The organism is Pantoea sp. Nvir, from assembly GCF_009829915.1.
Classification (GTDB): domain Bacteria; phylum Pseudomonadota; class Gammaproteobacteria; order Enterobacterales; family Enterobacteriaceae; genus Pantoea.
The window spans coordinates 1-57,671 of the sequence record NZ_SZZW01000003.1 but is presented as its reverse complement, the minus strand read 5'-3'; the positions used below and the strand labels follow the sequence as shown (position 1 = coordinate 57,671).

Annotated in this window: 35 protein-coding genes, 3 tRNA genes, 2 pseudogenes and 1 other annotated feature (1 of these 41 running past the window's edge); of the genes and pseudogenes, 34 read left to right on the top strand and 6 right to left on the bottom strand. The window is 40.0% G+C overall.

Features of this window, described 5'->3' with window-relative positions; translation table 11 throughout:
* The 4 genes from relA to queE all read left to right on the top strand — a co-directional run.
* On the top strand, positions 1-2,171 hold the 3' portion of the coding sequence (gene relA, locus FD729_RS03100; RefSeq protein ID WP_159931825.1) for a GTP diphosphokinase. It extends 52 nt beyond the left edge of the window; 2,171 of the gene's 2,223 nt are visible here — the last part of the coding sequence; its start codon lies beyond the left edge, outside the window; the stop codon is at positions 2,169-2,171.
* A gap of 685 nt (positions 2,172-2,856) precedes the next feature.
* Positions 2,857-4,494 carry a glutamine hydrolyzing CTP synthase gene (gene pyrG / locus FD729_RS03095; protein WP_159931824.1) on the top strand — a complete coding sequence of 546 codons (1,638 nt, stop codon included), beginning with the start codon at positions 2,857-2,859 and terminating at the stop codon, positions 4,492-4,494.
* Between the two features lie 76 nt (positions 4,495-4,570).
* Positions 4,571-5,869 (top strand): phosphopyruvate hydratase, encoded by a 1,299-nt coding sequence (gene eno / locus FD729_RS03090; protein WP_159931823.1) that lies wholly within the window; start codon positions 4,571-4,573, stop codon positions 5,867-5,869.
* Positions 5,870-6,030: 161 nt separating this feature from the next.
* Positions 6,031-6,705, top strand: coding sequence for a 7-carboxy-7-deazaguanine synthase QueE (gene queE / locus FD729_RS03085; RefSeq protein ID WP_159931822.1), 675 nt, complete (start codon positions 6,031-6,033; stop codon positions 6,703-6,705).
* Between the two features lie 629 nt (positions 6,706-7,334).
* Here the strand turns inward: queE and queD are convergent.
* The gene (gene queD, locus FD729_RS03080; protein WP_159931821.1) at positions 7,335-7,694 is read right to left on the bottom strand and encodes a 6-carboxytetrahydropterin synthase QueD; all 360 of its coding nucleotides are present in this window, start codon (positions 7,692-7,694) and stop codon (positions 7,335-7,337) included.
* Between the two features lie 247 nt (positions 7,695-7,941).
* Here queD and cysJ point away from each other — a divergent pair, with 247 nt between their 5' ends.
* From cysJ to rpoS, 11 genes are all read left to right on the top strand, one after another.
* On the top strand, positions 7,942-9,759 hold the full coding sequence (gene cysJ, locus FD729_RS03075; RefSeq protein ID WP_159931820.1) for an NADPH-dependent assimilatory sulfite reductase flavoprotein subunit: 1,818 nt from the start codon (positions 7,942-7,944) through the stop codon (positions 9,757-9,759).
* Positions 9,759-11,483: an assimilatory sulfite reductase (NADPH) hemoprotein subunit gene (gene cysI, locus FD729_RS03070; RefSeq protein WP_159931819.1), complete on the top strand. Its 1,725-nt coding sequence runs from the start codon at positions 9,759-9,761 to the stop codon at positions 11,481-11,483. Before cysJ ends, cysI begins: the two co-directional genes overlap by 1 nt.
* A complete protein-coding gene (locus FD729_RS03065) occupies positions 11,480-12,214 on the top strand; it encodes a phosphoadenylyl-sulfate reductase (protein ID WP_159931818.1) in 735 nt (244 codons plus the stop codon). Before cysI ends, FD729_RS03065 begins: the two co-directional genes overlap by 4 nt.
* A 1,015-nt stretch (positions 12,215-13,229) precedes the next feature.
* Positions 13,230-14,657, top strand: coding sequence for a siroheme synthase CysG (cysG, locus tag FD729_RS03060; protein WP_159931817.1), 1,428 nt, complete (start codon positions 13,230-13,232; stop codon positions 14,655-14,657).
* Entirely contained in the window at positions 14,654-15,571 is a 918-nt protein-coding gene (gene cysD / locus FD729_RS03055; protein ID WP_159931816.1) for a sulfate adenylyltransferase subunit CysD, read from the top strand. Before cysG ends, cysD begins: the two co-directional genes overlap by 4 nt.
* 13 nt (positions 15,572-15,584) lie before the next feature.
* A complete protein-coding gene (cysN, locus tag FD729_RS03050) occupies positions 15,585-17,510 on the top strand; it encodes a sulfate adenylyltransferase subunit CysN (RefSeq protein WP_159931815.1) in 1,926 nt (641 codons plus the stop codon).
* A 450-nt stretch (positions 17,511-17,960) separates the two neighbouring features.
* On the top strand, positions 17,961-18,233 hold the full coding sequence (gene ftsB / locus FD729_RS03045; protein WP_159931814.1) for a cell division protein FtsB: 273 nt from the start codon (positions 17,961-17,963) through the stop codon (positions 18,231-18,233).
* 45 nt (positions 18,234-18,278) lie between these two features.
* Positions 18,279-18,995, top strand: coding sequence for a 2-C-methyl-D-erythritol 4-phosphate cytidylyltransferase (ispD, locus tag FD729_RS03040; RefSeq protein WP_159931813.1), 717 nt, complete (start codon positions 18,279-18,281; stop codon positions 18,993-18,995).
* On the top strand, positions 18,995-19,477 hold the full coding sequence (ispF, locus tag FD729_RS03035) for a 2-C-methyl-D-erythritol 2,4-cyclodiphosphate synthase (protein ID WP_159931884.1): 483 nt from the start codon (positions 18,995-18,997) through the stop codon (positions 19,475-19,477). Before ispD ends, ispF begins: the two co-directional genes overlap by 1 nt.
* Before the next feature lie 1,173 nt (positions 19,478-20,650).
* Positions 20,651-21,709: a murein hydrolase activator NlpD gene (gene nlpD, locus FD729_RS03030; RefSeq protein WP_159931812.1), complete on the top strand. Its 1,059-nt coding sequence runs from the start codon at positions 20,651-20,653 to the stop codon at positions 21,707-21,709.
* Positions 21,710-21,759: 50 nt separating this feature from the next.
* Positions 21,760-22,752, top strand: a complete 993-nt coding sequence (gene rpoS, locus FD729_RS03025) for an RNA polymerase sigma factor RpoS (RefSeq protein ID WP_159931811.1) — start codon at positions 21,760-21,762, stop codon at positions 22,750-22,752.
* A gap of 79 nt (positions 22,753-22,831) precedes the next feature.
* Here the strand turns inward: rpoS and mutS are convergent, their stop codons facing one another.
* Positions 22,832-25,396, bottom strand: coding sequence for a DNA mismatch repair protein MutS (mutS, locus tag FD729_RS03020; RefSeq protein WP_159931810.1), 2,565 nt, complete (start codon positions 25,394-25,396; stop codon positions 22,832-22,834).
* Between the two features lie 2,304 nt (positions 25,397-27,700).
* Between mutS and FD729_RS05365 the strand changes: the two are divergent.
* The 9 genes and pseudogenes from FD729_RS05365 to luxS form a co-directional block, all read left to right on the top strand.
* Positions 27,701-27,907: pseudogene (locus FD729_RS05365) on the top strand (DNA-binding protein); the annotation flags it as partial.
* 2,274 nt (positions 27,908-30,181) lie between these two features.
* Positions 30,182-31,273, top strand: a complete 1,092-nt coding sequence (mltB, locus tag FD729_RS03010; protein ID WP_159931808.1) for a lytic murein transglycosylase B — start codon at positions 30,182-30,184, stop codon at positions 31,271-31,273.
* Positions 31,274-33,125: 1,852 nt separating this feature from the next.
* Complete coding sequence (gene recA, locus FD729_RS03005; RefSeq protein ID WP_159931807.1) at positions 33,126-34,199, top strand: recombinase RecA; 1,074 nt, start codon at positions 33,126-33,128, stop codon at positions 34,197-34,199.
* A 686-nt stretch (positions 34,200-34,885) separates the two neighbouring features.
* The gene (alaS, locus tag FD729_RS03000) at positions 34,886-37,519 is read left to right on the top strand and encodes an alanine--tRNA ligase (protein WP_159931806.1); all 2,634 of its coding nucleotides are present in this window, start codon (positions 34,886-34,888) and stop codon (positions 37,517-37,519) included.
* Between the two features lie 248 nt (positions 37,520-37,767).
* Positions 37,768-37,953 carry a carbon storage regulator CsrA gene (csrA, locus tag FD729_RS02995; protein ID WP_004155916.1) on the top strand — a complete coding sequence of 62 codons (186 nt, stop codon included), beginning with the start codon at positions 37,768-37,770 and terminating at the stop codon, positions 37,951-37,953.
* A gap of 273 nt (positions 37,954-38,226) precedes the next feature.
* A tRNA-Ser gene (locus FD729_RS02990) sits at positions 38,227-38,316 on the top strand.
* Positions 38,317-38,328: 12 nt separating this feature from the next.
* Positions 38,329-38,405 (top strand) — tRNA-Arg (locus tag FD729_RS02985).
* Positions 38,406-39,716: 1,311 nt separating this feature from the next.
* A complete protein-coding gene (gene gshA / locus FD729_RS02980) occupies positions 39,717-41,321 on the top strand; it encodes a glutamate--cysteine ligase (RefSeq protein ID WP_159931805.1) in 1,605 nt (534 codons plus the stop codon).
* Positions 41,322-41,472: 151 nt separating this feature from the next.
* Entirely contained in the window at positions 41,473-41,985 is a 513-nt protein-coding gene (luxS, locus tag FD729_RS02975) for an S-ribosylhomocysteine lyase (RefSeq protein ID WP_159931804.1), read from the top strand.
* A 903-nt stretch (positions 41,986-42,888) separates the two neighbouring features.
* On the opposite strand, the pseudogene FD729_RS02970 reads toward luxS, so the two are convergent.
* Positions 42,889-43,595 (bottom strand): annotated as a pseudogene (locus FD729_RS02970) (inner membrane protein YpjD); the annotation flags it as partial.
* A 148-nt stretch (positions 43,596-43,743) separates the two neighbouring features.
* On the opposite strand from FD729_RS02970, the gene ffh reads away from it, so the two are divergent.
* The 7 genes from ffh to tyrA all read left to right on the top strand — a co-directional run bounded on the left by ffh (position 43,744) and on the right by tyrA (position 49,834).
* Positions 43,744-45,105, top strand: a complete 1,362-nt coding sequence (gene ffh / locus FD729_RS02965; RefSeq protein WP_159931803.1) for a signal recognition particle protein — start codon at positions 43,744-43,746, stop codon at positions 45,103-45,105.
* A 135-nt stretch (positions 45,106-45,240) separates the two neighbouring features.
* On the top strand, positions 45,241-45,486 hold the full coding sequence (gene rpsP, locus FD729_RS02960) for a 30S ribosomal protein S16 (protein WP_159931883.1): 246 nt from the start codon (positions 45,241-45,243) through the stop codon (positions 45,484-45,486).
* Between the two features lie 22 nt (positions 45,487-45,508).
* Positions 45,509-46,060, top strand: a complete 552-nt coding sequence (gene rimM / locus FD729_RS02955; protein WP_159931802.1) for a ribosome maturation factor RimM — start codon at positions 45,509-45,511, stop codon at positions 46,058-46,060.
* Between the two features lie 33 nt (positions 46,061-46,093).
* Complete coding sequence (trmD, locus tag FD729_RS02950; protein ID WP_159931882.1) at positions 46,094-46,858, top strand: tRNA (guanosine(37)-N1)-methyltransferase TrmD; 765 nt, start codon at positions 46,094-46,096, stop codon at positions 46,856-46,858.
* Between the two features lie 45 nt (positions 46,859-46,903).
* Positions 46,904-47,251: a 50S ribosomal protein L19 gene (gene rplS / locus FD729_RS02945; RefSeq protein WP_159931801.1), complete on the top strand. Its 348-nt coding sequence runs from the start codon at positions 46,904-46,906 to the stop codon at positions 47,249-47,251.
* 375 nt (positions 47,252-47,626) lie between these two features.
* Positions 47,627-48,706, top strand: a complete 1,080-nt coding sequence (locus FD729_RS02940) for a 3-deoxy-7-phosphoheptulonate synthase (RefSeq protein ID WP_159931800.1) — start codon at positions 47,627-47,629, stop codon at positions 48,704-48,706.
* A gap of 6 nt (positions 48,707-48,712) precedes the next feature.
* Positions 48,713-49,834 (top strand): bifunctional chorismate mutase/prephenate dehydrogenase, encoded by a 1,122-nt coding sequence (gene tyrA, locus FD729_RS02935; RefSeq protein ID WP_159931799.1) that lies wholly within the window; start codon positions 48,713-48,715, stop codon positions 49,832-49,834.
* 39 nt (positions 49,835-49,873) lie between these two features.
* On the opposite strand, the gene pheA is transcribed toward tyrA, so the two are convergent.
* The 3 genes from pheA to bamD form a co-directional block, all read right to left on the bottom strand.
* Positions 49,874-51,040, bottom strand: a complete 1,167-nt coding sequence (pheA, locus tag FD729_RS02930) for a bifunctional chorismate mutase/prephenate dehydratase (RefSeq protein WP_159931798.1) — start codon at positions 51,038-51,040, stop codon at positions 49,874-49,876.
* A gap of 30 nt (positions 51,041-51,070) precedes the next feature.
* Positions 51,071-51,197, bottom strand: a sequence feature (Phe leader region).
* Positions 51,198-51,283: 86 nt separating this feature from the next.
* Complete coding sequence (raiA, locus tag FD729_RS02925; RefSeq protein WP_159931797.1) at positions 51,284-51,610, bottom strand: ribosome-associated translation inhibitor RaiA; 327 nt, start codon at positions 51,608-51,610, stop codon at positions 51,284-51,286.
* A gap of 278 nt (positions 51,611-51,888) precedes the next feature.
* Entirely contained in the window at positions 51,889-52,629 is a 741-nt protein-coding gene (bamD, locus tag FD729_RS02920; RefSeq protein WP_159931881.1) for an outer membrane protein assembly factor BamD, read from the bottom strand.
* Positions 52,630-52,762: 133 nt separating this feature from the next.
* Between bamD and rluD the strand changes: the two genes are divergently transcribed.
* The 3 genes from rluD (at position 52,763) to FD729_RS02905 (ending at position 57,644) form a co-directional block, all read left to right on the top strand.
* The gene (gene rluD, locus FD729_RS02915) at positions 52,763-53,737 is read left to right on the top strand and encodes a 23S rRNA pseudouridine(1911/1915/1917) synthase RluD (RefSeq protein WP_159931796.1); all 975 of its coding nucleotides are present in this window, start codon (positions 52,763-52,765) and stop codon (positions 53,735-53,737) included.
* Positions 53,738-54,375: 638 nt separating this feature from the next.
* Positions 54,376-56,949, top strand: a complete 2,574-nt coding sequence (gene clpB, locus FD729_RS02910) for an ATP-dependent chaperone ClpB (protein WP_159931795.1) — start codon at positions 54,376-54,378, stop codon at positions 56,947-56,949.
* A 619-nt stretch (positions 56,950-57,568) separates the two neighbouring features.
* Positions 57,569-57,644: transfer RNA gene (locus FD729_RS02905), tRNA-Glu, on the top strand.
* Positions 57,645-57,671 lie beyond the last annotated feature (27 nt).

Sequence of the window (57,671 nt, the reverse complement as noted above, 5' to 3'; positions counted from 1 at the left end):
ATCAGTGGATCGCCAGTCTTGGTATCGCTAATTTGCAATCATGTGAACGTCTCGCTGGCACTTGGCACTATTGTAAAGTGCAGACAAAGAAACACCCTGATCAGTCGCTTCTTCTGTGGCGTGGTATTGAAATGGTGGAGATTTTATCCATGCTTAGCATGGATATTGAAAGCTCCTGTGCAGCTATGATCTTTCCTCTTGCCGATGCAGAAGTGGTGAGCGAAGAGGAGCTGAGTAAAACCTTTGGTAATGGCATCGTTACCATAGTGCACGGCGTGCGCGATATGGATGCGATTCGTCAGCTTAAAGCAATTCATAATGATTCGAGCTCTAAGCAGGTGGATAACGTGCGCCGCATGCTGCTGGCAATGGTGGAGGATTTCCGCTGTGTAGTAATTAAGCTAGCAGAACGCATTATGCGCTTGCGCGAAATGAAATATGCGCCGGAAGATGAGCGTGTGTTGGCAGCGAAAGAGAGTACAAACATTTATGCCCCACTTGCTAACCGACTTGGGATTGGTCAGCTAAAATGGGAGCTAGAAGATTACTGTTTCCGCTACTTACATCCTGATGAATACAAACGTATTGCCAAGCTGCTGCATGAGAGACGCATTGATCGTGAGCAGTACATCGAAAATTTCGTAGACACGCTGCGCAAAGAGATGGTTAAGGAAGGAGTGTGCGCTGCGGTTTACGGCCGGCCTAAACATATTTACAGCATCTGGCGTAAAATGAAAAAGAAGTCATTGGCGTTTGATGAGCTTTTTGACGTGCGCGCGGTACGCATCATCGCCGATCGTTTGCAGGACTGTTACGGCGCGCTCGGTATTGTGCATACGATATATCGCCATCTGCCTGCAGAATTTGACGACTATGCCGCTAATCCTAAACCAAACGGCTATCGATCTATTCATACTGTGGTGCTCGGACCAAAAGGTAAAACTGTTGAAGTTCAAATCCGTACCCGTCAGATGCATGAAGACGCCGAACTAGGTATTGCTGCACACTGGAAGTATAAAGAAGAACCGAACAGCGGTAGTGTGCGTGGTGTTTTCTGGCATGAAGAGCGCATTGCCTGGCTTCGTAAGCTGATTGCTTGGCAGGAAGAGATGTCTGACTCTGGCGAAATGCTGGAAGAGGTGAGAAGCCAGGTATTCGACGATCGCGTTTACGTCTTTACCCCTAAAGGTGATGTGGTAGATCTACCTGCATGTTCTACTCCTCTTGACTTTGCTTATCATATTCACAGTGATATCGGTCACCGCTGCATTGGTGCTAAAATCAGCGGACGTATCGTACCTTTTACTTATCAGTTGCAGATGGGTGATCAGGTTGAAGTTATCACCCAGAAACACCCAAACCCAAGTCGCGACTGGCTGAACCCAAATCTCGGTTATATCACCACCAGCCGAGGGCGTACTAAAATTCATCACTGGTTCCGCAAGCAGGATCGTGACAAGAACATCGTTGCAGGTCGTCAAATTTTAGATAACGAGCTGACCCAGCGTGATATTTGCCTACGCAAAGCGGAGAAGCTACTATTACCGCGCTATAACTTCACTTCGTTGGATGATCTTCTGGCGGCGATCGGCAGCGGCGATGTTCGCTTGAACCAGATAGTTAATTTCTTACAATCCAAATTCAATAAGCTGAATGTAGAGGAGCAAGATCGCGAGGGGCTACGTCATTTGAAAAGCTATTCACCACCCTCGTGTAAAGAAAATAGTCACGTGGTAGTGGAGGGGGTAGGTAACTTGATGCACCATATTGCGCTTTGCTGTCATCCTATTCCAGGAGATGATATCATTGGCTTTATCACCCGGGGACGCGGTATTTCCATACATCGATTTGATTGTGACCAGTTAGCTGAGCTGGGTGAGCACGCACCGGAACGTATTGTCGATGCAGTATGGTGCGAAAGCCATTCTATCGGCTACTCTCTAGTAGTGCGAATCACCGCCAACGATCGCAGTGGATTGCTGCGGGATATCACTACTATTCTTGCTAATGAGAAGATCAATGTGTTGGGTGTGTCCAGTTGCAGTGATACCAAAAAGCACATGGCTACCATTGATATGGAGATTGAAATATATAACCAGCAGGTGCTGGGTCGCGTGCTATCGCGTCTGAATCAGGTACTTGATATCATCGACGCCCGGTGTCTACACTGATTTTACGGAATGGGCTGTACTCTTATCTTTCTTTTCTTCTTTCCTATAATACTAAAAGAACTTGCCATAGGTTCACTCTATCGCCTGTTCTTGCCATATTGGGACAGTGCTGGGGGAGTGCTTATAAAATTAAGAAACGTTGCCATACTTCGGCTTTGACTAGATAGCAACTTGGTATGATAGTGGAAAGAAAGTGCACGAGGTGATGAATGACATAATATACGAAATGCAGCAGGAAGTAATCGATTCGCAGAATCTGGAGAAAATATACGCTCTGTTTTTTATGTTCTTCGCTGTGATAAATTTATCTTAATGTTCTAGATAGCAAGGCACAATATGTATGCCAAAAATCCAATGATAAATATGATAGTTGTTTCCTAGTGGTAGAAAGTTCCCGATTATCAATGTAAAGAGCGTAAATAGAAACTATTTGGCTGCTCTAAATTAGATAAAAGATACTTGGTAATCAGGTTAATACAGAATAAAAGTACTGATGATTTGAGAACCTCATTTTATGTGTGTTAATCATGTTTAATAGATTAGTTCAAAAAATAGAAGCTACCTGTTGTGTTACCTGTCGCAAGATGACGGGAGATGGTAATAATTCATAGGCGGTTGACATAGGATTCATGTACTGTATTCCCTTCTGTGTTAATAAGCATACATTCAAATAGTTAGGTTAAGTATGATAACAAACTATATTTTTGTGACTGGAGGGGTTGTTTCCTCTCTAGGTAAAGGTATTGCCGCAGCTTCCCTTGCAGCCATTCTGGAAGCACGTAGTCTCAACGTAACTATCATAAAGTTGGATCCTTATATCAACGTCGATCCTGGTACGATGAGTCCTATTCAGCATGGTGAAGTATTTGTGACTGATGATGGTGCAGAAACTGATTTAGATTTGGGCCACTATGAACGCTTTATTCGCACTAAAATGACACGTTATAACAATTTCACTACTGGAAGTATCTATTCCGAAGTGCTACATAAAGAGCGGCGAGGTGATTATCTTGGTGCCACAATTCAGGTTATTCCACACATTACTAACGCCATCAAAGAGCGTATTATTGAAGGTGGTGAAGGTCATCAAGTGGTTTTGGTAGAGATTGGTGGTACAGTAGGTGATATTGAGTCGTTGCCGTTCCTAGAAGCGATCCGCCAAATGGCAGTTGATGTTGGACGAGATCATATCATGTATATGCACTTAACTCTGTTGCCTTATATGACATGTGCAGGTGAGGTGAAAACTAAGCCGACCCAACATTCAGTAAAAGAGTTGCTTTCAATCGGCATTCAGCCGGATGTGTTGATCTGCCGTTCCGATCGTACTGTGCCCACAAACGAACGAGCCAAGATCGCGCTCTTTTGTAATGTACCAGAAAAAGCGGTTATTTCACTAAAAGATGTTGATTCCATCTACAAAATCCCGGGTCTTCTTAAATCACAGGGTCTGGATGGATATATTTGCCAGCACTTTAACCTTAAAGTTCCAGAAGCCAATTTATCTGAATGGGAACAAGTAATATATGAAGAAGCAAATCCAGGCGGGGAAGTCGCCATTGGTATGGTCGGTAAATACGTTGAACTACCAGATGCGTATAAATCTGTCATTGAAGCATTGAGGCACGGAGGACTAAAAAATCGCTTGATGGTTAATATCAAGCTGATTGACTCGCAAGATGTCGAGACACGTGGCATCGAAATTTTAAAAGATCTGGATGCAATTTTAATTCCAGGCGGTTTCGGTTACCGTGGTGTAGAAGGCAAGCTCATAACTGCACAGTACGCGCGTGAAAATCATGTGCCTTATCTTGGTATATGTCTAGGTATGCAAGTTGCGCTTATGGAATTCGCACGTAATGTCGCTGGGATGGAAGGTGCTAACTCTACTGAATTTGCGCCAAATTGTAAATACCCGGTAGTGGCATTAATCACTGAGTGGCGCGATGAAAATGGTAATGTTGAACATCGTAGTGAAAACAACAGCCTAGGCGGTACTATGCGCCTTGGAAGCCAGCAGTGTCAACTGACGCTCAATAGTAAAGCACACCAGCTTTATGGTTCTATAACTATCGTTGAACGCCATCGCCACCGTTACGAAGTCAACAATCTACTGCTAAAACAGATTGAAGCCGCGGGACTGCGTATTACCGGCCGTTCTGGAGAAGACCAATTAGTTGAAATAATTGAAATTCCAAACCATCCTTGGTTTGTAGCTTGTCAGTTCCATCCGGAGTTTGTATCAACACCACGTGATGGTCATCCGCTATTCGTTGGCCTCGTTAAGGCCGCGCAGGATTATCAAAAACGTTTAGCGCATTAAATTTTGCAAATACTTGCACATTTTTTGAGTGTTATTTGTTTAAGTTTTGACTGAATTTGTATTGAGGACAATCAGAATGGCTAGAATTGTTAAAGTTATCGGTCGCGAAATTATCGACTCCCGCGGCAACCCCACTGTAGAAGCAGAAGTGCATCTAGAAGGGGGTTTTATTGGTTTAGCATCAGCGCCGTCAGGGGCTTCTACTGGTACACGCGAAGCGTTAGAATTACGTGACGACGATCAATTTCGTTTTCTAGGCAAAGGCGTCACTAAAGCTGTTGCTGCTGTTAACGGTCCGATTGCTAATGCAGTGAAAGGAAGAGACGCGAATATTCAGGCTATCATTGACAAAATTATAATTGATTTAGACGGTACTGACAATAAATCTCAATTTGGCTCTAACGCTATCCTAGCGGTTTCTCTAGCCGTGGCGAAAGCGGCAGCGATCTCTAAAGGTCAGCCGCTGTACGAGCATATTTCTGAGCTAAACGGCACGCCTAGCAATTTCTCCATGCCGCTACCGATGATGAACATCATCAATGGAGGCAAACATGCTGACAATAACGTCGACATTCAGGAATTCATGATTCAGCCGGTGAGTGCATCCAGCGTGAAAGAAGCAATTCGCATGGGTTCTGAAATTTTTCATCATTTAGCGATTGTACTGAAAGATAAAGGTTTAAATACTTCAATTGGTGATGAAGGTGGCTATGCACCTAACTTAAGCTCTAATGCTGAAGCACTGGAGGTTATCGTTGAAGCAGTTAAAGCGGTAGGATACAAGCTAGGCAAAGACATCACACTAGCCATAGACTGTGCGGCTTCTGAATTCTATAAAGACGGCAAGTATATCTTAGCTGGGGAAGGCAATAAAACTTTTAACTCTGTAGAGTTCACTCATTACCTGGAAGATTTGACCAAACAGTATCCGATCGTCTCTATCGAAGATGGCCTAGACGAGTCAGACTGGACAGGATTTGCTTACCAGACAAAAGTGCTGGGGGAAAAAATTCAGTTGGTGGGAGACGACCTTTTCGTAACTAACACTAGGATCCTAAAAGAAGGCATCGAGAGAGGCATCGCCAATTCTATTTTGATTAAATTAAACCAAATTGGTTCTCTGACCGAAACTTTAGCTGCGATTAAAATGGCAAAAGATGCTGGTTATACAGTGGTGATCTCACACCGTTCAGGTGAAACAGAAGACACTACTATTGCTGACCTAGCGGTTGGTACCGCCTCAGGACAAATCAAAACCGGTTCTATGAGTCGTTCCGACCGTGTTGCTAAGTATAATCAGCTAATCCGTATTGAAGAAACGCTGGGGGCAAAAGCGCCTTTTAAAGGTCTGAAAGAAGTAAAAGGTCAGCTATAATCTGACACAGTAACACCGTTTTATTATAGTGTTGCCTAATGAAACTTCCTTAAAGGCGGAGTTTTTTCTTTTTATGACGTCTAGAAAGTTACAACTTGTAGTTAGTTGAGCTACATGGCAACTCTGCCATAATCAGCGTCATGTTTTTTAGTGAATTAGTAATGCAATATCCGATTAACGAAATATTCCAGACGTTACAGGGTGAAGGATTTTATACCGGTGTGCCAGCTATCTTTATCCGTTTACAAGGATGTCCAGTAGGATGTAGCTGGTGTGATACTAAACATACTTGGAAGAAACTATCCAATCGAGAAACAGTTTTAGAAGATATTCTAGTAAAAAAAGTGGAAAGCGACACATGGGGTAATGCTGATGTTATGCAGCTTATTAACACTATTCAGCATCAGGCTTGGACCGCACGTCATGTAGTGATCACTGGTGGAGAGTCGTCTATTTACGACTTGCGTCCTCTGACCATAGCACTAGAATTACAAGGTTTTCAATGTCAGATAGAAACTAGCGGTACTCATGAAATATCCTGCTCTGAAAAGACATGGGTTACGGTTTCGCCGAAGGTAAATATGCGCGGCGGCTATGGTATTGTAGCTCAGGCACTGCAACGTGCTGATGAAATAAAACATCCTGTATCTCGTCAGCGAGATGTAGAAGCACTGGATATATTGTTAACAACCATAAAGAAGGATAGCAAAGAACGCATTATTGCGTTGCAGCCCATCAGCTGCAACGCAGAGGCGACAAAACTTTGTATTAAGACCTGTATTGAACGCAACTGGCGTTTGTCGATGCAGATTCATAAGTATCTTAATATTAAATAAGAGTAGAAGAAAAGGAGGAGGAGTATCATTTGCTGCGCTTTTAGCAATGAAACGCGTTTTTAAGCTCGTTATTTGCTGTTTCAGCGTCTTAAAAAATATATCTTTCCGCTTTTGTGCGGCCATTATGGTAGTATACTTATGAACTTAGAAAAGGTCTATATCCCTTTTTGTTCATTAACTTTGCTGTCGCTATTCACCATCTTCACAACGTCAATGGGACATAATTTGTATAGAGTGCCGAGATGTGTGGTTGATGATATATAGAAGAAATTAAGGCACAGACATTATTTTCAGCCCAGTGAAGGGGCATAGTTAGCCTAGATAAAGTATCATGATTAAGCCTTTCATGTAGGCTTCATATTTAACTGCTTGCTTGTTTGCAGCCTTATTAATAATGTAATAAGGAATTACGTGCATTTTTAGTTTGAAAAATAGATCAAGGTTTATGCTTGATCTACGGTATCATAATTTATGAATAATGAGTAAAAGTTTTACTTCGTAGGTGATTATTTATATTTTAAATGTAGAAACAATAGCATAGAGGCTTCAGATTAAGGACAACAACAGAATATTATAAAAAAGTAGTATGGTGATGAAAATTGGCACGAAGGTAGCCTTAGTTCAGAAGCTCAGCCTTTATATACGCAACCTGCCGTACAGGTCTCTTTGAGTATTACCGCACTAAGCTCAGATAGGTGCGGTTTCATTTTATCCCAAATCCACTTTGCTAGTATCTCACTAGTAGGATTAGAAAGTCCTTTAATTTCATTAAGATAATAGTGATCAAGACGATCGTAAATAGGCTTGAATGCTGCCTTCAGTTCAGCAAAATCCATCATCCATCCGGTATGCGCATCCATTTCACCGGTGATTTCTACTCTTACTGTAAATGAATGGCCATGCAGGCGGCCGCATTTGTGCCCTTTCGGGACGTTAGGTAAGTAATGAGCGGCTTCGAACTGGAAATCTTTAAACAGTATAGTAGACATAACGACCCTCACGCTAAAGAATATGGCATTCTATCTGGAATTTGACATTTTTGCACTACAGTATTTTTTGTAGCAGTTTTAATGCTGCGCTTTATTTAAAAAAATCATTATTTAAAAAAATCATTTAGTAATTTTGGTTATTTATTATATCGAAGTCGTATTTAATAGTTAATACACAGGTCGGTAACCTACCCTTTCTTCCCGGTTCTTAACGGTACTGATCTCAGATACTGGATTTTTTAACACGATGACGACTCAGGAACACCTAGGTTCTTTACTCCCACTTAACCCGGAGCAAATTGAGCGCTTACAAGCGGCGACGGCTGGCTTTACTCCCGTTCAGTTGTTATGGCTCTCTGGTTACTTTTGGGGAATGGTCAATCATCAGATGCCCAGCATCTTCTCGGTTAGTGCACCGGCTTCGTCGGAGATACCAGTAATCAAGTTAATTTCGGCCTCGCAAACCGGTAACGCAAGGCGTGTAGCAGAACAATTAAGAGACGATCTGCAAGCAGCACAGTTGAATGTTACACTTTTTAACGCGGGTGATTATAAATTTAAGCAAATTGGTCAAGAGAAATGGTTGATTGTGGTGATATCTACACATGGTGAAGGAGAGCCACCGGAAGAAGCGATGGCGCTGCATAAATTCTTAATGTCTAAAAAAGCGCCAAAGCTTGATGGCGCTGCCTTTGCGGTGTTAGGTCTTGGCGATATTTCTTATGATTTTTTTAGCAAGGCCGGTAAAGATTTTGATAACAGGTTAGCAGAGCTAGGGGCAGAGCGCTTGTTAGAGCGCGTAGACGCTGACGTCGATTTCAGTGCCGTTGCAGCAAGCTGGCGCAGAGCACTAGTCAAAGTACTAAAGAAACGTGTGCTAAGTGAGTCGCCACTGCAGCCGAGCGTTCCTGTAGTAGGAAGTATTAATGTTAATAAAGTGCATGATTCGTATACTAAAGAATCACCGTTAATCGCCAGCTTTGCGGTAAACCAGAAAATTACCGGCCGTCATTCTGATAAAGATATACGCCATATCGAAATTGATCTAGGCGATTCTCCTCTGCTTTACTATCCAGGAGATGCATTAGGTGTTTGGTATGAAAATGATACTGCGCTGGTAATGGAACTCCTGAGCTTACTATGGCTGCAAGGCAACGAGCCAGTACAGATTAACAATAAAATGATACCTCTCACAGAGGCATTACAAAAGCATTTTGAATTGACTATCAATACCGCACAGATTGTCGAGCAATATGCCACACTGTCGCGTAACAAAATCCTGCTGGCGTTGGTGGAGGAAGGTAAGGATAAATTGCAACACTATGCACAGCATTTCCCCATTGTGGATATGGTGCATAATGCGCCGACCAAACTTAACGCCAAGCAACTGACTACATTGCTGCGTCCGTTGACACCTCGTCTCTACTCTATCTCCTCATCTCAGGCGGAGAATAAAACTGAAGTGCATATTACAGTTAGCGCAGTGCGATTTAACATCAACGGCAAAGCTCGTGCAGGTGGTGCCTCAAGTTATCTAGCTGATCGTCTGGAAGAGGATTCGAAGATACGTATCTTTATACAGCATAATGATAATTTCCGACTACCTGATAATCCTGATGCGCCAGTGATTATGATTGGGTCAGGGACCGGAATCGCACCATTCCGGGCCTTTATGCAACAGCGAGATAACGACGGCGCTAATGGCAAAAATTGGCTCTTCTTTGGCAATCCGCACTTTACCGAAGACTTCCTCTATCAAGTTGAATGGCAACAATACGTAAAAAATGGTCTGTTGACTAACATCGATCTGGCTTGGTCACGCGATCAAGAAAAAAAAATTTACGTACAGGACAAAATCCAAGCTAAAGGAGCAGAAGTATGGTCCTGGATTGTTGAGGAGGGCGCTTATCTTTATGTTTGTGGTAATGCCAACCGTATGGCGAAAGATGTCGAGAATGCGTTGTTAGATATAGTGGTCAAACACGGTGTAATGGATCGTGAAACAGCCGAAGAATTTTTAAGTGAGTTGCGCATTAAGCGCCGTTATCAAAGAGATGTTTATTGATGAACAAGAAATACTCTGGACCGCTAGTTATAAAAGGAAAAATGGTTGATGCCGAACGTCTTAAAAAAGAAAGTAATTATTTACGTGGCACTATTCTGGAAGACCTAAACAATGGCCTTACAGGTGGCTTCTACGGCGATAATTTTCTACTGATCCGATTTCACGGCATGTATCAGCAGGATGATCGCGATATCCGCGCTGAGCGCACTGAGCAGAAACTAGAACCACGCCACGCCATGATGTTGCGCTGCCGTCTGCCTGGAGGAGTTATTACACCTCTTCAATGGCTTGCGATTGACAAGTTTGCTACAGAGAATACCCTCTACGGTAGTATACGTCTAACTAACCGTCAGACCTTCCAATTTCATGGTATCCTAAAGAAACATGTCAAGCCGTCGCACCAAATGCTGCACACAGTTGGTCTTGACGCGTTAGCGACCGCCAACGATGTAAACCGCAACGTGCTCTGCACATCAAATCCAGTGGAGTCTGCTCTGCACCAAGAAGTCTACGAGTGGGCAAAGAAAATTTCCGAGCATCTGCTACCCCGCACCCGTGCGTATGCAGAGATTTGGTGGGATGAAGAAAAAATCGCCACTACCGATCAGGAGCCTATCCTTGGCAAAACTTATCTACCTCGTAAATTTAAAACGACAGTAGTAATTCCGCCTCACAATGACGTGGATCTACATGCTAATGATCTTAACTTTCTTGCAGTCTCTGATAAAGGAAAACTGATCGGATTTAACATGCTAATTGGCGGTGGCTTGTCTATTGAGCACGGGAACAAAAAGACATATGCGCGTACTGCCAGTGATATTGGTTATCTGCCTCTACATAAAACATTAGACGTCGCAGCCGCTGTAGTAACTACACAGCGCGACTGGGGAAATCGCACTGATCGTAAAAATGCTAAAACAAAATATACGCTGGAGCGTGTCGGTGTTGAGACATTTAAAGCGGAAGTTGAAAGGCGTGCCAATTTTACTTTCGAGCCGATTCGTGACTATAATTTTACCACTCGTGGCGACCGTTTTGGTTGGATCAAGGGCATCGACAACAAGTGGCACTTGACGCTATTTATTGAGAATGGTCGCTTACTTGATTACCCAGGACGTCTGCTCAAGAGCGGTATCGCAGCAATTGCTCGCGTGCATAAGGGCGATTTCCGCTTGACGGCGAATCAGAATCTGATCGTTGCGGGTGTACCAGAAAATGAAAAGGATAAAATTGAGGTGCTTGCGCGTGATCACAACCTGATGGATAGCGTAACTGCTCAACGCGAGAACTCAATGGCGTGTGTTGCATTTCCTACCTGTCCGCTAGCGATGGCGGAAGCTGAGCGTTTTCTTCCTACTTTTGTTACAAAATTAGAAGAAATTATGTACCGCCACAGCATGAGTAAAGAGCACATAGTGCTACGAGTAACCGGTTGTCCCAACGGGTGTGGTCGTGCCTTATTAGCTGAAATTGGTCTCGTGGGAAAAGCACTAGGACGTTATAATCTGTATATCGGTGGTAACCGCATAGGAACACGCATTCCACGCATATATCGTGAAAATTTCACTGAAAGCGATATACTCGCTAGTATTGATGAACTGGTGGCACGTTGGTCGCAGGAGCGTCGTGGCTCCGAAAGTTTTGGCGACTTCTCGATCCGTGTAGGCATCGTCAAACCGGTGGTAGACCCAGCACGGGATTTCTGGGATACGGAAGTAGTATGAGTCAGTTCAACCTCACAACACTAAGTAAAATGGATAAAAGCGACCGAATAATGGCATTAGCTGCAACCAATGCGCAGCTGGAACATAGCTCAGCAGAGGAACGCATCAATTGGGCATTGAAAAATCTTCCAGGTTCCTTCGTTCTTTCTTCAAGTTTCGGTATTCAAGCCGCAGTCTCCTTGCATTTAGTAACACGCCAACACTCTAATATTCCGGTATTACTTATCGATACAGGTTACCTGTTTCCTGAAACTTACCGCTTTATTGACAAGCTAAAAGATGAACTAAGTCTTAACCTGAAGGTATTCCGTGCTGAAATTTCAACAGCATGGCAGGAAGCTCGCTATGGTAAACTATGGCAGCAGGGTGTAGATGGCATTGAGCATTACAACCAGATTAACAAGGTTGAACCAATGAACCGTGCGCTTCAGAAGTTGGGCGTGCAGACATGGTTCGCTGGCCTACGTCGCGATCAATCTGGTAGCCGTGCTAGTTTATCGGTGCTTAGTATACAGCATGGCGTCTTTAAAGTATTACCGATTATTGACTGGAGTAATCGCCACATTCATCAATATTTAAAACAGCACAATTTACAGTACCATCCGCTATGGAATAAAGGCTATTTGTCGGTGGGTGATACTCACACAACTTGCAAATGGGAACCTGGAATGTCGGAAGAAGATACGCGCTTCTTCGGTCTGAAGCGTGAGTGCGGTTTACATGAAGACTAATTTATATAGCAAAGTTTCTCTTTTATTAGAAAGATGCCCACTTACATTATTTGATTTCCGTTACGCTTATAACATACTCTAGCACGTTTATAATGTGTAGCGTTATGCCCTTATTACCAGTGTTATAATCAAATTATTTTCCACGATTTACGTCCCTCATAATACACCATTATATTACCTGCGTATAAATCTATTAAGTGTAGATGTAATAATGATGATAGAATGGAAATTCTTTATTGAAAAAAAATGGTTGAATAAGATTCAATAAATATTTATCTATTCACTTTAGGTGTTTTTAGTTCATCTGGCAATGGCTCAAAACTTTTCAGCAAACCTAGTTATTTTTCGTGCGCAATAGCATCATCGTCTCAGCAACTAATGTTCGAGACTAAAAATTATTATTTGATCGACACTAATGCTTAGTGTCTTACAGGAAATATTTGAATGGCTTTTTTGAGTTAATTGTCTCACATACTTGACGGAGAGCACTTTCTAGCACACCCCTCTTACAAATTAGTAGGTAGTAGCTAGGATTACATTTTCTATGCTGTTATAGTCGGGTGGCATTCAAGTTTCCAGATATACCACAATCAGGAACCGGAGTGGTTTACATATTCCATTATTTTATCTCAGCGTTGCGTACTGTCAGCTTCACGCTAATAACTGGTAGTGAGCTACGGTGGTATAACTATTAAAGAACGGGGGGGAATGTGCACCACTGTCGTAAATTCTCTTAGGAAGTGAAGTAACGATATATCGATACAGTAAAGCTGCTATTCGGTAACTTATCTCGGTCATAGTTATTCGGCTTTAGTCGTGAAACATACAAAACAATACTAAAATTTAATAAAAATGCAGCTAGATGTCATAATCGAATGTTATTCAAGAAAATTTCTATGCCATTACCTATTGTAATATTCTATTTGCTAACTACTCATTCCAATTTAAAATTTCATTAATCGGAAAAGCACCACGTATAGTTGTATTAAATAACATTTACAATACTAAGGTTATCGTGGACTATCTGCCTATTTTCGCTGATCTTAAAGGTCGGCCGGTACTGGTTGTAGGCGGCGGTGACGTCGCGGCACGAAAAATCGAGCTTCTATGTCGCGCTGCTGCTCTAGTTCAGGTAGTTTCTTCTGAACTCTGCACAAAACTGCAAGTATTGCATCAAACACAGCAAATTGAATGGTTAGCCACTGAGTTCGATCCAACACATTTGGATGCAGTATTTTTGGTAATAGCTGCTACTAACGATCATCTGCTTAACCGTCGGATTTATAGTGAGGCGAACATCCGCTACAAACTGGTGAATATAGTGGATGATCGGCCGAAGTGCAGCTTTATTTTCCCCTCTATTGTGGACCGCTCGCCTTTTGTAGTTGCTCTCTCTTCCAGTGGCACCGCCCCTGTACTGGCACGCATGTTTCGTGAAAAATTAGAGGCGCTACTTCCTACGTGTTTAGGTCAGATGGCGTCTGTTGCAGGAGGTTTTCGCGATATTGTCAAACAGCGCTTTAACCGTATATCTGATCGACGTCGTTTCTGGGAGCGCGTCTTCTATAGCCTGTTCACGAACCAAAAATCTGTCGGCAATATTGATGAAGCGATTCATACTCTACAGTGCGAATTGCAGGCGGATCTAAATAGTGAAGGGGAAGTTATTTTGGTTGGTGCGGGTCCCGGTGACAGCGGCCTATTAACACTACGCGGTCTTCAAATGATGCAACTGGCAGACGTGGTACTCTATGACTATTTAGTCAGCGACGAGGTGCTGAATTTAGCACGTCGTGATGCCGATCGCATTTGCGTCGGCAAACGTGCTGGAGTGCACTCAGTGCCACAGGAAGAGACTAATTGCCTGCTAGTAGAACTTGCTCGTAAAGGTAAGCGCGTCGTACGTCTAAAAGGCGGAGATCCCTTTATCTTTGGGCGCGGTGGTGAAGAACTGCAGGCGGCACAGGAAGCAGGAATTCCGTTTCAGGTAGTGCCAGGAGTTACAGCAGCGACGGGCGCTACCGCATACGCTGGTATTCCTCTAACGCACCGCGATCATGCTCAGAGCGTGTTATTTATTACTGGTCACTGCCGTACCGACGGTGATGGCATTGATTGGCCTTCATTAGCTCGTGTGCGTCAAACTTTAGCGATCTACATGGGAACAGTCAAGGCAGCGGAGATTAGCGAAGGGCTGATACGTTACGGCCGTGATGCTGAAACACCGGTCGCAGTGATTGGTCGTGGCACGCAACAAGATCAGCATGTACTCACCGGTACATTAGCACAACTTGAGATGCTAGTTGCTGTCGCTCCGACCCCGGCACTGTTGGTGATCGGGGAAGTAGTGAACTTGCATGAGCAACTGGCTTGGTTTCAATCTTCTAATAGAAGGCGAAACTTCAGTCTGCCGTTGTCAGCCTGGCTTGAGGAAAAATCATGAATAAAAAAAGATTTGCTCATTCTCATTTAAGTCAGTTAGAGGCGGAAAGTATTCACATCTTTCGTGAAGTTGCCGCAGAATTTAACAATCCAGTAATGATGTACTCCATTGGTAAAGATTCGTCGGTCATGCTTCACCTAGCGCGCAAGGCCTTCTTTCCAGGTAAATTACCGTTTCCGCTATTACATGTAGATACAGGTTGGAAATTTCCTGAGATGTATGAGTTCCGCGATCGAATCGTCAAAGAAATAGGGGTAGAACTTCTGGTTCATCGTAATCCGGAAGGAGTGGCTATGGGAATCAATCCTTTTATACACGGTAGCGCCAAACACACCGACATTATGAAAACAGAAGGGCTGAAGCAGGCACTAAATAAATATGGCGTTGATGCAGCATTCGGAGGGGCACGCCGTGATGAAGAGAAGTCGCGTGCAAAAGAGCGTATCTATTCATTCCGTGACCGCTTTCATCGCTGGGATCCAAAAAACCAGCGCCCGGAGCTATGGCGTAACTATAATGGACAGATTAACAAAGGCGAAAGCATCCGTGTCTTCCCTCTTTCAAACTGGACTGAGATCGATATCTGGCAGTATATTTTCTTAGAAAACATTGAGATCGTGCCGCTCTATCTCGCCGCGCTACGTCCGGTGCTGGAGCGTGAAGGTATGTTGATGATGGTGGTGGATGATGACTGTGTTGTTTTGCAGCCCGGTGAGGCAATAAAGCAGCGCATGGTGCGTTTCCGTACACTTGGCTGCTGGCCACTTACCGGCGCGGTAGAATCTCAAGCACAGACGTTGCCAGAGATTATTGAAGAGATGCTGGTCTCCGCTACTAGCGAACGTCAGGGCCGCGTGATTGACTGCGATCAAGCTGGTTCGATGGAACAGAAAAAACGTCAGGGTTATTTCTGAGGAGAATCAGATAATGAATACTGTTATTGCACGACAGATTACCGCTCATGGTGGCGTAGAGGCTTGGTTGAATTCACAACGGTATAAAGGTTTGCTGCGTTTTCTTACCTGTGGTAGTGTCGACGATGGTAAAAGCACACTGATTGGCCGCCTGTTGCACGACACTCGCCAAATTTACGAAGATCAGCTCTCATCACTTCGTAGCGATAGTAAGCGCCATGGTACCCAAGGAGAGAAACTTGATCTAGCGCTTCTGGTGGATGGGTTACAGGCCGAACGTGAGCAGGGTATTACGATCGACGTAGCTTACCGCTACTTCTCTACAGAGAAACGCAAATTTATAATTGCTGATACACCGGGACATGAGCAGTACACCCGCAATATGGCGACCGGTGCTTCGAACTGTGACCTAGCGGTTCTGCTGATCGACGTGCGTAAAGGAGTATTAGATCAAGCACGTCGCCATAGTTTTATTTCGACACTATTTGGTATTAAGCATGTAGTAGTGGCGATCAATAAAATGGATCTAGTAGAATACAGACAAGAGATCTTTGAGAGAATCAAACAGGATTACCTCGATTTTGCAGTACAGCTGCCGGAAGGCCTAGATATTCGTTTTGTACCGATATCGGCCCTAGAGGGCGATAACGTCGTGATGCCGAGTCAGAATATGTTGTGGTATAGCGGCCCGTCACTACTTGACGTATTAGAGACTGTTGTAGTAGAGCGTGTAGGAGATAATGAGCAGATGCGCTTTCCTGTGCAGTATGTTAATCGTCCGAACTTAGATTTTCGAGGCTATATTGGCACCTTATCTTCCGGAGTGATAAAAATTGGTCAGCGTATTAAAGTGTTGCCGTCTGGCGTAGAATCAACGGTTGCACGCATTGTCACCTTTGATGGCGATTTGCAGGAAGCAGGCGCGGGTGAAGCTATTACCTTAGTCCTAGATGATGAGATTGATATCAGCCGCGGCGATTTGCTGGTTGAGAGTGACGTAAAAATAGATTTAGTATACTCTGCAATGATCAACGTGGTATGGATGGCGGAGCAACCGCTCCAGATAGGGCAAAGCTACGACGTGAAGATCGCTGCAAAAAAAACACGTGGTCGTGTGACAAAATTAATCCATCAAATTGAGATTAATTCTCTGAAGAGTAGAGCTGCTGAAATATTGCCTCTCAACGGAATTGGGTTGATTAAGATCATTTTCGATGAACCTATGGTGCTGGACAAATATCAGCAGAATCCAGTAACGGGCGGGATGATATTTATCGACCGCTTGAGCAATGGTACTGTAGGTGCTGGCATGATCCATCAACCGTTGAGAGGTACTGTGCGGCACGATGAAAATGTGGTATGGCATCATCATACGGTAACGTCTATCGCGCGCGAGCAACAACACGGTCACCGAGGTGTGCTGTTGTGGTTTACCGGTTTATCTGGATCCGGAAAATCAACAGTTGCTGGTGCACTAGAACATGCTCTTCACCAACTTGGCGTTAGCACTTATTTGCTAGATGGTGATAATGTGCGCTACGGTCTTTGCCGTGACCTCAGCTTCAGCGATGCAGACCGCAAAGAGAATATCCGTCGCGTCGGGGAAGTGGGGAAGTTAATGGTTGATGCTGGTCTGGTGGTCCTAAGTGCATTGATCTCACCATATAGTGCTGAACGTCAGATGGTGCGTGAGCTACTTCCTGAAGGGCGTTTTATTGAGGTGTTTGTCGATACACCTCTGGCAGTTTGCAAGGCGCGTGACCCTAAAGGATTATACAAAAAATCCTACGTTGGTAAATTACTTAATTTTACTGGAATTGATAGCGCTTACGAAGCCCCGGAGAGCCCTGAAATGCGGTTATCTGGTGAACAGTCGGTTACAAACATGACCTGTAAATTATTAGATATGCTCCACTGTAACAATATTATATTTGCTTAAACCGAAAGGCGGTAAATTGAAGTTGATTTACCGTTTTAGCGTAAACAGCGGCACATATGCATAATATTACTTTCTTGCTGTTCTACAAATATTAACTTACTTCTGAAGAGCCTTCCTTATTACTGTCATATGATACAGGTATGTTCCTTTCTTCAGATATACTCTAGCAGTACCTCTATATTATATAATTCCAATAAAAGTTTTTCTTTTTACTTAACTTTTCTTGGCGCCATTGCCGTGTAGTCATTCTATATGGATGATTTGCGTCACTATAATATTTATAGTGGTAGGTGGTAGTTTGTATTTTATGACTGCTTTTTTCTTTTATCCGGACGCTTATTTTCCTAATTATAAGAAAGTACAGACACCTTACCAAGGTAATTTATTTTCACTGCTAAAGTGGAATTCTACGTAATATTATGGAATGGGTAATCTGCTTACGGGGGGGTGATGATTAAATTGACATTACTGCTACTGGTGCTATTTAGCTGGCTGCAATATTCACTCTGGCTAGGTAAAAACGGTATTCATGACTACATGCGTATCAACAGCGAAGTTACAGTACAGCAGACAAATAACGAAAAACTCAAAGCACGCAACAATCAACTATTTGCTGAAATTAACGATCTCAATGGTGGTTTTGAAGCGCTCGAAGAACGCGCTCGTAATGAGTTAGGCATGATCGCGCCTGGAGAGACTTTCTATCGTCTGGTTCCAGGTTAAAATAAAAATAACAATCACGATACACAAAACTGATAGTAATAATGTATGAATACGCTTTTTTGCCCCTGCAGGGTGATTGCCGTGGTACCGGCTGCCGGGATCGGTAGCCGTATGCAGGCTATGTGCCCTAAACAGTATCTTACAATTGGTCAGTACACACTGTTAGAACATAGCATTGCACGTTTGTTTTCTCATCCTGTGATTAAGCAGGTTATCGTTGTATTGAGTACAGATGATACCCAGTTCTCTTCACTATTACTGGCGCGCGATCCGCGCATCGTGAGTGTCATTGGTGGGAATACACGCGCTGAGTCAGTTCTAGCAGGTCTGCGTGCCGCGCATAACGCAAGTTGGGTTCTAGTGCATGACGCGGTCCGTCCCTGCTTACAATCTGACGATCTTACACGTCTGTTGCAGGTGTGTGAAATTAGCCATGTTGGTGGTATTCTAGTTACGCCCGTTCACGATACCATTAAACGTGGAAAACCAGGAGAAGCTGCTGTTGCCTACACTGTGAGGCGCGAAAATCTATGGCATGCGTTAACACCGCAGTTTTTCCCGCATCGTTTACTTACCAAGTGTCTAATACGAGCGATGAAAGAGGGCGCAAATATCACAGACGAGGCTTCCGCACTTGAATATTGTGGCTATAGTCCGATATTAGTCAGCGGACACAGTAATAACATTAAGGTCACACGGCCAGAAGATCTAGCACTAGCGGCGTTTTATTTAACTCAGATGCAGTTAAAGGAGAGCACATGATGCGTATTGGTCATGGTTTTGACGTTCATGCTTTTGGTGGCGAAGGACCACTAATGATTGGTGGTGTGCAGATTCCATTTAAGCAAGGATTCATCGCTCATTCTGATGGCGATGTAGCACTGCATGCGCTTACTGATGCTTTGCTGGGTGCCGTAGCAATGGGCGATATTGGTAAACTTTTTCCCGATACTGACCCGGTTTACAAAGGCGTTGACAGTCGTAGTTTGCTGCGTGAAGCTTGGCAGTGTATAGCGAAGAAAGGACATCTTATTGGTAATATTGACATCACTCTAATCTGTCAGGTGCCAAAAATTTTGCCGCATGTGCCACAGATTCGAATTAATATTGCTGAAGATCTATGCTGCCTTATAGATCAGGTTAACGTCAAAGCGACCACTACTGAAAGACTGGGTTTTACAGGCCGTGGCGAAGGTATAGCTTGCGATGTAGTAGTACTTTTACTTAAGTCGTATGATACATAATATTATAGATTAAGTTTTTCTACATGATGAGAGACGCGGGATTTATTCCAGTACAATAATCAGTTACAGAAAAGTTAGCACAGATTAGTATCTACTAAGGATTATTCGCAAAACTGAAACATACTATGCATAGTTCTCATGAGAAAGGAAATGAGTCTACCAATGACATTGATAGACCGACGTGGTGTAGCACAGATTCATCTATTTTGGTATTATATGACACTGACGAGCAAGTCTCATCCTTAGTTGGCTTACATTCTGAATTGTAAACAATACGGACACAAAATTAAAGATACGGCAGAGATTAACTTCATGATCTGCATATACCAGGTTTGCCACTTAAGTACATCAAAGGTATTTACAGGCTGTATGATAGTGTCCATTATCCCGTTAATTATATAATTAATTAGTAGGATCCAGACTGTAGAGTTATTCTCCATGATTAATAAATTAGGGACAAAATTTGATACAAAATCGGGAACACAGGTTACTACAGTGAATTAATGATATCCTACTTTGTCAGCTAGATATCATTAATTTATTTTATAAATAAATATACTGACATGTTGCTGGAACATTTAATACAGAAAAAGTATTTGTGGGTTATATATGTGAACAATATATGCACGCGACACTTCTTATTCAACTGTAACATGGTGGCCAAAAGCTATAATCTCCATGTTTATATATTGTAGATTAGCAATGGGTCAAGTTTTAGATATACAATCCTGACATACCTACTTATTACATGTATTTCGTCGAGTACATAAAAGGGTTGTAGTAGCAGGTGAAGAGTCGCCTTACAAATTTGATCAAGATATTGACTTTTCAATAACTGCCATTCTCACCTAATTTAATTAGGTGAGAATGGCATGATGGTGTGATTCTGTGGTAAAAAATAATTAGGAGAGAGAGCAGGTGTTTGAAACTTTTGCACCAGCTAATGCAGTCATATAGTAGTAGTGGAAGAGGTTGTGATTGAATACACCATTTTATGGTAATCCACTCTGAGATTTTATCTACGTATTTCTTCAAAATTACTGCAAGATATTATCTTTTTGATTTTTCACTATGCATTTTACCAAAAAAACTTATTTTTCAACGTGATTGAAATAATTCAATGCTTGTATTTTAGAAAATAGCTTTATTAACGTTTGCATTTACGGGGGAATAATGAGTACAGGAAGCCCAGTATTGCAGTTATGCCGTTTTGCGACGCTTTTTCTGTTAGAATTTTGGCTGGTAGGTTGTACCTCAACTAACAACGTGCAAGCACCTATTAGCCAAGTTGGAGATAATAACGCTGGTAGCGTTATGTTGAATATGGCAAGTAGAAGAGTTCCTTATAGAACGAGTCAAAATAATATAGGTAGCAGTAGTAGTAATATCGTAACGCAAAATGGCCATATTGTTTACAAGCGTACTTATTGGAATATTCCGAAAGATGGTTACACAGGAAAAACTTATACCGTAAAATATGGTGATACACTTTTTTATATCGCCTGGATAACAGGAAATAATTTTCGTGATCTGGCGAAGCGTAACGACATTCCGGCCCCATACGCTCTGAACATGGGACAGATATTACAGATCGGTAACGGAGCACGCCATGCGATAATAACCAGCGGTAATGCAATTACCGCTGTGGACATAACACGGGACCGTGTAGTATCGACCACGCCGCAAATTAAACTACCCCCTGTTGCACAGCAACCCGTTATTACGTATTCTGGTAATTTAAGTAGCTCTACTAGTAGTAAAGTGCTGGTATTAGGGAAAAAAAACATTGCAATAACATCATCACCTTCCGTAGTTACCGCACCATCCATGACTAGTAGTATAAAGAACGGTCCAATGTTAATTAGAGGATGGCGTTGGCCAGCAAACGGAGAGATTATTGATGACTTCTCTGGCGCTGAAGGGGGCAATAGGGGTATTGATATAGCTGGATTACGTGGACAACCTGTTGTTGCTACCGCATCTGGGAAGGTAGTATATGCGGGCAATGCGCTACAGGGTTATGGCAACTTGATCATTATTAAGCACAATAATGATTATATCAGTGCCTATGCTCACAGTGATATGATGTTGGTCCACGAATTACAGGAAGTGAGAGCAGGCGAAAAAATTGCTACCATGGGCAGTACTGGAACCAGTTTAGTGAGATTACATTTTGAAATTCGTTACAAGGGGAAATCCGTAAACCCGTTGCGTTATTTGCCGCAGCGATAAACCTGTAGGACCCTGCTATTCTGCCTGGGGATTACAGGTAGGAGCCGCTTATGAGTCATAATACGCTGAAAGTAAACGAGTTACATGAAGATACGGAGTTCAATGAAAACGGAGCTGAGATTTTTGATGAGAAGTCCCTTGTTGATAATGAACCTATTGATAACGACATATCAGAAGATGAATTGTTATCGCAATGTGCGACGCAGCGTGTTCTAGATACAACGCAGCTTTATCTCGGGGAGATAGGTTATTCTCCTCTATTAACAGCAGAAGAAGAGGTATTATTCGCTCGTCGTGCGTTACTTGGTGACAATAATTCTCGTCGCCGTATGATTGAGAGTAACTTACGGTTGGTAGTGAAAATTGCCCGTCGCTATAATAATCGTGGTCTTGCGCTGCTTGACTTGATTGAAGAGGGCAATCTCGGTTTAATCCGTGCTGTTGAGAAGTTTGATCCTGAACGCGGGTTCCGTTTTTCAACTTATGCCACTTGGTGGATCCGTCAGACCATTGAAAGAGCGATTATGAACCAAACTCGTACCATTCGTTTGCCAATTCACATCGTCAAAGAACTGAATGTTTATTTGCGTACTGCGCGTGAACTTTCTCATAAACTCGATCATGAGCCAAGTGCAGAAGAAATAGCGGAGCAGCTCGATAAACCTGTTGATGATGTTAGCCGTATGTTACGTCTTAATGAACGTATTACTTCAGTTGATACGCCACTAGGCGGCGATTTTGAAAAAGTTCTACTAGATATTCTAGCAGATGAGAAAGATAATGGACCGGAAGATACCACGCAAGATGACGATATAAAGCAGAGCATTGTAAAATGGTTGTTTGAATTAAACGCTAAGCAACGTGAAGTGTTAGCCCGTCGTTTCGGCCTACTAGGCTATGAAGCTGCAACATTGGAGGATGTGGGTCGTGAAATTGGTCTAACTCGCGAGCGTGTACGTCAGATTCAAGTGGAAGGATTACGTCGATTGCGTGAAATGTTGCAGACACAAGGTCTCAACATTGAAGCACTGTTTCGTGAATAACTTAACAAAAATCTTTTTAATTCGCATTAGGCCAGCGAATCAGCAGCATCACTTGGCCATATGCTGTAACGATAGAGTATTACATTAGCGATTTTAGCTGATAAATCCATTCTAGCGCTTGACGAGGCGTTAGAAGATTGGGATCCAACATACTCAGTACTTCTGTGACAGACAAGTTTTTTTCTGTCAGAATCGGCAACTGTAAATGATCAAGGGTTGGAAAAGTGGTAGAACGATTTGACATTATCTCTAATTCTTTTAGTTTATTGTGTGCTCGTTTGAGCACATCTTTTGGGACTCCTGCCAGCGAAGCAACCGCTAGGCCGTAGCTTTTACTGGCAGCGCCTTCCTGAGCTCTGTACATAAAGGTGATGGTATTATCATGTTCTACTGCATCTAGATGCATGTTGTACGCTCCTTCCATTTTTTCTGGTAGAATCGTCAGTTCAAAATAGTGGGTAGCAAATAGCGTCATAGATTTAATACAGCTTGCTAAGTTCTCCGCACAGGCCCATGCGAGCGACAGACCGTCATAAGTTGAAGTTCCACGACCAATCTCATCCATCAGTACCAAACTCTGGTCTGTGGAGTTATGTAGGATGTTAGCAGTCTCTATCATTTCTACCATAAAGGTGGATCGTCCTGAAGCTAGATCGTCCGCTGCGCCAATACGAGTAAAAATACGATCTAACGGACCGATCTCTGCTTCTTCCGCAGGTACGAAGCTGCCTATCCAGGCCATTAGTGTGATCAGAGCAGCCTGGCGCATATAGGTGCTTTTGCCTCCCATGTTAGGACCAGTAATAATTAGCATACGACGTTGGGGCGTAAGCATAAGTGAATTAGCTATAAAAGGAGTTTTGAACACTTGTTCAACCACAGGATGCCGTCCGTTGGTAATCTTAATTCCTGGTTTTTTTTGTAACTTAGGGCGACAGTAACCTAGCGACCAAGCACGTTCTGCTAGATTGCTAAGAACATCCAACTCGGAGAGAGCTGAGGCGCTAAGCTGTAGTGCCTCTAGATATGGTAATAACTGATCGAACAGCGCATTATAAAGACTTTTTTCTAGCTCAAGTGCATTACTTTTAGAGTTTATAACTTTATCTTCATACTCTTTGAGTTCTGGAATGATATAGCGCTCCACATTTTTTAGAGTCTGGCGGCGCAAATAATTAATAGGCACATGATTGCTCTGGTTACGACTGACCTGAATGTAGTAACCGTGAACGGCGTTAAAGCCGACTTTTAATGTATCGAGGCCTAATCTTTTGCGCTCGCGGATCTCCAGGTTGTCTAGATAAACACTAGCGCCGTCTGCCAGAGTGCGCCATTCATCTAACTCAGCATTATAACCCGGTGCAATTACGCCGCCATCACGTATTAGTACTGGCGGAGTTTCAATAATTGCGGTTTCAAGTAACTTACGTAGCTCACCAAATTCACCTATTTGCTGGCGTAATGTAATTAGTCGGATAGACCGAACGTTTTCTAGTAGGACGTTCAATTGCGGCAATTGCTGAAAAGCTCGGCGCATTCGCACTAAATCGCATGGACGCGCTGTACGTAGCGCGAGACGTGCCAGAATACGCTCCAAGTCACCGACTTTACGTAGTACAGGCTGTATGTTATCTCTTAACATTTGTAGTTCAGCGATTGCATCCTGTCGCTGAGTAATAACGCAAATATCACGTAATGGCATATGTAGCCAGCGTTTAAGCATACGGCTTCCCATCGGGGTAAAGGTTCGGTCTAGCACTGTGGCCAACGTGTGTTCTGTGCTACCTGCCAAATTCTGGGTAATCTCTAAATTACGACGTGTAGCAGCATCCATAATGATGCTATCCTGCTGATGTTCCATACAGAGAGTACGGATATGCGGTAGGCGTGTACGTTGCGTATCTTTAACGTACTGTATCAGGCACCCCGCTGCGCGCAGCGCTTGATGCGCTTTCTCTACGCCAAAGCAATTCAGATCTTGGGTGCCAAACTGTAGATTGAGCTGGTGGAGTGCAGTACTAAGATCAAACTCCCATAGTGGACGACGACGCAGACCATGTCGCTGTTTAATTAATGAAATTGCTTGTAGATCTTCTGAATAAAGTAGTTCAACAGGATTAGTACGCTGAAGTTCAGCCTCCATAGTTTCTATATTTACTGGTTGACTTAAGCAAAAACGGCCAGAGCTAATGTCTAGAGTGGCATAACCAAACCCCACAGGAGTTTGCACCATCGCAGCCAACAAATTGTCTTGATATGATTTCAACAGTGCTTCATCGCTGATAGTACCTGGTGTAATAATGCGTACTACTTTCCGCTCGACCGGCCCCTTAGATAGTGTTGAATTACCGATTTGTTCGCAGATCGCTGCAGACTCACCGAGCTGTATTAATTTAGTTAGATAATTCTCCACTGCATGATAGGGTACACCAGCCATCGGAATAGGTTTTCCAGCCGATGTACCGCGTTTGGTAAGTGAAATCTCTAGAAGCTGAGATGCGCGTCTGGCGTCATCATAAAAAAGCTCATAAAAATCGCCCATACGGTAAAATAGCAGAATATCAGGGTGTTCTTTCTTCAAACTTAGATATTGTTGTATCATGGGTGTATGGTTAGAAAAATCCTTGTCTATAGACACATTCATATTTATTTTCCCATTAAAATAATTCAAGAGATGCCCGAATATCTCCAGTGAAACTTCGGTGAGACTATTAAATCAAAAAAATTGCATGTTCAATACATTTTAGATATTATCTATAATAAGACATAGAACCGTTAGAATATATAAGAAAATAATTATGAAAATTACTCTAAGCAATCGCTAATAAGCAAATAATTACTAATAAATAGACATATAAATGAAAATAGTAGATGGCACATATATAGAATATTTCGATAAGCCAAGTTACGTTATTAGCAACTATCCGTAATTTATCTTGTAGATAAGGATAATTGATGTGATTTAAGAAAATTAAATTATAAAAAAATTTTTAGTGAAAAAATATTTTCAGTATAAAATCATATCATAAAAACTTTACATTGGTAGAGTACTAATTTTTGCTCTGTCGCTTAAAGTCGTGCATTTTGTCCATTAATAAAAGAATGGAATCGGGTAACCCTCACGCAATTTTAGTGATCATTGATAGGATATATAAGAAGATAACAGAAGAGGTAAAGTCTTTTGTTTAGAACGTGGTAGAAACAATTTTCAAATAGTAAAACATCCAGATCAATAATCTTTCAGATGGATGCTAAAAGCATTTATATAGACATTTTACTATACTTAAAGTCACAAAAGTTATGAAATTTTTAACAAATTAAAGAAACCTATCGGCTAGGAGTCTTTTAAAAGATACGTTTGGCTAACGACATTTTAGGATACGTTCTTCACCAGTGACACACCAAGAAGTTTTAATAAACTTAGCTGTAAATACTTTTTAGCAATTATTTTGAAAAAGATAAAAAAAAGAGAAGAAACCGTTTTGAATCTTTCCTAAAGAAACTACTTTCAGATGAAGTAGTAAAAGTACCATGTTAGATCAGTTTAACAAATAAAAAAATTCTTATCTTTGATAAAGAAAGAACCAAATTAACTATAAGAATCTTATTCTGTAGTATCGTGAGATTTTTTATGTTAAGAGTGCAGATAGGTGATATTTTTAATGAAAATAATGTCAATGTAATAAAGTAGTGTACTGTTATCACCATACCTATGAAAATAAAGAGGTTATTACAGTGATGATAAAATGTTAGAGCTTTATTTCTATGGAAGAAATAAAGCTATTCATATTGGGAATTACATCACCTGAGAAGAGAGAGTTAAGTGAAGCTCTCATAAATTTTATTTGTATGCTGTTGTAGAACAGTCTTTGTACAATAGTAATTCCATTACTTTAACTAAAATATATTTAGATAGAATAGAATTATATCTATTAAAAAATATCCCTAATATTTAGGATTATTCGATTATGTTGAACAAGCATCATTGTATGAAAAAATAAATTTGTGAATTAGTATAATTGTTTTGTGTGATTCAACATAGGATATATACTTGACTTTTTTTAAAAGTGACGTGCTGTTTTTAATTTTTTAATTTATTATTTAAGGGAAAGAAAATTCATAAAGAATAGTTTAAGTGATCAAGACCGTCGGTGATGTAGGGTGTGTGTTATTATCCTATACCATAATGAATGTAATCCCATAGGATACTAGAATTTATGTAAACTTTTTATTTATTTTAGGTGAAATATTGATGTTTATTTGTGTATTTAATATGAATACACAATAAGTAAAGTGTGCGATCAAAATTTTAATTATTTCCTAGAAACTTGCGTATCTGGAAAAATGACTATAGAGTAAACAGTATAGAACAGTATTGTTCTGTATTGTATAAACAGCTCGATTAAGGGTGGTATAAATCTTCCTACTCTTTTTAACTTAGCTGTTCTATATTTCATGCTGAATTCTTAATACCCTAAAATTCATTGGATATTTTTTTGTATTACAGGTACAAAATTTCAACATTTACTAGAAAATTTTTCTGAATTAATCTAGATAATTATTAATTAACATCTATTTAGAAAAGTGTAATATGTTAATGAAACAAAAGAAAATTATGATATATTACTCTTACTAAGATCATCATTAACATGATGTACAATACATTTCTTTTACAAGAAATATATATTTATTCTAAACCTTTTTATATATGATATATTAGTAATTTAATTTATTGTAAATCTGTAGATTATAATTCCTTTAATTGAGGATATTATCGTGATAAGAAGGATAAAATTTACTCAAAGACAATCTTTATTTTTTAGAAAAAATTTTCTTACATAAAAAATATTCTACAATAGAAAATAAAGTGTAATATCACAAAATTAAAGGATATAATCATAAGCATTTTTTTTAAAAAAATCGTATTTTACTAGAGGAATAAATTACAATGAGCGAATCTCTTAAGGTATTAAATAATATTCGCACTTTACGAGCACAAGCTCGTGAGATCCCTTTAGATACTTTAGAAGAACTTCTTGCAAAGTTAACAACTATTGTCGAAGAACGTCGTGAAAAAGAAGTGTCATATCTAACACAACAAGAGGAAAGGAGTTCTAAATTAGAAGCAGTACGTCCTCATCTTCTAGAAGATGGTTATTAACCATAACCAACTAGTTTTTAATTTTTAAAAAAATTACAAAAAAACAGCGATTATTCTTACTATATTTAAATATCAAGATGAAGACTATCATGATAGAATATATGATATTTAGAATTGCACTCCAATAATGATTAATATCACATATAGAAAATAGAGTAGAGCTATAATAATCTATTATTTACTGTATTTATAATAAGTCCTTCTATAAGGAAGGACTGATGGGTTCTTCTATCTAGTCATTAATGGAATACACTTCACTAAAGTTTACCATATAAATTAATACTTTAAAATTAAAAAATAAAATTATTTAATATGGTAACTGAATATAAGGGAAAGTAATCTTTTACTAAAGATTTTAGTAAATTTTAATGTTTGATATACCCCTTATTTTTCAATTTTTAAAAATTAAAAATTGAAAAATAGTTGCAGAAAAGTATGTATTGTAAGTGTTAGTAAAGTTTCCTAACCGTTAAATATTATTTAAATATTCATAATTCTATTGAACATAGAAGGTATGCTATGACTTTAAATTTATTGAGGTTGTAATTTATTATTGATAATAAATAAATATTTTTTATATGTTAAATAAATAAGAAAATATGGTAACTGATTTACACACTAAAATATACCTTTAATTACATATATTTTAATAAATAAAATTAGTGTATTAATGTAATAAACGAGTACTCTCCTAATTCAAAATAAAAGTTTATTTGCTATTAGCTAGCAAAATCTTAAGTTTGTCTTAATTAAAATTAATTAATTTCATTATTATCAATATATGTTTAATTTAAGAATATATTTTAAATTAATAAAAATTATTTTATAGATAAAATTATTTCCAATGTTAGATATAAAGTTATTATACGTGTTACTTAAAGAATATTAATTTCAAATTATTAATGATATTTTTTTAAAAATTTTAGCTTGAATAGATAATTATATTAAGGCAAGTTCATTAAGATCTATTTATAGTTCATGGTAAATTTTAAATAACATTAAAATCTATGACTGTGTATCTACACACGATAAATTAATATTTAAGATTAGTGAGAAATTTATCAAAATGATAATTATAAGATTAACTTTTTTAAAGGTGTTAAAAATCATACAAATATAAAAACCCGTAGAGGAAAAAGTACATAAAAGTTATAAGCATCATGAATAAAAAAAGAATAAATACTACACATAGATTTAATTATCTATACATCAAAACTGTAAATGTTATTTACTATAAATATTTTATTACATCTTATTAAAATAAGAACTATACTAAATTAGTAGTGGTTTTATCAAACAGCATGTCGAACAAGAATTTAATATTATTAACCTATATACAAAAAGAAGCTATATTTTTATTTTAAGCAAAATATGTCAAATTAATGTAGATTCTTAATCTGTAATTTTAATATTAAAGCAATATTTCTTATAAAGAAATTATTAAAATAATCAGTAAGTTATTAGGAGATAATATCATATTGGATGTATTACATTTAAATATTAATAAATTATAAATATATTTAACTAAATAATTTGTTTATGATTTTTATATGTAAATATTAACCATAATTTTATTAATTTGATAATATCAGACTTATCAAACATAGTATATTAATTATTTTCCTTTCTTCTAAAGAAGAATATTTTATTCTCAAATTTTTACAAAAACGATTTATAATCAACAGCTATGTATGTTTCATGTTCTTACTTAAATACCGTAAGCATGCGTTCTTAACAATACTTTTTATATTGCATTTTAATGAAAACAATCTTTTTCTTTCCAGAACAAAAAATGAAATAAAATGCACATATTTTATTTATTTAACTAATAGCTTAAATAAAGATTTAATTTAAAATCTTAAATAATGGCAATAGACAGCTAAAAAGAAAAATAAGTTTGCTATATTAAAACAGGACTGCTTTACTAATAAAAATTCGAATTTGGATCGTCTAAGCTATCAGCCATAGTAAAAGCACAGGCATCCGCAGCAATAGATAAAAAATATTTTTTACAATATTTTCTTATTGCACTTGTACTAGCTATTTAAGCTTTTTTTTAAAAAAAAGCTTAGTGCTATCTATACTAACCAGTGCTGAGTATGGAATAGATAACGTTAAGAAAAAATATCCTTTTTAGATTTTAGCAGGGAAGTATTGTGATTTTTATCACAATATAATTGTACTATTTTAAGTTTTATCCTATTTATCTTATAACTAAATATTAAGCATAATTTATTATATTCTCCGCATATTATTTATGGATGTCGAATGCATCTTTTCAAGATTATATTATTCCCATTTATTATCATACTTGCTGCTTGCACTAATAAACATGCATCTACATCTGAGACTACTATGTTGATGGAACCAAGAGAGAGTTTGTTACTTAAGTCTTCTTATGCTATGCAGACTATGCTTGGTGATTTTGCTGAAAACCCTATTGCTAAGCAATTTGTCGATAGTATGGTGAAGAAACATGGGTTTAATCGTCAACAGCTGCATGCAGTTATCAGCCAAGCTAAAAGGTTAAATTATGTATTGCGCCTGATGGATCGTCAGGCACTTACCTATAAGTCGCCAGCACGTCCCAACGGTGCCTGGCTTCGTTATTGTAGGCAGTTTATAACCCCGAGAAACGTGAAAAGTGGCGTTGTCTTTTGGGACCAGAATCAAGATTACTTAATGCGTGCACAGCATATTTATGGCGTACCACCAGGGATCATCGTCGGCATTATTGGGGTAGAGACGGGGTGGGGCCGCATAATGGGGCAAACACCTGTTCTGGATGCACTTACTACGCTTGCCTTCAACTACCCGCGTCGTGCCAGCTATTTTAGTAACGAGCTCGAGAATTTTCTTTTGATGGCGCGCAATGAAAAAAACAATTTACTAGATATGAGAGGTTCTTTTGCTGGTGCGATGGGGTACGGTCAGTTTATGCCTTCTTCTTATCAACAATACGCGATAGATTTCAATGGTGATGGACATATTAATTTATGGGATCCTGTAGACACCATTGGTAGCATTGCGCACTTTTTTAAAGAACACGGCTGGCGTCGTGGAGAAGGGGTAGCTATTCCAGCTAGTAGTGGTCAGATCCCATTTTTACAAAATGGTTGTAAAACTGGTTATAAGATGCAAATTTTAGCAGCGACCACCTCCTCACTAAAAGGTTCGCTGCTGGATGGAAGTCCGAAGGTTAGTTTGTTAAGTTTAAATACAGGCACTAGCTATGAGTACTGGTACGGGTTGCACAATTTCTACGTTATCATGCGCTATAATCACAGTATCTACTATGCGATAGCAGTATGGCAACTAGGAGAAGCAATTAGCAAGGCGCGAATGGGATTTATATTTTAATTATTGTATTTATAACAACTATAAGGTTTTTATAATGCCGTTCCTTGAGGGGAAGTATGCGTTTTATGTCTATTGTTTTAGTAAATATTAAACGTATACTTACACACTATTTTTCCATATATCCCATTCTGTTATAGATAATCGTAATTGGCAATAATGTTAACTATATTAATAGTACGATCTGCATTGATATCTAATTTCTGCAGTAAAAGAGAAATGGTAATTTTGTGGAGGCTCTCAAGATAAAGGTATCTTTTACATACTGACAATTAGCACGTGTGTTAAGAACATTTATTTGGGCAGTGATAATTGACTAGTAACTAATGTATGAATTCTAGACCAACAACTTTGGTTTTTATGAATTTGCCTGGAATTTAGACGTGGGTCAGGGGAATAGACGCCTATGTTATAGATAACACACCGCTACAATAATTATGCAATTATAGAGGCGAAAAACCACGATAACATATATACTCTTTTGATACTCTTTCTATCAAAGAAAGACCGTATGTCTACTAATATTGCAGAACATCACAAACATTAGCAGGTTTCCTAAAACGTTAATAACTATTAACCATAACTTAGCTTAATTCTATTCGCAACCTGCATGTATTTTTTCGAAAAGTTCTAGATACCCCGTTAAGCTACTAGTTGTGATAGCAGATATTAGTCACACTTGGGAAGCACAAAGGAACAGTTAAAAACCTTTCTGCGTCTATTCAATAAGTGCATAATTATGCAACAGGACTGTGACGATTACCTTTAATACCTATAAAAGTAAGTCAGTTATAAGCTACTAGTTGTCTGATAGGTATCCGCGATAAATAAATTGTGCCCGATGCGGTGAGTGATAATGCGTCCTAGGAAATTAAATTATAAGTATACTATCGACTGCTGGTCTATTTATCAAATTTATAAAAATTACTGAGCAACTGGAGTAGTATATGGACTTAGTAATAAGGGCGGAAGGCCAGACCCTCTATAAAGCCACTTTTCTACGCCAATTTTATGAAAATTACAATATGAACCGGGACCGGTACAGGTGCTAGAAGTAATTATAATTATATAAGTGATTAAAGTTGCATTACTTCATTTCTATATGCGATCTCAGGTTGTAAAGTGGAGTAGCCTTATGTAGGTCAGAAGTTCTCCCCATCAAGTGATATTATAATTTTTTGTCTAGGTTTCTAGTGTATTACACCTGATGAATATACCTGAAGCACTAGATTCATTAGACGCCGTATATCTTTCTTAATATCCTTTATCTAGTGAAAAAATCTCTCTTCTGTGAGATAATGACAAAAGATTTAAAAGCAAAAGAAAAGGTTTTTGTTTGCCCGTTTGAATAAAATTGTTTTTTTAAAAAAATTAACGTTCAATTTTAAACCAATACTACTTGAAACGAGAAAATGACCTAACTTATACTTCATTCTGTATTAAAAGATTAATTTTCAAGAAGATTACTGATAGCAAAGAAATAAGCAAAAAACTTTCTGCATATTCATATTAGATATGCAGCTGGTTTTGCAGTGTGCTACAAGTGCTGACTTATTTAGCGATTCAGCAGTGTTTTAAAATTAACGGTAATAAATCAAAAAAATCGTCTGTGCCATATGATATAGCTCCATCTGTTTCCCAATGAGGGGGGTGTTGTTTTTGTAAAAATATAAATTTCGGTTTACCATAGAAAAAAGTACAACTTCAAGAATAAATTCTTAGCTGCGGAACTAATAGTTTTTTAGAAAAAATTAAGCCCCATGTTATGTTAATATGCATTAATGTTGGCAACAACAGTAATGCGAGAATACATCCTGTAAAGTCCTTACCCTCGTATAATACATCAGGAGTACAAATGTCAATTGATGACAACAAACAAAAAGCCTTAGCAGCCGCGCTGAGTCAGATTGAAAAACAGTTCGGTAAAGGCTCCATTATGCGTTTGGGTGAAGATCGGTCAATGGACGTAGAGACCATTTCTACCGGTTCACTTTCACTGGATATTGCTTTGGGAGCTGGTGGATTACCAATGGGCCGTATTGTAGAAATATACGGTCCGGAATCTTCCGGTAAAACTACTCTCACGTTGCAGGTTATTGCTGCGGCGCAGCGTAAGGGAAAAACCTGCGCCTTCATTGATGCCGAGCACGCATTAGATCCGGTTTACGCCAAAAAGCTCGGTGTTGACATTGATAATCTGCTCTGTTCTCAACCAGACACCGGTGAGCAAGCACTGGAGATCTGTGATGCACTGGCTCGTTCCGGCGCCGTTGACGTTATTATAGTCGATTCCGTAGCAGCACTGGCGCCTAAGGCAGAGATCGAAGGTGAGATTGGTGACTCTCATATGGGCCTTGCAGCACGTATGATGAGTCAAGCTATGCGCAAATTAGCGGGTAATCTTAAACAATCTAACACACTACTAATCTTTATTAATCAGATACGTATGAAAATTGGAGTGATGTTTGGCAACCCTGAAACTACTACTGGTGGTAACGCGCTGAAATTCTATGCTTCTGTGCGTCTTGATATCCGTCGTATCGGTGCAATTAAAGGGGGAGACGAAGTGATAGGTAGTGAAACTAGAGTTAAAGTAGTGAAAAATAAAGTTGCTGTACCGTTTAAACAAGCTGACTTTCAAATCATGTATGGTGAAGGTATTAATATCTTTGGTGAGTTAGTTGATTTAGGTGTGAAGTATAAGCTAGTGGAAAAATCTGGAGCTTGGTATAGTTACAAGGGTAATAAAATTGGTCAGGGTAAAGCGAATACCTCTAATTTCCTTAAGGAAAATCCGGAAATTGCTAACGAGATCGATCAAAAGCTACGTAATATGCTGTTGAATGGCCCCACTGTTGTTGCAGTGAGTAGTGTTGAGTCCTCTGCTGAGGATTTTGAAAACACTGCTAGTGAGACTAATGAAGACTGATAACTGTAAGAGTGGTGTGTAACTACCCCCGTCTTCGTTTTCAACGTTCTCTTTTTTTATTATTTCATCATAATAATCCTCATGTGAGCAAGTTGAATAGATAGCTGAATTGAACAACGATCAGCAAAGGACAATTTTTTTCAAGTTTACTGAATTGTACTATGCGTGCTCTCTGTAGCTACAGTAAAACTAATCTAAAATCATTACCTAGCACGTAGCTGGATAAAATAATCAGTTAGTGTAAAGAAACTGCTAGCTGAAGGAGTCATCTTGCGTTTTACCAATTGCTCGATCCAAAGTGGCAATTACAAAGGGATATTCAATAGTGTTGTATCCGGCCACAACTACGGTAAGAAATTAGGTTCCCTGTCGATATTGCGATAGGGACCTATGAAATTAACCAAGAAAGTGAACGACTCTTCTTATAGCTGTTAGAGCACAAATGTGGTTATCCTTTACTAATATATATGAAAGACCAAAGCCAAAGTTTAATGTTATTGGCATTTATAAGATTTTTCTTAAAAAACAGGTGGGATTTGTAGTAACTAATATCTTAATAGGATTAAGACTGCCCAATAAAAAAATTATATTATTTCTATTTTTTATTCCGCCGAACAACAGCCGAATGTGTAGAGACGGCTTATCTGGCAGGACGAAACATTTGTTAGAATGATTCTAGGACATATATGAACAAAAGCACAGCTGAGATACGTCAAACGTTTCTCGGTTTCTTCCAGAACAAGGGACACCAGCTTGTAGCTAGCAGCTCCCTTATACCGAATAACGACTCAACATTGCTGTTTACCAACGCCGGAATGGTCCAGTTCAAAGACGTTTTCCTGGGCCAAAGTCAAATAGATAATTTGCGCACTACTACGGTACAACGTTGTGTACGTGCCGGAGGTAAACACAATGATCTAGAAAATGTCGGCTATACTACACGTCATCATACCTTCTTTGAAATGCTAGGCAATTTCAGTTTTGGCGACTATTTTAAAAAAGAAGCAATTGCTTATGCTTGGGAATTACTAACGGGGAAAAATTGGTTTTCTCTTCCGGCAGAGCGCCTATGGATTACAGTATACGAAACCGACGATGAAGCCTATGCTATCTGGGCTAATGACATCGGAGTACCGCGTGAACAAATTATCCGTATTGGTGATAACAAAGGGAGTGCTTACGCGTCAGATAATTTCTGGCAAATGGGAGATACAGGCCCTTGCGGGCCTTGTAGTGAGATTTTCTACGATCATGGTGATCATATTTGGGGTGGGCCACCAGGAAGCCAAGAAGAGGATGGCGATCGTTATATAGAAATATGGAATATAGTCTTTATGCAATTTAACCGCCAGCCGGATGGCACACTGTTACCCCTACTGAAGCCGTCTGTTGATACCGGCATGGGCCTTGAGCGTATTGCTGCTGTACTGCAACATGTTCACTCTAACTACGAAATCGATTTGTTTAAAAACTTGATCAAGGCGACATCTGAGATCACCCACACAACTGATCTCAGTAATAAATCGCTGTATGTGATTGCAGACCATATCCGTGCGTGCGCTTTCCTAATTGCAGATGGTGTAATGCCGTCGCATGAAAACCGCGGATATGTACTTCGCCGTATTATTCGTCGCGCGGTGCGTCACGGAAATATGCTGGGTATGAAAGAAATTTTTTTCTTTAAGTTAGTCCAGCCTTTAGTGGAAGTTATGGGCGAAGCAGCAGAAGAGCTGAAACTTCAAAAGAGTCGAGTAGAAACAGTACTGAAGGCCGAAGAAGAGCAGTTTACCAAAACCTTAGAGCGCGGATTAGCATTGTTAAACGGCGAGTTGGCAAAACTACAAGGAGATATGCTGGATGGAGAAACTGTATTTCGGCTCTACGATACCTTTGGCTTTCCAGTTGATTTAACTGCGGAAGTTTGCCGAGAACGCCACCTAAAAATCGATGAAGCTGGCTTTGAAAAAGCAATGGAGAAGCAGCGTAAGCGCGCACGTGAGGCAAGTGACTTTGGCGATGACTACGGTAACAATGTTATCCCTCTTAACTCTACTTCTGTATTTAAGGGGTATAATCAGCTTCTTCTGCCGGCTGTAGTGCAATCAATCTATATAGATGGTGTTGCGGTAGAGGAAATTAAGGCAGGTCAGAAAGCGGTTGTAGTATTAAATGAAACACCATTCTATGGTGAATCCGGAGGCCAGGTCGGCGATATTGGCTTATTAAAAGGAAAGAATACAGAATTTAAAGTTCATGATACAAAAAAATATGGTCAAGCTATATTTCATATCGGTAATCTGATGGACGGTCATTTGCGGGTTAACGACAGCATTGAGGCGCAGGTCGATGAACTACGTCGCACGCGTATTCGTTTGAATCACTCTGCAACGCATCTGCTGCATGCCGCGTTACGTCATATTTTAGGGAAGCATGTGGCACAGAGAGGATCTTTAGTTGATGACAAACATTTGCGTTTCGACTTCTCGCATTTTCAGGCTATGACACATCAGGAAATTCGTCAGATCGAAGAGAGTGTTAATGCACAAATTCGTCGTAACCTTGACATTAAAACAGAAGTAATGGATATCAACGCTGCTACAAGCAAGGGAGCTATGGCACTATTTGGAGAAAAATATAGTCAGCACGTGCGCGTGCTGACTATAGGTGATTTCTCTATTGAGTTATGTGGTGGCACGCATGCAGTTCGCACAGGCGATATCGGCTTATTTCACATTTTGGCAGAATTCGGCACGGCGGCAGGTGTGCGCCGGATCGAAGCTGTGACTGGTGAGTGCGCATTGGCACAAGTTTATACGCAGAGCAATCAGCTACGGGATATTGAAAAATTGCTGCAAGCCAATAGCATTAACCTAAATAATAAAGTCCGCTGGCTTGTTGATCACATTCGTGTATTGGAAAAAGAACTACAGCAGCGGCGTGATCAGCAGGCCATACAGGAAAGCACTTCACTAAGCAGTAAAGCAATTAATATCAAAGGTGCTAAGCTTCTGGTGAACGATCTCATCAATGTTGAATCGAAAATGTTGCGTATTATGGTTGAAAATTTAAAGAATCAGCTAGGTTCGGCAGTGATTGTGCTAGCGACTGTGACGGAAGATAAAGTATCTGTGATCGTGGGTGTAACCAAGGATCTCACTGACCGAATTAAGGCGTGCGATTTGATTGCAGAGCTGGTACGGAGGGCGGGTGGTAAAGGTGGCGGACGCCCTGATATAGCTCAAGCCGGCGGTATCAATGCACAAGCATTAAAAGAAGCGTTGGCAAGCGTGGAAAATTGGGTTAATAGTCGCCTTTCATGAAATCAAAAATGTATTTTACAAGTACCATAGACTACAGTTTTGGCGCATTTAAAAACTTATGTAAATTAGTAATGACAACGTTAGGTCTATATGGTGGTATTTTAACTAAACTAAATGTCGGCAGAACGTAGTACTTAGCTACGTTACATTAATGTAACTGTTATAGTCAATATTCAGCGTTAAATGATGGATAATGCCGGAAGCCTACACAGAGAGCCCGGCTCTTTTAATTTTTCAAGGAGCAAAGAATGCTTATTTTAACTCGTCGAGTTGGTGAAACTCTCATGATTGGCGATGAGGTGACTGTTACAGTACTGGGAGTAAAAGGTAACCAGGTTCGTATTGGTGTGAATGCACCGAAAGAAGTCTCAGTACATCGCGAAGAGATTTACCAGCGCATTCAGGCCGAAAAAACTCAGCAAACGAGTTACTAAAGGATTTAGCGCTTTGCAAAATACTGCAAGGCGCAACCTCTTTTTTTTTGTATTTTTTACTTACTTTGTGATTTTCTTCTCTCATATTATTTTGTGTCTCTTGTTTTTCACTTTTAATAAATTATTTTTTTGCCAGTGAATTTTTCTAATTAAGTGTCATTTGTGAAAATGATGAAGCAATAGGAAAAATTATTTGACTTATCAGTTGAGAAAAGTAACATGTGTGCCAAGCAGTTTCTGATAATTTAAAACAAAGTTTGTAAGAGCGCGTAAGGTGAGGTGGCCGAGAGGCTGAAGGCGCTCCCCTGCTAAGGGAGTATGCAGTTAAAAGCTGCATCCGGGGTTCGAATCCCCGCCTCGCCGCCGTTTTACAACGCATCCGTAGCTCAGCTGGATAGAGTACTCGGCTACGAACCGAGCGGTCGGAGGTTCGAATCCTCCCGGATGCGCCATATTTGTAATGCAGATGAGCTTCCGCCATACCCACTGAGAAGACATGGGTGTACCACCACAAGTAGTACGGGGGAGCAGTTCATTGTTCCAGGAGCAGTTTCGTAGTACAGAATAAGACACATTAAACTAATCCCTCTTGCTTATACATTACATACACATCCTTTTCCTCCTACTACTGCACTTTGACAGCATACTCCTCACCCCAGATAGAATTTAAAAACCTCTTAATTTTTCTCTATTTCACACGACACCGTACGACCATTTTTTTAATGAAAAAATATTCATTTTTTTCAAATGGTTTTTTGTTATATCATTTGGGATAGCATGTGGCCTTACACTAAAGGAATAGGGTGTTTATCCGATATCCAAAGTATCAATGTACCATTAATACAATCCTTTAATTTACTATATGGACAGAATAATTCTTGATATCAAGAGCAGATACATTAAAATGTTCTCATACAGTAATGTCTGAATACAGACTGACGCTGAATAAATCACAAATATAAATTTTAATGATCTACCGCCCTGGTGTCTTATATAGTTTGTTATCAAACAACTACTCCTCTCACGATCTTTATTTTCTTACCATAAAAACCGGTGGTAGTCAAAACCGTGTTTCTGGGAAGCGTTAGACAGTTATCACTAAAGAAAATAGTCAAGACCTATTACAAAACGGAACCATACAATTAAGGTTGGTGATGAAAAAATATAGCATGATAGACATGCTGTTTAGCCAGTTAAGATTATGAAAATTTTCATTGAAGTAGTAAGCGCAAATAACACTGAGCGTTATACAACCCTTAACTCTATTAATTTTATTTAATAGGTGTTGTCCGAGTGCTATATGGTATTTGAATACGCCGATTTTGACGTGAGGTTTTAAAGTAGCAAGTATGGATGTGAGTAGTGTACGATTATGGGAATAAGGAACTGAGATTTGTATTCTGTTCAACAGCAGCTTTCAAGGCTTCGTAAATTGATTATGTAGGCATTAATAGGCTACTAAATTAGGTAGAGTAAATAATATTTTTTTGACTATTAATTTCCATTGAAATTTTAGGAATTATGGCTCACACAGCAATAACGTAATTATAGCTTCACCAGCCTTTGTTGACTTCACTAGCCGTCCATTCTATACGACCTGTGCCTAACATTTCCAGGCAGTATGCCGTTTACAAACCTTTGTCCTATCTGTTGTTGTCTCTCCGTCGAAAAACAGTGCAATTATATCATTATCGCGACTTCTACTTTACAAAGGGTACAATAGCGGCATTAATTCGCACAGATTCAAAGCTAAGGCTAACATTATGCTGAACAAAAATAAATTACTGTCCCAATGGGGGGTTAATTTGATCCCAGACGTATCTAGAGCTCTTTCTTGGCTGGAGGCGCATCCCAATGTCTTGAAAGGTATTTGTCGGGGTATTGAGCGTGAAACGCTACGCGTAAAACCTAATGGTCATTTAACTGAGAGTAACCATCCTAAACCGCTGGGGTCAGCTCTTAAGCATAAATGGATCACTACGGATTTTGCAGAGACACTACTTGAATTTATTACACCAGTAGATGAAAATATCGAGCATATGTTAGCGTTCCTGCGCGATATACATCGCTATGTAGCACGTAAGCTGGATGAAGAGCGGATGTGGCCCTTTAGTATGCCATGTTTGATTGAGGACGCTGAACGTATTGTGCTAGCGCAGTACGGCAGCTCTAATATCGGCCGTATGAAGACACTTTACCGCCGGGGCCTTAAAAATCGCTACGGGGCACTTATGCAAACAATTGCAGGTATCCATTATAATTTCTCACTACCGATGACTTTCTGGCAAGAATGGGATGAAGTAAAAGATACTGCTAGTAGAAAAGAAAAAATTTCAATAGGATACCTACGCTTAATTCGTAATTATTACCGATTTGGCTGGGTGATCCCCTATTTATTTGGAGCGTCACCGGCTATCAGTTCTAGCTTTTTACAAGGAAAAAAAATCGAGCTACCATTTAAAACAGATGGAAATGGTACACTGTGGATGCCATATGCAACTTCACTGCGTCTTAGCAACCTCGGTCATACCAATAAATTACAAAATGGCATCGGCATTACTTTTAATTCTTTAGAGGGATACGTAGAAACGTTAAAAACTGCCATTAAAACGCCTTCTAAAGAGTATGCGGCGATAGGCACTAAAAATGCAGCTGGTAATTGGATACAGCTTAATACTAATGTCCTACAAATTGAAAATGAGCTTTACATGCCGATTCGTCCAAAGCGCATAACCCTTGCAGGCGAAGGGTTATCGGATGCGCTATTGCGAGGTGGTATCGAATATATTGAAATACGTTCTCTGGACATTAACCCTTTCTCTGCCATTGGTGTGGACGCGCAACAATTACGTTTCCTCGATTTGTTTCTGATCTGGTGTATCTTGGCTGATGCGCCAGAAATGTGTGCTAACGAACTACTGTGTAACCGCAAGAATTGGAACCGCGTCGTTCTGGAAGGACGTAAACCAAATCAAATGATCTTAAGCGGCTGTAGCGATACCGAATATTCACTAGTTGAAGTTGGTAAAGCTCTGTTTGCGGATCTGTATCGCGTTGCAGAAGTATTTGACAATACTCAGTACAGTACACACTATCAACAGGTTTGCGATCAATTAGTAGGATTTTTTGACAATCCTGAGCTAACCTACTCAGCACGTATTCTCCACCTTATAAAAGAAAATGGCATTACTAGCACAGGTGTTGCCTTAGCAGAACAGTATCGTCAGGTATTATGCACAGAACTATTGGAAGTAGTGAGTGAAGAAGATTTCTTTCGTCAGGCAAGAGAATCGGTTCTTGCTCAGAAACAGCTAGAGGAGGGTGAAACTGTTGATTTTGAGACTTTCCTAGCCAGCTATCCTAGCTAAGAAAGAAAGGGACTACATCAATGTAGCCAAACAACATCCCCCATTGTCAGAGATGATAACAAAAGCGCTTCTTTTACGTATTCTTAAAGTTAGGCGGATAGAAAAGTTTCACTTTTTATAAAGAAAGCTTCACATAAGAGAAGGATGATGTATGCCACTAGACAGTTTTTGTGTTGATCATACAGTCATGATCGCACCTGCGGTGCGTAGCGTGAAAATTATACAAGCTCCACATGGTGATATTATCCATGTTTTTGACTTGCGTTTCTGTCGTCCCAATAAAGAGATCTTATCCGAGCGTGGCATCCACACACTAGAGCATCTTTTTGCAGGTTTTATGCGCAACTATCTCAATGGCAAAAGCGTTGAGATAATTGATATCTCGCCAATGGGCTGTCGTACTGGCTTCTATATGAGCATAATTGGTATGCTGGATGAACAGCGCGTCTCCCAGGCATGGAAAGGATCAATGGAAGATGTCTTAAAAGTAAAGGATCAAAATCAAATCCCAGGACTAAATAAATACCAGTGTGGCAGCTACAAACTACATTCGCTGGATGAAGCAAAGCAAATTGCACGCAACGTACTAGCGCATGATATTGGAGTAAATCGTAACGAAGATCTAAAATTACCTCAAGAAACGCTACAGAAACCCCCTATTTAATTGTTAAGGATAGTAAAATGCCGTATTACCCACGTGTTGTTTATGAATTAATTTTAGGAGAAGATGGATGTTTTTAGTTATGCTATTATTATGGTGTGTGCTTACACATATATTATTACTAATAATGAATATCAATTACTTAGTTTTAACCCTGCCCCTCACATATTAATTTTTAATTTCTTCTGCATGTCTTATCTTAAAAGTAGGCTATTAATGGTAGGTTTGCCTGTATTTGGCAAAATCTAACACAGACTTTAATACTTTGTTGCCACTTCCCAGTAATACTTATAACATAGTCATTTGATTAAATCATTGTTCCTCTAGTAAAAAGAGATACAAATCCGGTAGGAAAGATATATATTTACTTGAAAATATTCACTTTTCTTTTTATATCGCTGCAATTTTACGATCTAGATATTGAATTAAAAAGTATGTTTTCTACTGCGTATTAATTTCATCCGCTGTACGCAACATCGCTTTTATTTATTCCAATTTACTTGTGGTTCTTGGAACTTGTGTCAAGACTATCTCTCTATTACCACTATTTTAGTCCAGAGTATTTCAGCGCTAAACTATAAACAGTAATTACATCTTGCAGAAGCAAAGGCAGAAAAGGCTATGCGGATAAGAAAATTTTTTCTTCAAATGAAGGGTAGTCCGTCGTTTGTCGGGGAACAGTAACATAAAAATTAAATTTCAAATGATTAGGATTTTTGTTCCGAGGTTCATTCTTGATGAAATAATTTTAAGAAGAAATATTATCTATCCTTGCTAATTTAGAAGGCGAAGCACTGAACTGAAACTTTTCATCTACTTTTAATCAATCTACGTGCCTATTCTTAGTTAATCGTCTCAGCTTTTTAGTTATATGAAAATATATTTAAACCTAGGAATTTAATACTTCTAAGAAGGCTGCTTTATGTGTTGTAAGATATGGCAGCCGAAATAGGCCATCGTCAATAGCAGTGCACCGCTACAGTTAAACCAAACTATACGCCGACCACGCCAGCCTTCATGATAATGTCCCCAAAGTAAAACGATGTAAACGAACCAAGCGAGAATTGAGAGCATAGCCTTATCCACGTTCTCAATGCTGAAAAGATTACGCCTATAAAATAAGCCCGTGCATACTAGTAATAGTGTCAGTAGTACCATACCAATCTGAATAATATGAAACATTTTACGTTCAATACTCAACAGAGGGGGCATATTTTGGGTAAAAATAAGTTTCTTATTCTTGAGCTGATAGTCGATCCATGCCACTTGTAGTGCATAAAGTGCTGCAATAATTAAAGTCGCGTAGGCGAACAGAGAAAGACTAATATGGATTATCATAGTTGGCGTAACTTTAAGATTGGTAATAAACACATTGGTCAAAAAAGTGATAAAAACTAGATTGATTAGTGCAAAACTGTAAACTATCGTCAGTAGTATCCAGCTGTTATTACATAATGCCATATTATTGATTATGGCATAGATAAGCAAGTTGACCAATAAATAGATACTTTGCAAACTTATATTTTTTCTATGTCAACGATTAAGATCCACTGTAGCATTACTACGTGCGCCATTAGCAAAACACAGGAAGAGAACACTGCCATTAGTGGCCAGGGACTAGTCAAACAAATAACAGTATAGCGTAGGTGGAAGTCACCATTAAATGATGTAAAGAGTACTTCCAGATATTGTCTAGCTTTGTGTTATAATACCGTAACCTTATGCACTTCAAGGGTAACGCGAGTTTCCGAGTGAAAAATAATGTTTGAAAATTTAACTAATCGTTTTACGCGTATCCTGAGTAATATTAGCCATTGCGGAAGACTGACTGAGGATAATATTAAGAATACCCTACGTGAAGTGCGTATAGCGCTGCTTGAAGCAGACGTCGCGCTGTTAGTGGTACGTGAATTTATTCACCGTGTGAAAGAGCGCGCAATAGGTCAAGATATTAACAAGAGCCTAACACCAGGACAAGAGTTTATTAAAATAGTTCGCAACGAACTAGTCGAAGCAATGGGATTAAAAAATAATGCTCTTAACCTATCCGTACAGCCTCCGGCAGTGGTCTTGATGACAGGTATGCAGGGTTCAGGTAAAACCACCAGCCTTGGCAAACTAGGTAAATTACTACATGAAAAGCATAAAAAGAAAGTATTAGTTGTTTCTGTAGACGTTTATCGCCCGGCGGCAATTAAACAACTTGAAGTTCTTGTACAACAAATTGGTGTAGGTTTTTTCCCTTCAGATATCAGCCAAAAACCGGTGGAAATTGTTAAGAACGCGCTGAAAGCGGCTACGCTGCAGTTTTATGATGTACTATTGGTGGATACCGCTGGTCGTCTACATATTGATGAAGAGATGATGGTCGAGATCAAGCAGGTACATGCTGTCATTAATCCAGTAGAGACACTATTTGTGGTAGACGCCATGACTGGTCAAGATGCGGCGAATACTGCCAAAGCCTTTAATGATGTCCTACCACTGACTGGTGTAATCCTAACTAAGGTAGATGGAGATGCGCGTGGTGGTGCCGCGCTATCAATTCGACATATTACCGGTAAACCGATTAAATTTGTTGGTATAGGCGAGACAATCGACGCACTGGAGCCTTTTTATCCTGATCGTATCGCTTCGCGCATTCTCGGCATGGGGGACGTCCTGTCGCTTATTGAAGATATCGAAAGCAAAGTTAACCATGATCAGGCTGAAAAGTTTGCGAGAAAATTAAAAAGTGGTGATGAATTCGATCTCAACGATTTTTTTGAGCAGCTTAAGCAAATGCGCAAAATTGGAGGTATGGCGAACTTAGTTTGCAAATTACCTGGTATGGGTCAATTATCAGACAATGTAAAATCACAGATAGACGATAAGATACTATTACGCATGGAGGCGATCATTAACTCCATGACGAGCAAAGAACGCAAGAAACCGGAGATCATTAAAGGCTCACGCAAACGCAGAATTGCTACTGGTTGTGGCATGCAAGTATGGGAAGTTAATCGCTTGCTTAAGCAGTTTGATGATATGCAACGCATGATGAAGAAAATGAAGAAGGGTGGCATGGTAAAAATGATGCGCAGTATGAAAGGTATGATGCCAATAAGATTTCCTGAAAATTAAAAGCTAGAAAAGAAAGGTTATGTCCACAGGTTGTTTTTTACGTCGAAATGAGTAGAATTATTGAGTTTTTATAGCATTTGGCCAGCGTTATTCATAGGAGGGCTAGGTGTTTTGTTGATTGAAGAGGATGTTATTATGGTGACAATTCGTTTAGCGCGTCACGGTGTAAAAAAGCGTCCGTTTTATCAGGTCGTCGTCACTGAGAGCCGCAATGCACGTAACGGTAGTTTCATTGAGCGCGTTGGCTTCTTTAACCCGATAGCTTCTGGTAAGGCAGAAAGTTTGCATCTGGATCTAGACCGCATCGAGCACTGGATTGGCCAAGGTGCTATTCTTTCTGAACGTGTTCAAGTGTTAATCAAAAAAGGAGTAAAAAAATAACTATTCTAGTACGTTGGTGGGTATGAGCGAAGAGTTCACCACACAGCTTCCTATAATAAAGCCCATTATTCTGGGCAAAATTGGTTCAGCTTATGGTATTCGTGGTTGGCTAAAAGTATTTTCTTCCACTGAAAAGGCCGAAAATATTTTCGGATACCAGCCTTGGTTTATCCATGACTGCGGGAAATGGCTACGGCTCGAATTAGAAAGTTGGAGATGCCAAAATCGGCACTTTATTATTAAAGTCCAAGGTATTAACGATAGGGACGCGGCGGCGATGTTGACTAATTATGAAATTATGGTCGATTCGACGCAATTTATAGATTTAAATGATGGTGATTACTACTGGAAAGACCTGATAGGCTGCCAAGTATTTAATATTGACGGTCACAAAATGGGTAAAGTTATTGATTTGATAGAAACTGGTTCTAACGACGTTATTGTTGTCGAGGCAAGCTCTAGGGATGTATTTGGTGTGCAAAAAAGATTAATACCGTTTCTTGATGGAAAGGTTATCAAAAAAGTCGATCTTGTTACTGGCTTTATTACAGTAGATTGGGATCCTAATTTTTGATCTTTGAATTCAAGGTAAATAATGGCGGAAACGATGTGGATTGGTATTATTAGCTTGTTTCCAAATATGTTTGTTGCTGTTACTGATTACGGAGTAACTGGTCGGGCTATAAAAAATGGCTTACTTAGAATCGAGAGTTGGAACCCTCGTGATTTTGCTTGCGACAAGTATCGCACGGTGGATGAACGTCCTTACGGTGGCGGTCCGGGAATGCTGATGATGGTGTACCCATTACGAGCTGCTATTCGCGCAGCGAAAGCGGCAGCAGGTAATAATAAAGCTAGGGTAATATATCTATCACCTCAGGGACGTAAACTTGAACAACAGAGCGTTTGCGAATTGGCGAAGCAGCAGAAATTAATTCTGGTTTGTGGCCGTTATGAAGGTATTGATGAACGGGTTATTCATGCCGAAATTGACGAAGAGTGGTCAATAGGAGACTATGTGCTCAGTGGTGGTGAGCTACCGGCTATGACGATGATTGATGCGATTGCTCGGATAATTCCTGGTGTTCTAGGTAAGCAGGCGTCTGCCGATCAGGATTCATTCTCTAAGGGATTATTGGACTGTCCACACTACACTCGACCTGAAGTACTGGAAGGAATGGCTGTACCGGCGGTATTGCTGTCCGGTAACCATGCAGAGATTAGTCGTTGGCGCCTGAAACAATCACTAGGTAGAACTTGGCTAAGAAGGCCAGAACTTCTGGAAAGCATTGTTCTAACTGAAGAACAAAAAACACTGCTAAAATTGTTCCAATTGGAACATCAGCAACAAAAAGATAAGGTGGTAAATTAATTTTGCACCACTATTATCAGCCTACCCAAGATAAGAGATTGAGTCATGAGTCATGTTATCAAGCAACTTGAACAAAAGCAAATGAAACCACACTTACCTTCCTTCCGTCCTGGTGATACAGTTGAAGTGAAAGTATGGGTCGTTGAAGGTTCTAAAAAACGTCTGCAAGCATTCGAGGGTGTGGTTATCGCTATTCGTAACCGCGGTCTGCACTCTGCATTTACTGTTCGTAAATTTTCTAACGGCACAGGCGTTGAGCGTATTTTTCAAACTCACTCTCCAATCATTGATGACATTGCGGTTAAACGTCGCGGTGCTGTGCGTAAAGCTAAATTGTACTACCTTCGTGAGCGTACTGGTAAATCAGCTCGTATTAAAGAGCGTCTTAACTAAGTATCGTTTTCAGGATATCTACTAAAAGTCAACATTAAGAAAGGGCCATCATAATACTAGCCCCTGCCCTTGTTATCGTGATAATTAGTAGAAAATAAAAAATTATGATGGATAAATTCTATATAAGAATAACATCGTCTCTTAGCAAGAGATCAGGAATAGAAATGAAGGAAAATATTGGTTTTGGTAAAAGTAGCAAGGTAGACAGAGATAGATATTCGCATAATGAGGAACGCGGTAAAAAATAATTAACAGAATAGTTAATTACGATAGTAATAGTATGTGTGTTGGATTGCTTGTTTTACGGCCTCTCTGAAAGAGACATTCACTTTCAGAGAGGCATTCACTGCATAACAAGAAAAAAGGATAGTGGCTATGCAAAAAGACGCACTGAACAATGTGCATATCGCTGATGAACAGATTTTAATTACTCCTGAAGAACTAAAAGCGAAATTTCCATTAAATCTTCAACAAGAAGAGCAGATTGCTGCATCACGTCAAATAATTTCCAATATCATTGCAGGGCGTGATCCGCGCCTGTTGGTAGTATGTGGACCGTGTTCAATCCATGATATAGAAGCAGCACTAGATTACGCTCATCGCCTAGAAGATCTTTCTGAAAGATTGAAGGATCAGCTATATATTGTCATGAGAGTCTATTTTGAAAAACCTCGTACCACCATTGGTTGGAAAGGATTAATTAATGATCCATATATGAATAACTCGTTTGATATGGAAGCAGGTTTGCACATTGCGCGTCAACTGCTAGTGAATTTGGTAAAAATAGGTCTACCTCTTGCGACTGAGGCGCTCGATCCTAATAGTCCCCAATATCTTGGCGATTTATTTAGCTGGTCGGCTATCGGTGCACGTACTACTGAATCGCAAACGCATCGTGAGATGGCATCGGGGCTTTCCATGCCGGTCGGCTTTAAGAACAGCACTGACGGTAGTCTTGATACTTCTATTAATGCAATGCGTGCTGCTGCCATGCCACACCGTTTCGTTGGTATCAACCAGGCAGGTCAGGTATGCCTCCTACAAACTCAGGGTAATCCTGACTGTCACGTTATCCTGCGCGGTGGGAAATCCCCAAACTATAGTCCCCGAGATGTGGCACAGTGCGAAAAGGAGATGCTCAAAGCAGGACTACGCCCTGCTTTGATGATAGATTGCAGTCATGGTAATTCTGACAAAGACTACCGTCGCCAGCCTAGTGTGGCCGAATCAGTGATGGCTCAGATAAACGATGGAAATTGTTCAATTATTGGTCTCATGCTAGAGAGCCATATCTATGAAGGCAATCAATCTTCCGAGCAAGCACGCGACAAAATGAAATATGGTGTTTCCGTGACAGATGCTTGTATCAACTGGGAAACTACCGAAATGCTTCTGTGCAAAATACACCAAACTTTACAGGCAGTTCTGCCAGATCGATTGTTACATGGAGTATAATAGGGAATGGTAGCTGAACTAACTGCGTTGCGTGATCAAATCGATACCTTAGATAAATCACTTTTAAATCTACTGGCAAAACGCCTGAAACTAGTAGCGGAAGTGGGTAAAATAAAAAGCTGCTTCGGTTTGCCTGTTTATGTGCCCGAACGTGAAGCGTCAATGCTGGCTTTACGTCGTAAAGAAGCGGAGGTACTCGGTGTTCCACCCGATCTAATTGAAGACTTATTGCGTCGTGTTATGCGAGAATCCTACACTAATGAAAATGATAAAGGATTCAAGAAGATAAATCCTGATCTTCGTTCAGTAGTGATTATCGGTGGTAAAGGGAAGATGGGAAGTTTATTTGCTCGTATGCTGACATTGTCAGGCTATTGTGTCCAGTTGCTAGATAAAAATGACTGGGATCGGGCTGATACACTGTTGAGTAATGCCGGTATGGTGATTATTAGTGTTCCTATTTATATTACGGTACAAGTAATTGCACAGCTCCCATCTCTTCCAGAAGACTGTATTCTTATTGATTTGGCGTCAGTAAAAAATGCCCCTTTGCACGCAATGTTAGCTGTACATTCAGGTCCTGTACTTGGTCTACATCCTATGTTCGGTTCAGATATTGAAAATCTAGCAAAACAGGTCGTGGTGTGGTGCGATGGACGTCAGCCTGAAGCTTACCAGTGGTTCCTTGAGCAGATTCGGGTCTGGGGTGCTCGGTTACATCGTATTAGCGCCGCAGAGCACGATCAACATATGGCCTTTATCCAGGCGTTACGTCACTTTACGACATTCGCTTATGGGTTTCATTTATCGGAAGAAAATGTTGATCTCGATCAATTGCTTGCGCTTTCATCACCGATTTATCGGCTAGAACTGGCAATGGTAGGTCGCCTATTTGCTCAGGATCCTCAGCTCTACGCAGATATTATCATGTCTTCGAAAAATAACTTGGCTCTTATCAAACGTTATTACCAGCGTTGCGGTGAAGCGATCACATTACTGGAGAGAGGAGATAAACAGGGATTTATCGACATGTTCAACAGTGTCGAACACTGGTTTGGCAATCACGCTAAACGTTTTATGGTCGAAAGCAGCAGCTTGCTGCGCACCGCTAATGACAGTCGTTTATAAAATAAGTACTGTTCTATATCTTTTAACAATTCAGTGCTATTATTTTCTATGTGGGTCAACAGCAACAACATTGTCACTGGGATAGCATCCTAGTACCTTCAGCGTACGGGTCAAGCATTTGAGTTCCTGTAATGCCAGTTGTAGGCTTTCCGATTCCACATTACCTTGAATGTCAATGTAAAACATTTCTTCCCAGGGGTTATCGTTAATTGGTCGTGACTCAAGTTTGCTCATTATTAATTTATGCTTGCGTAGTACCAGTAGTGCTTCAACTAGCGCGCCTGCTTGCTGGCCTGTCACCATTAGTAGGGTTGTTTTAGCTGGTATCTGATTAGATACTGTGATTGATTTACGGGCTAGTATAATAAAGCGTGTATGGTTTTGTTTCTTATTTGCCAGATGACGCTTTAGTACTCGTAAATCATATAGCTCTCCACCAGCTTCGCTGCCCAAAGCGGCTGCTTTTGGTAAGTGTAATGTAGCTACCTTTTCCATTGCAGCGGCAGTGCTTTCCGTATATCTGATTTCCCAGTGCGGGAAACGATTAATAAACTGGCTACACTGCTGGAAAGGTTGTGGATGACTATAGACGATTTCAATTTGCTGTAAATCGGTGTTACCTACTACTAAGATACAATGATCAATGGACTGTGTTAACTCACCAATAATAGAGAGGCTAGTTTGCTGTAGCAGGTCATAAACATCGTTAATAGATCCGGAACTAGTATTTTCGATCGGTAATACTGCATAATCCGCTTGGCTATTTTCCACCTGATGAATAACATCTTGAAACTTGAGACAACTAATCTCTACGATATTCTTGAAGTGCCGTGCGGCATACTGACGCGCAGAAATATGCGAATAGGAGCCTTTAGGTCCCAAAAAAGCGATTCGTGCTGCCAACGTATTTGTATGATTTACATTCTTTTGTACTAACGCCTGCTGTGTTAAGACAGAATCTTCAATAATTTGTTGAAATAACCGTGTTATATAGTGCTCATCTAGCTGATGTTTCTTACCAAGCAGGACCAGATTTGCTAATAGCTTACGTTCACGTTCTATGTTGCGTATTGGTTGATGTGTAACTAGTTTTATTTGAGCAATTTTTACTGCTATTGTACGACGCTCCGCTAGTAACATCAGAATTTTTTCATCAACAGAGCTGATTTTGTCACGCAGTGCTAGTAAAGGATCATTGAGGTTCATAGAGCTTGCCCTCTAGTATAAGATAAGACTAATGACAAAGCCTCCCAGCTGGGAGGCTTTGTCATTAGTCTTATCTATCGTTTTCGTACAAAGAACCACTTCCCATCAGAGCAAGGTAAAAAAGAAGAAAGTTAAGGAAAACAGCAAAAAATTCATGATGATCTCCATTCAAAAAGCGATCTGAGATTATAGGTACTGCATTAAGGCTGTCAATAAAAAAAGGCGCTTAAAAGCTCGTTAATCTTAACTGACAGATGAGAAGATTTTAACGCTGGTTGCTGCTCTACGGGCTTCTGGTTTGTGCTGAACTTTGTTTAACTGCCGCTCAAGTTTGCTGCTAAGGTCGTTAATGGCGGTATACATATCTTCGTGTTTAGCTCTGGCAATAAGTGTTCCGTTCGGCGTATTAATAGTAGCATCAGCTACAAATTCTTTAGAAGCCTTAGAAATTACGATGTGCGGATTGATGAGATGAGTTTGCCATTTTTCTAGTTTTGCGAAACGATCTCCAATATGGTTTCGGATAGCTGCAGTAATCTCCATTTGTTTGCTAGTGATATTTATAATCATAAATCTACCTCTCTGTTATTTCGATCCAGGTAGATCCAGAATAACGGTCTGAAGAATGAAGTGTGTGATTTTTATCACTAAAGAGTGTCACTTTTTGTTAATGTGAACAATTTGTAAAAAAACAGGTAATGTACAGTAAAAAATAAACTGATATATTACACTGGTAATAATTTTAAAGATCAGCAGATGGCTTTCTAATAGAAAAATAGGACTTTTTCTCTTTAATTATAAGATGTTGTTAAATGAAGTATTCTATCAATTTTTGATTTTTAATACGCTTACTTCAAAAGTGCGCTGTTAGCAGCAATAATCTTTGCAACTTTATCTGCTTCTTCATTAAGCTGTAATTCACGATAAGCATTTTCCATTAGGGGAAGCGCATCGCGTGTAGCCTGTGTATCTAGGTAGTCACGCATCATGCCTTCAACACGATTAACAACTGCTACATAAGCTTTGCGCCTAGTATAGAACTGCGCCACCAAGAGTTCATGTTTTGCTAGACGATTTTTCAAATAGACTAGACGTTTCCGTGCGTCGGTTGCATACTGACTGTTTGGATATTTGTGTATCAGTTGAGAAAAATCACGAAATGCGTCGCGAACTTGAGTTGGATCAATATCGGAATTATCAATATTTAACAAACGTAATAGTAATCCATTATTTTGGTACATGTTTATCACGCCTCGCATATAAATCACATAGTCCAGGTTCGGATGATCTGGATGCAGATTTATGAATCGCTCTATTTCTTCTTTCGCTAATAACATATCTGTGATTTTGTAGTAAGCATAGATTAATTCTAGTTGTGTCTGCTGAGCATAGATACTAAAAGGATAATATTTATCTACATTTTCTAGGTACTTAATTGCTTCCCTAAAGTTACCCATATGCAGATTTACTAGAGCTTTAGCATAAATGTCGGAAGGCTGTAGATTCAGTAAAGTACTTGTTGAGATAGTACATCCTACAAGATTTAGCATCATTAAAACAGCAACCACCAGATATTTTACATACTTCATAGCGAAAATAATTACCCTCATATCATTATGGTGATGACTGTCTGTCATAATTTCAGGTAATGACCGTATATAACCATACGTTATATTAAATGGCATCATCGTAAAAATTTCACTTCAAAAAAATAAGCTATATATGGTACAACAAGTTCAATTCACTGCAATAGTATCCCAATCCCAGCTGGGACAACGCTTAGACCAAGCTTTAGCAGAATTATTTCCTGATTATTCAAGATCATGCATAAAAAAATGGATCCTTAACCGCCAAGTTAACGTGAATGGCAGGGTCATCGATAAACCTAAAAAGAAAGTTTTAAGCGGCCAGCAGGTCACTATTCATGTCGAAATCCAAGAAAAACCTTTTTTAATACCACAAAACATTACGTTAAACATTGTTTATGAAGACGATGATATAGTAGTGATCAACAAGCCGCGTAACTTGGTCGTGCATCCCGGCTTTAGTAATCCTGATGGTACTATATTAAATGCCCTGCTTTACCATTATCCTGCCATTGCTCACGTACCTCGCGCTGGTATCGTGCATCGTTTGGATAAAGATACTACTGGGCTGATGGTGGTAGCAAAAACCATACTGGCGCAGATGCGCTTAGTGGAAATGCTACATCTACGCGAAATTACCCGCGAATACGAAGCAGTAGCTATTGGCACTATAACGATGAGCGGGAAGGTGGACTTTCCTATACTCCGTCATTCAACAAAGCGCACACATATGGCGGTACATCTGGCTGGCAAACCTGCAGTAACCCACTATCGTATTATAGAGCATTTCCGTGCACATACTCGTTTACGTCTTCGTCTCGAAACAGGTCGTACACATCAAATTCGAGTACATATGCTGTATATCAACCATCCTTTGGTGGGTGATCAGTTTTACGGTGGCTACCACTGTCCGCCAAAAGGTGCGTCGAAGCAACTAATTGAGACGCTGCGCACTTTTAATCGTCAGTGCCTGCATGCCACTATGCTACGCTTCTATCATCCGATTACCGGAATAAAAATAGAGTTGCACGCACCGCTGCCTCAGGATATGTTGGAACTAATTAGAGTGCTTAAAGTGGACTCTAAAGAATTTCACAATCGGCTGGATTAATAAATATAAAGCTGTTTTTTTCTACTAATGTTCGTGCCTGTTTTAATTGCACATATAGATAGCTGTAAGTCTGCTTGTTTGATGCGTTGAATTTAGTCATTAATATCAGAGATGATCTGGTGCACCTGGGGTGTTACTCGTACCACCATCAGCGCTCACTTACAAGAAATATCCTATTAGCTAAAGTAAGATACCATGCACACAAAACAGTACAGTACTATTGCTTAATTTCCTCTAAAACACGATTGGCAGCTCATCTTATACGATGAGTGAGTACTGCATGATATGGGAAAAGATGTATATATGTGGTAGGAGTTTCCCTAGATATAAAATATTAGCTATATTTTACATCTAGTTGTAGAATATAGCTTATTTTAGTTAGGTCCAATATCTATACATAACATAGGGAAGAAGAGTTTATTTTGTACTAAAAATAGTGTATTTCATTCTTTCATGTCATGAAAGAATGACGAGCATATTATGGATTATTTAATCCAACTGAGATAACCTTGTGACCTAAGGTTGCTGTTAACAGTGATTTTTTTATTCATCAATCAGGTTATTAACCTTGAAAAGGTTAGGGATGACCTTATCTCAATCTCAATGAATGAATTTTGTGAACTGTCGCAGGAGTTATCATGCGTTTGGATCGTCTTACCCACAAATTCCAACTGGCCCTTGCCGATGCGCAGTCCTTTGCTTTAGGACGTGACAACCAATTTATTGACCCTTTACATCTGATGAGTGCTCTGCTTAGTCAGGAAGGCGGAACAGTGCGTCCTTTGCTATCTTCTGTAGGGATTAATGTCACGTCCCTACGCAATAATATTGAACAAGCCATTAGCCGTTTACCACAGATAGAAGGCAACGCAGGTGATGTGCAACTTTCTGCTGATCTAGTTCGCGTCCTTAACCTATGCGATAAATTGGCTCAGAAGCGCAAAGATAACTTTATTTCATCTGAGCTTTTTGTTCTAGCGTCTCTTGAGTCACGTAGCTTTTTAGCTGATTTGCTAAAATCTGCTGGAGCGAATACTGACAATATTACCAAAGCCATTGAACATTTGCGTGGGGGAGACAACATGGAAGATCAAGGTGCTGAAGAAAAGCGTCAGACATTAAAGAAATACACTATTGATCTGACCGAACGTGCTGAGCAGGGCAAACTCGATCCAGTAATTGGACGTGACGAAGAGATCCGTCGCACTATTCAGGTACTACAGCGCCGTACAAAAAATAACCCAGTGCTTATTGGTGAACCGGGCGTAGGTAAAACTGCAATTGTTGAGGGGCTGGCACAGCGCATTATTAACGGTGAAGTACCTGAAGGCCTGAAAGGCCGACGCGTACTGGCGCTGGATATGAGCTCATTGGTGGCAGGCGCGAAATATCGTGGTGATTTTGAAGAACGCCTGAAAGGGGTGCTCAATGAGCTGATTAAACAAGAAGGGAATATTATCTTATTTATCGATGAGTTGCATATTATGGTGGGAGCAGGTAAAGCTGATGGAGCGATGGATGCTGGCAACATGTTGAAACCAGCTTTAGCACGAGGTGAACTTCATTGCGTCGGGGCAACAACTTTAGACGAGTACCGCCAGTATATTGAAAAAGATGCAGCGCTGGAACGTCGTTTTCAAAAAGTGTATGTTGTTGAGCCAAGTGTGGAAGATACTATTGCGATTCTACGGGGACTAAAAGAACGATATGAGCTGCATCATCATGTTCAGATAACTAACCAAGCTATTCTTGCAGCAGCTACCTTATCTCACCGATATATAGCTGATCGTCAGCTTCCGGATAAAGCCATAGACTTGATTGACGAGGCCGCTTCTAGTATTCGTTTGCAAATAGATTCTAAGCCGGAAGCGTTGGATAGGCTCGAGCGGCGTATTATTCAACTGAAGCTGGAGCAGCAGGCACTGAAGAAAGAATCTGACGACTCTAGCATTAAGCGTCTAAAAGTTATAGAAAGCGAACTTGAGCAGAAAGAACGTGAATACTTAGCACTGGAAGAAGAATGGAAAGCGGAAAAAGCATCTCTCTCTGGCACACAAAATATTAAAGCAGAGTTAGAACAAGCACGCTTGTCGTTGGAGCAGGCACGTCGTATTAGCGATTTAACCCAGATGTCCGAATTGCAATATGGTAAGATCCCGGCATTAGAAAAACAGCTGACAGCTGCAACGCAGTCTGAAGATAATGCCATGAAATTACTACGAAACCGCGTAACTGACATAGAGATTGCTGACGTACTATCGCGCTGGACAGGTATCCCTATGGCACGCATGATGGAGGGTGAGCGTGATAAATTGTTGCGTATAGAGCAGGAGTTACATACACGTGTAATTGCTCAGGACGAAGCTGTAGAAGCCGTATCCAATGCCATTCGTCGCAACCGTGCCGGTTTATCGGATCCCAATCGCCCAATAGGTTCATTTTTATTTTTGGGACCGACCGGCGTAGGTAAAACAGAACTTTGTAAAGCGCTAGCTAATTTTTTGTTTGATAGTGATAACGCGATGGTGCGTATCGATATGTCAGAGTTCATGGAAAAACATGCCGTATCGCGTCTGGTTGGTGCTCCGCCGGGATATATAGGATATGAAGAAGGGGGCTATCTAACGGAAGCAGTGCGTCGTCGTCCTTATTCGGTGATTTTACTGGACGAAGTGGAAAAGGCGCATCCGGATGTATTCAATATTTTATTGCAAGTACTAGATGATGGACGCCTAACAGATGGACAGGGCCATACTGTGGACTTTCGCAACACGGTAGTCATTATGACATCTAACTTAGGGTCCGATCTGATTCAGGAGCGTTTTGGAAAACTAAGCTACGGAGAAATGAAAAATGTAGTCATGAATGTGGTTGGCCATCATTTCCGTCCTGAGTTTGTTAACCGGATTGATGAAGTCGTAGTGTTCCACCTATTACGTGAACAACATATTTCTACTATTGCGCAAATTCAACTACAGAGTCTTTATAAGCGCCTAGATGAGCGCGGCTATCAGTTACATATCTCAAATGAAGCACTGAAACTATTAGGTGAAAAAGGCTATGATCCTATATACGGTGCGCGACCGCTAAAACGGGCTATTCAACAGCAAATTGAAAATCCGTTAGCACAGCAAATACTCTCCGGTCAGCTGATTCCAGGTAAAACAATTGAAATAGACGTTAGAAAGGGAGAAATTATTGCGCGTCAATAACTTTATAACGTAAGAAGGAGTTTACTGGTTCCTGTTGTAAATTAAAACTGATAAAATCATTTTATTTTATAGTTTAATATACTCACTAAATAAAAACGTACTTTTACTGACACTCGCGAAAGCTAACGGAGTATGATATTCAGGAGACTTAGCAGCTAAGTAACCCGGAGAAAATCTCTGAAAAAAGAGATTGACTCTGAAGAATAAAAGCGTAAGCTATGCTATCTCGCAGCATAGCCCGGCTCCTAACTGCGCCGCTCTTTAAAAATTTATCAGACAATTTGTGTGGGCACTCGTAAGACAGATATCGAAAGCCTTTAGGCTTTTAAAATATCAAGTCTCAAGAGTGAACACGTAATTCATTATGATGTTTAATACTCTGAGCATTAAACTTAAATTGAAGAGTTTGATCGTGGCTCAGATTGAACGCTAGCGGCAGGTCTAGCACATGCAAGTCGAACGGCAGGTCGACTATACTTATAGATTATAAGTCCGTAGTTCAAATCTATAAAGTCAAAATCGATAGTAATCATGGATTACAATGGTATAAAATGCTCACACAAATTGTCTGATAAAAAAGTAACAAGATGGCTGTGAAGTCGTGACGCATCATTGTTGTGTCCCCTTCGTCTAGCGGCCAAGGACACCGCCCTTTCACGGCGGTAACAGGGGTTCGAACCCCCTAGGGGACGCCATTTGCTTGGTAATAAGAATAGGTGTTT

Coding starts and splice junctions, on each gene's coding strand:
- pyrG (WP_159931824.1), top strand. CDS start 2,857: ATGATAACAAACTATATTTTTGTGACTGGAGGGGTTGTTTCCTCTCTA.
- eno (WP_159931823.1), top strand. CDS start 4,571: ATGGCTAGAATTGTTAAAGTTATCGGTCGCGAAATTATCGACTCCCGC.
- queE (WP_159931822.1), top strand. CDS start 6,031: ATGCAATATCCGATTAACGAAATATTCCAGACGTTACAGGGTGAAGGA.
- queD (WP_159931821.1), bottom strand. CDS start 7,694: ATGTCTACTATACTGTTTAAAGATTTCCAGTTCGAAGCCGCTCATTAC.
- cysJ (WP_159931820.1), top strand. CDS start 7,942: ATGACGACTCAGGAACACCTAGGTTCTTTACTCCCACTTAACCCGGAG.
- cysI (WP_159931819.1), top strand. CDS start 9,759: ATGAACAAGAAATACTCTGGACCGCTAGTTATAAAAGGAAAAATGGTT.
- FD729_RS03065 (WP_159931818.1), top strand. CDS start 11,480: ATGAGTCAGTTCAACCTCACAACACTAAGTAAAATGGATAAAAGCGAC.
- cysD (WP_159931816.1), top strand. CDS start 14,654: ATGAATAAAAAAAGATTTGCTCATTCTCATTTAAGTCAGTTAGAGGCG.
- cysN (WP_159931815.1), top strand. CDS start 15,585: ATGAATACTGTTATTGCACGACAGATTACCGCTCATGGTGGCGTAGAG.
- ftsB (WP_159931814.1), top strand. CDS start 17,961: ATGATTAAATTGACATTACTGCTACTGGTGCTATTTAGCTGGCTGCAA.
- ispD (WP_159931813.1), top strand. CDS start 18,279: ATGAATACGCTTTTTTGCCCCTGCAGGGTGATTGCCGTGGTACCGGCT.
- ispF (WP_159931884.1), top strand. CDS start 18,995: ATGCGTATTGGTCATGGTTTTGACGTTCATGCTTTTGGTGGCGAAGGA.
- nlpD (WP_159931812.1), top strand. CDS start 20,651: ATGAGTACAGGAAGCCCAGTATTGCAGTTATGCCGTTTTGCGACGCTT.
- rpoS (WP_159931811.1), top strand. CDS start 21,760: ATGAGTCATAATACGCTGAAAGTAAACGAGTTACATGAAGATACGGAG.
- mutS (WP_159931810.1), bottom strand. CDS start 25,396: ATGAATGTGTCTATAGACAAGGATTTTTCTAACCATACACCCATGATA.
- mltB (WP_159931808.1), top strand. CDS start 30,182: ATGCATCTTTTCAAGATTATATTATTCCCATTTATTATCATACTTGCT.
- recA (WP_159931807.1), top strand. CDS start 33,126: ATGTCAATTGATGACAACAAACAAAAAGCCTTAGCAGCCGCGCTGAGT.
- alaS (WP_159931806.1), top strand. CDS start 34,886: ATGAACAAAAGCACAGCTGAGATACGTCAAACGTTTCTCGGTTTCTTC.
- csrA (WP_004155916.1), top strand. CDS start 37,768: ATGCTTATTTTAACTCGTCGAGTTGGTGAAACTCTCATGATTGGCGAT.
- gshA (WP_159931805.1), top strand. CDS start 39,717: ATGCTGAACAAAAATAAATTACTGTCCCAATGGGGGGTTAATTTGATC.
- luxS (WP_159931804.1), top strand. CDS start 41,473: ATGCCACTAGACAGTTTTTGTGTTGATCATACAGTCATGATCGCACCT.
- ffh (WP_159931803.1), top strand. CDS start 43,744: ATGTTTGAAAATTTAACTAATCGTTTTACGCGTATCCTGAGTAATATT.
- rpsP (WP_159931883.1), top strand. CDS start 45,241: ATGGTGACAATTCGTTTAGCGCGTCACGGTGTAAAAAAGCGTCCGTTT.
- rimM (WP_159931802.1), top strand. CDS start 45,509: ATGAGCGAAGAGTTCACCACACAGCTTCCTATAATAAAGCCCATTATT.
- trmD (WP_159931882.1), top strand. CDS start 46,094: ATGTGGATTGGTATTATTAGCTTGTTTCCAAATATGTTTGTTGCTGTT.
- rplS (WP_159931801.1), top strand. CDS start 46,904: ATGAGTCATGTTATCAAGCAACTTGAACAAAAGCAAATGAAACCACAC.
- FD729_RS02940 (WP_159931800.1), top strand. CDS start 47,627: ATGCAAAAAGACGCACTGAACAATGTGCATATCGCTGATGAACAGATT.
- tyrA (WP_159931799.1), top strand. CDS start 48,713: ATGGTAGCTGAACTAACTGCGTTGCGTGATCAAATCGATACCTTAGAT.
- pheA (WP_159931798.1), bottom strand. CDS start 51,040: ATGAACCTCAATGATCCTTTACTAGCACTGCGTGACAAAATCAGCTCT.
- raiA (WP_159931797.1), bottom strand. CDS start 51,610: ATGATTATAAATATCACTAGCAAACAAATGGAGATTACTGCAGCTATC.
- bamD (WP_159931881.1), bottom strand. CDS start 52,629: ATGAAGTATGTAAAATATCTGGTGGTTGCTGTTTTAATGATGCTAAAT.
- rluD (WP_159931796.1), top strand. CDS start 52,763: ATGGTACAACAAGTTCAATTCACTGCAATAGTATCCCAATCCCAGCTG.
- clpB (WP_159931795.1), top strand. CDS start 54,376: ATGCGTTTGGATCGTCTTACCCACAAATTCCAACTGGCCCTTGCCGAT.